46 protein-coding genes and 1 tRNA gene (1 of these 47 running past the window's edge) are annotated in these 57,671 nt (G+C 63.5%); 24 read left to right on the top strand and 23 right to left on the bottom strand.

Features of this window, described 5'->3' with window-relative positions:
* Positions 1 to 1,537, top strand: partial view of a GcvT family protein gene (locus BKY27_RS13235; protein ID WP_071674973.1) — the 3' portion only. 875 nt of this gene lie to the left of the window's left edge; 1,537 of the gene's 2,412 nt are visible here — the last part of the coding sequence; the start codon falls outside the window, past its left edge; its stop codon occupies positions 1,535 to 1,537.
* A 37-nt stretch (positions 1,538 to 1,574) separates the two neighbouring features.
* Positions 1,575 to 2,156: a nucleotidyltransferase family protein gene (locus BKY27_RS13230; RefSeq protein WP_071674972.1), complete on the top strand. Its 582-nt coding sequence runs from the start codon at positions 1,575 to 1,577 to the stop codon at positions 2,154 to 2,156.
* A gap of 97 nt (positions 2,157 to 2,253) precedes the next feature.
* Here the strand turns inward: BKY27_RS13230 and BKY27_RS13225 are convergent, their stop codons facing one another.
* Positions 2,254 to 3,951 carry a Hint domain-containing protein gene (locus tag BKY27_RS13225; protein ID WP_071674971.1) on the bottom strand — a complete coding sequence of 566 codons (1,698 nt, stop codon included), beginning with the start codon at positions 3,949 to 3,951 and terminating at the stop codon, positions 2,254 to 2,256.
* Positions 3,952 to 4,910: 959 nt separating this feature from the next.
* Between BKY27_RS13225 and BKY27_RS13220 the strand changes: the two genes are divergently transcribed.
* Together BKY27_RS13220 and BKY27_RS13215 are read left to right on the top strand one after the other, a co-directional pair.
* Complete coding sequence (locus BKY27_RS13220; protein ID WP_146636244.1) at positions 4,911 to 5,096, top strand: hypothetical protein; 186 nt, start codon at positions 4,911 to 4,913, stop codon at positions 5,094 to 5,096.
* A gap of 37 nt (positions 5,097 to 5,133) precedes the next feature.
* Positions 5,134 to 5,463, top strand: a complete 330-nt coding sequence (locus tag BKY27_RS13215; protein WP_071674969.1) for a TfoX/Sxy family DNA transformation protein — start codon at positions 5,134 to 5,136, stop codon at positions 5,461 to 5,463.
* A gap of 69 nt (positions 5,464 to 5,532) precedes the next feature.
* Here BKY27_RS13215 and ndk read toward each other — a convergent pair whose 3' ends face one another.
* Positions 5,533 to 5,955 carry a nucleoside-diphosphate kinase gene (ndk, locus tag BKY27_RS13210; protein ID WP_071674968.1) on the bottom strand — a complete coding sequence of 141 codons (423 nt, stop codon included), beginning with the start codon at positions 5,953 to 5,955 and terminating at the stop codon, positions 5,533 to 5,535.
* A 109-nt stretch (positions 5,956 to 6,064) separates the two neighbouring features.
* Here ndk and BKY27_RS13205 point away from each other — a divergent pair, with 109 nt between their 5' ends.
* The 3 genes from BKY27_RS13205 to BKY27_RS13195 are packed head-to-tail and all read left to right on the top strand — an operon-like array spanning position 6,065 to position 9,162.
* Positions 6,065 to 7,918 (top strand): ABC-F family ATP-binding cassette domain-containing protein, encoded by a 1,854-nt coding sequence (locus tag BKY27_RS13205; protein WP_071674967.1) that lies wholly within the window; start codon positions 6,065 to 6,067, stop codon positions 7,916 to 7,918.
* On the top strand, positions 7,915 to 8,529 hold the full coding sequence (locus tag BKY27_RS13200; protein ID WP_071674966.1) for a MarC family protein: 615 nt from the start codon (positions 7,915 to 7,917) through the stop codon (positions 8,527 to 8,529). The genes BKY27_RS13205 and BKY27_RS13200 overlap by 4 nt, the downstream gene beginning before the upstream one ends.
* 51 nt (positions 8,530 to 8,580) lie before the next feature.
* Positions 8,581 to 9,162: a retropepsin-like aspartic protease family protein gene (locus BKY27_RS13195; protein ID WP_071674965.1), complete on the top strand. Its 582-nt coding sequence runs from the start codon at positions 8,581 to 8,583 to the stop codon at positions 9,160 to 9,162.
* Between the two features lie 48 nt (positions 9,163 to 9,210).
* Here the strand turns inward: BKY27_RS13195 and BKY27_RS13190 are convergent, their stop codons facing one another.
* Entirely contained in the window at positions 9,211 to 9,678 is a 468-nt protein-coding gene (locus BKY27_RS13190) for a DNA polymerase III subunit chi (RefSeq protein WP_071674964.1), read from the bottom strand.
* Between the two features lie 5 nt (positions 9,679 to 9,683).
* A complete protein-coding gene (locus BKY27_RS13185; protein WP_071674963.1) occupies positions 9,684 to 11,153 on the bottom strand; it encodes a leucyl aminopeptidase in 1,470 nt (489 codons plus the stop codon).
* A 143-nt stretch (positions 11,154 to 11,296) separates the two neighbouring features.
* Here BKY27_RS13185 and lptF point away from each other — a divergent pair, with 143 nt between their 5' ends.
* The 6 genes from lptF to rsmA all read left to right on the top strand — a co-directional run bounded on the left by lptF (position 11,297) and on the right by rsmA (position 18,870).
* A complete protein-coding gene (gene lptF, locus BKY27_RS13180; protein WP_071674962.1) occupies positions 11,297 to 12,436 on the top strand; it encodes an LPS export ABC transporter permease LptF in 1,140 nt (379 codons plus the stop codon).
* Complete coding sequence (gene lptG, locus BKY27_RS13175; RefSeq protein ID WP_071674961.1) at positions 12,433 to 13,527, top strand: LPS export ABC transporter permease LptG; 1,095 nt, start codon at positions 12,433 to 12,435, stop codon at positions 13,525 to 13,527. Before lptF ends, lptG begins: the two co-directional genes overlap by 4 nt.
* Entirely contained in the window at positions 13,527 to 15,662 is a 2,136-nt protein-coding gene (locus BKY27_RS13170; RefSeq protein WP_071674960.1) for an LPS-assembly protein LptD, read from the top strand. The genes lptG and BKY27_RS13170 overlap by 1 nt, the downstream gene beginning before the upstream one ends.
* Before the next feature lie 20 nt (positions 15,663 to 15,682).
* Positions 15,683 to 16,936: a peptidylprolyl isomerase gene (locus BKY27_RS13165; protein WP_084667967.1), complete on the top strand. Its 1,254-nt coding sequence runs from the start codon at positions 15,683 to 15,685 to the stop codon at positions 16,934 to 16,936.
* Positions 16,933 to 17,922, top strand: a complete 990-nt coding sequence (gene pdxA, locus BKY27_RS13160; protein WP_071674959.1) for a 4-hydroxythreonine-4-phosphate dehydrogenase PdxA — start codon at positions 16,933 to 16,935, stop codon at positions 17,920 to 17,922. Before BKY27_RS13165 ends, pdxA begins: the two co-directional genes overlap by 4 nt.
* A gap of 105 nt (positions 17,923 to 18,027) precedes the next feature.
* Positions 18,028 to 18,870, top strand: a complete 843-nt coding sequence (gene rsmA / locus BKY27_RS13155; RefSeq protein ID WP_071674958.1) for a 16S rRNA (adenine(1518)-N(6)/adenine(1519)-N(6))-dimethyltransferase RsmA — start codon at positions 18,028 to 18,030, stop codon at positions 18,868 to 18,870.
* A gap of 12 nt (positions 18,871 to 18,882) precedes the next feature.
* On the opposite strand, the gene BKY27_RS13150 is transcribed toward rsmA, so the two are convergent.
* The 5 genes from BKY27_RS13150 to uvrA all read right to left on the bottom strand — a co-directional run bounded on the left by BKY27_RS13150 (position 18,883) and on the right by uvrA (position 25,140).
* Positions 18,883 to 19,524, bottom strand: a complete 642-nt coding sequence (locus tag BKY27_RS13150) for a DUF4167 domain-containing protein (protein ID WP_071674957.1) — start codon at positions 19,522 to 19,524, stop codon at positions 18,883 to 18,885.
* A gap of 285 nt (positions 19,525 to 19,809) precedes the next feature.
* Complete coding sequence (gene prmC / locus BKY27_RS13145) at positions 19,810 to 20,691, bottom strand: peptide chain release factor N(5)-glutamine methyltransferase (RefSeq protein ID WP_233491838.1); 882 nt, start codon at positions 20,689 to 20,691, stop codon at positions 19,810 to 19,812.
* Positions 20,688 to 21,743 carry a peptide chain release factor 1 gene (gene prfA, locus BKY27_RS13140; RefSeq protein ID WP_071674956.1) on the bottom strand — a complete coding sequence of 352 codons (1,056 nt, stop codon included), beginning with the start codon at positions 21,741 to 21,743 and terminating at the stop codon, positions 20,688 to 20,690. Before prfA ends, prmC begins: the two co-directional genes overlap by 4 nt.
* A 31-nt stretch (positions 21,744 to 21,774) precedes the next feature.
* Positions 21,775 to 22,242, bottom strand: a complete 468-nt coding sequence (locus tag BKY27_RS13135) for a DUF1499 domain-containing protein (RefSeq protein ID WP_071674955.1) — start codon at positions 22,240 to 22,242, stop codon at positions 21,775 to 21,777.
* A 39-nt stretch (positions 22,243 to 22,281) separates the two neighbouring features.
* On the bottom strand, positions 22,282 to 25,140 hold the full coding sequence (uvrA, locus tag BKY27_RS13130; protein WP_071674954.1) for an excinuclease ABC subunit UvrA: 2,859 nt from the start codon (positions 25,138 to 25,140) through the stop codon (positions 22,282 to 22,284).
* Between the two features lie 202 nt (positions 25,141 to 25,342).
* On the opposite strand from uvrA, the gene BKY27_RS13125 reads away from it, so the two are divergent.
* Entirely contained in the window at positions 25,343 to 25,705 is a 363-nt protein-coding gene (locus tag BKY27_RS13125) for a rhodanese-like domain-containing protein (protein WP_071674953.1), read from the top strand.
* Between the two features lie 112 nt (positions 25,706 to 25,817).
* Positions 25,818 to 29,351 carry a VWA domain-containing protein gene (locus BKY27_RS13120; protein ID WP_071674952.1) on the top strand — a complete coding sequence of 1,178 codons (3,534 nt, stop codon included), beginning with the start codon at positions 25,818 to 25,820 and terminating at the stop codon, positions 29,349 to 29,351.
* A gap of 33 nt (positions 29,352 to 29,384) precedes the next feature.
* Here the strand turns inward: BKY27_RS13120 and BKY27_RS13115 are convergent, their stop codons facing one another.
* From BKY27_RS13115 to BKY27_RS13090, 6 genes are all read right to left on the bottom strand, one after another.
* A complete protein-coding gene (locus BKY27_RS13115; RefSeq protein ID WP_071674951.1) occupies positions 29,385 to 29,654 on the bottom strand; it encodes a hypothetical protein in 270 nt (89 codons plus the stop codon).
* Positions 29,655 to 29,761: 107 nt separating this feature from the next.
* The gene (gene lpdA, locus BKY27_RS13110) at positions 29,762 to 31,156 is read right to left on the bottom strand and encodes a dihydrolipoyl dehydrogenase (protein ID WP_071674950.1); all 1,395 of its coding nucleotides are present in this window, start codon (positions 31,154 to 31,156) and stop codon (positions 29,762 to 29,764) included.
* A 124-nt stretch (positions 31,157 to 31,280) separates the two neighbouring features.
* Positions 31,281 to 31,871 (bottom strand): DUF924 family protein, encoded by a 591-nt coding sequence (locus BKY27_RS13105; protein ID WP_071674949.1) that lies wholly within the window; start codon positions 31,869 to 31,871, stop codon positions 31,281 to 31,283.
* Between the two features lie 48 nt (positions 31,872 to 31,919).
* A complete protein-coding gene (locus tag BKY27_RS13100; RefSeq protein ID WP_071674948.1) occupies positions 31,920 to 33,212 on the bottom strand; it encodes an MFS transporter in 1,293 nt (430 codons plus the stop codon).
* Positions 33,213 to 33,297: 85 nt separating this feature from the next.
* A complete protein-coding gene (gene queA, locus BKY27_RS13095) occupies positions 33,298 to 34,365 on the bottom strand; it encodes a tRNA preQ1(34) S-adenosylmethionine ribosyltransferase-isomerase QueA (RefSeq protein ID WP_071674947.1) in 1,068 nt (355 codons plus the stop codon).
* The gene (locus BKY27_RS13090) at positions 34,362 to 37,544 is read right to left on the bottom strand and encodes an AsmA-like C-terminal region-containing protein (RefSeq protein WP_158514982.1); all 3,183 of its coding nucleotides are present in this window, start codon (positions 37,542 to 37,544) and stop codon (positions 34,362 to 34,364) included. Before BKY27_RS13090 ends, queA begins: the two co-directional genes overlap by 4 nt.
* A 198-nt stretch (positions 37,545 to 37,742) precedes the next feature.
* Between BKY27_RS13090 and BKY27_RS13085 the strand changes: the two genes are divergently transcribed.
* The 4 genes from BKY27_RS13085 (at position 37,743) to BKY27_RS13070 (ending at position 41,108) form a co-directional block, all read left to right on the top strand.
* The gene (locus tag BKY27_RS13085; protein WP_071675047.1) at positions 37,743 to 38,204 is read left to right on the top strand and encodes a peroxiredoxin; all 462 of its coding nucleotides are present in this window, start codon (positions 37,743 to 37,745) and stop codon (positions 38,202 to 38,204) included.
* Positions 38,205 to 38,224: 20 nt separating this feature from the next.
* A complete protein-coding gene (locus tag BKY27_RS13080; RefSeq protein WP_071675046.1) occupies positions 38,225 to 39,037 on the top strand; it encodes a ferritin-like domain-containing protein in 813 nt (270 codons plus the stop codon).
* A gap of 192 nt (positions 39,038 to 39,229) precedes the next feature.
* Positions 39,230 to 40,570 (top strand): M23 family metallopeptidase, encoded by a 1,341-nt coding sequence (locus tag BKY27_RS13075; RefSeq protein WP_071675045.1) that lies wholly within the window; start codon positions 39,230 to 39,232, stop codon positions 40,568 to 40,570.
* Positions 40,560 to 41,108 (top strand): bactofilin family protein, encoded by a 549-nt coding sequence (locus tag BKY27_RS13070; RefSeq protein WP_071674945.1) that lies wholly within the window; start codon positions 40,560 to 40,562, stop codon positions 41,106 to 41,108. The genes BKY27_RS13075 and BKY27_RS13070 overlap by 11 nt, the downstream gene beginning before the upstream one ends.
* A gap of 80 nt (positions 41,109 to 41,188) precedes the next feature.
* Here BKY27_RS13070 and BKY27_RS13065 read toward each other — a convergent pair whose 3' ends face one another.
* From BKY27_RS13065 to BKY27_RS13030, 8 genes are all read right to left on the bottom strand, one after another.
* The gene (locus tag BKY27_RS13065) at positions 41,189 to 41,980 is read right to left on the bottom strand and encodes a DUF2189 domain-containing protein (RefSeq protein WP_071674944.1); all 792 of its coding nucleotides are present in this window, start codon (positions 41,978 to 41,980) and stop codon (positions 41,189 to 41,191) included.
* A gap of 78 nt (positions 41,981 to 42,058) precedes the next feature.
* A complete protein-coding gene (gene prfB / locus BKY27_RS13060; protein ID WP_071674943.1) occupies positions 42,059 to 43,186 on the bottom strand; it encodes a peptide chain release factor 2 in 1,128 nt (375 codons plus the stop codon).
* A gap of 126 nt (positions 43,187 to 43,312) precedes the next feature.
* The gene (locus BKY27_RS13055; protein ID WP_071674942.1) at positions 43,313 to 45,934 is read right to left on the bottom strand and encodes a penicillin-binding protein 1A; all 2,622 of its coding nucleotides are present in this window, start codon (positions 45,932 to 45,934) and stop codon (positions 43,313 to 43,315) included.
* Between the two features lie 128 nt (positions 45,935 to 46,062).
* The gene (locus tag BKY27_RS13050; protein ID WP_071674941.1) at positions 46,063 to 47,157 is read right to left on the bottom strand and encodes an ABC transporter ATP-binding protein; all 1,095 of its coding nucleotides are present in this window, start codon (positions 47,155 to 47,157) and stop codon (positions 46,063 to 46,065) included.
* On the bottom strand, positions 47,150 to 48,805 hold the full coding sequence (locus BKY27_RS13045) for an alpha-glucosidase family protein (protein WP_071674940.1): 1,656 nt from the start codon (positions 48,803 to 48,805) through the stop codon (positions 47,150 to 47,152). The genes BKY27_RS13050 and BKY27_RS13045 overlap by 8 nt, the downstream gene beginning before the upstream one ends.
* A 15-nt stretch (positions 48,806 to 48,820) precedes the next feature.
* Complete coding sequence (locus BKY27_RS13040; RefSeq protein ID WP_071674939.1) at positions 48,821 to 50,044, bottom strand: carbohydrate ABC transporter permease; 1,224 nt, start codon at positions 50,042 to 50,044, stop codon at positions 48,821 to 48,823.
* On the bottom strand, positions 50,044 to 51,021 hold the full coding sequence (locus tag BKY27_RS13035; protein WP_071674938.1) for a carbohydrate ABC transporter permease: 978 nt from the start codon (positions 51,019 to 51,021) through the stop codon (positions 50,044 to 50,046). The genes BKY27_RS13040 and BKY27_RS13035 overlap by 1 nt, the downstream gene beginning before the upstream one ends.
* A 73-nt stretch (positions 51,022 to 51,094) precedes the next feature.
* Positions 51,095 to 52,435: an ABC transporter substrate-binding protein gene (locus BKY27_RS13030; protein WP_071674937.1), complete on the bottom strand. Its 1,341-nt coding sequence runs from the start codon at positions 52,433 to 52,435 to the stop codon at positions 51,095 to 51,097.
* A 250-nt stretch (positions 52,436 to 52,685) separates the two neighbouring features.
* On the opposite strand from BKY27_RS13030, the gene BKY27_RS13025 reads away from it, so the two are divergent.
* The 5 genes from BKY27_RS13025 to BKY27_RS13005 all read left to right on the top strand — a co-directional run bounded on the left by BKY27_RS13025 (position 52,686) and on the right by BKY27_RS13005 (position 57,492).
* Entirely contained in the window at positions 52,686 to 53,729 is a 1,044-nt protein-coding gene (locus BKY27_RS13025) for a LacI family DNA-binding transcriptional regulator (RefSeq protein WP_071674936.1), read from the top strand.
* A gap of 4 nt (positions 53,730 to 53,733) precedes the next feature.
* Entirely contained in the window at positions 53,734 to 55,050 is a 1,317-nt protein-coding gene (locus tag BKY27_RS13020) for a GH1 family beta-glucosidase (RefSeq protein ID WP_071674935.1), read from the top strand.
* 15 nt (positions 55,051 to 55,065) lie between these two features.
* Positions 55,066 to 56,016 (top strand): glucokinase, encoded by a 951-nt coding sequence (locus tag BKY27_RS13015; RefSeq protein ID WP_071674934.1) that lies wholly within the window; start codon positions 55,066 to 55,068, stop codon positions 56,014 to 56,016.
* Between the two features lie 93 nt (positions 56,017 to 56,109).
* Positions 56,110 to 56,199 (top strand) — tRNA-Ser (locus BKY27_RS13010).
* A 102-nt stretch (positions 56,200 to 56,301) separates the two neighbouring features.
* Complete coding sequence (locus tag BKY27_RS13005) at positions 56,302 to 57,492, top strand: DUF6538 domain-containing protein (protein ID WP_071674933.1); 1,191 nt, start codon at positions 56,302 to 56,304, stop codon at positions 57,490 to 57,492.
* Positions 57,493 to 57,671: the final 179 nt, after the last annotated feature.

The following is a 57,671-nucleotide window of genomic DNA, read 5'->3' as shown; positions in this document are numbered from 1 at the left end:
TGACAAGATCGAGGACAGTATCGCCTTTGCCTGGCGCCGCTATCCGATCCTTGAACGCGCAGGCGTCAAGACGGTCATTCACGGGCCGTTCACCTTTGCCCCCGACGGCAACCCGCTGGTGGGGCCGGTTCCGGGCTTGCGCAATTACTGGTCGGCCTGTGGCGTCATGGCGGGGTTCAGCCAAGGCGGTGGCGTCGGTCTGACGCTGGCGCAATGGATGGTCGAGGGCGAGCCGGAGCGTGATGTCTTTGCCATGGACGTGGCGCGCTTTGGCCGTTGGATCACACCCGGTTACACGCTGCCCAAGGTGGTGGAAAACTACCAGAACCGCTTTTCCGTGACCTACCCGAACGAGGAGCTGCCCGCCGCAAGGCCCTTCCGCACGACGCCGATGTACGACATTTTCGACCAGATGGGCGCGGTCTGGGGGCAGCAATACGGGCTGGAGGTGCCGAATTATTTCGCCCGAGGCGATGAACCGCGATATGAGACGCCCTCGTTCCGCCGGTCAAACGCCTTTGACGCCACCGCGCGCGAGGTGCGCGCCGTACGCGAGGGCGTGGGCATCAACGAGGTGCAGAATTTCGGCAAGTACCGTGTCTCTGGCCCCGGCGCGCGGGGGTGGCTTGATCGGATCATGTCGGGCCGCATACCGAAACCGGGGCGGATGAGCCTGACGCCGATGCTGGCACCCTCGGGGCGGTTGATCGGGGATTTCACCGTGGCGTGCCTGACCGAAACGGAATTCCGCGTCACCGCCAGCTATGGGGCGCAGGATTTCCATATGCGCTGGTTCGAGGGGCAGCTTTCGGGCGATGTGCAGGTCGAAAACATCTCGGACCGCCAGACCGGGTTCCAGATCGCGGGGCCATGCGCGCGGGATCTGCTGGCCAGCGTGACGCGGGCCGATGTGGGGCCAGGCGCGTTCCGGTTCATGGATGTGCAGCGCCTGCCCATCGGGATGTGCGAGGCCATCGTGCAACGGGTCAGCTATACCGGCGACCTTGGCTATGAAATCTATGTCGATGCGATGGATCAACGCGCGCTGTGGCATGTGCTGTGGGCCGCCGGACAGGAATTCGGCCTGAAGCCCTTTGGGATGCGGGCGATGATGAGCTTGCGGTTGGACAAGTTCTTTGGCTCTTGGATGCGGGAATTCTCGCCGGATTATACGCCCTGCGAAACCGGGATGGATCGGTTCATTCGCTGGTCGAAGGGCGATTTTATCGGCAAGGCGGCGGCCGAGGCGGAGCGGGCCGCGGGTGCGGCGCGAAAACTGTGCTCCTTTATCGTCGAGGCCAAGGATGCCGACGTGATCGCCTATGAGCCGATCTGGCTGGATGGCGCCGTGCAGGGCTTTTGCACATCGGGCGGGTATTCGCATTATGCCGGGAAATCCGTGGCCTTCGGCTTCGTCCCGACCGAGCGCGCCGTCGAAGGGCTGAAAGTGGACATCGAGATCCTTGGCGAGATGCGGCCTGCGCGGCTGGTCAGCGACCCGCTGTTCGACGCCGACGGTGCACGGATGCGGGGCTGACTTGACGCGACCGCGCCGGGCAGCGAAAGCTCTGCCCATGGATCAGGACGTGACCCTTGTGCTGTTGGCGGCGGGTGCCTCTTCCCGGATGCGGGGGGCGGACAAGCTGCTGGAAACCGTGTCCGATGAGCCGTTGCTGCGCCTGATGGCCCGGCGCGCGGCCAAGGCGGGGCCGTTGCGCGTGGTCTTGCCCCAGGGGCATTCGGCGCGGCGGGCGGTGCTGGACGGGATCGAGGCCGAAATCGTCGAGACAGCACCGGGCGGCACGATGAGCGACTCTCTCGCCGCCGGAGTCGCGGGGCTGACGGGACCGGTTTTGATCGTATTGGCCGACATGCCCGAGGTGACGGCCCATGATCTGCACCTTCTGATTGCCCTGTCCCGGCAAGCGCCGAATGCCATTCTGCGGGCTGCAGGGCAAGATGGCACAGCCGGCAATCCAGTGCTGTTTCCCGCCGACCTGCTGGCAGAGCTTGGCAAGATCCGTGGCGACAAGGGCGCGCGTGGAGTGTTGAAAAACCATGCTGGCCGGGTGCATCTGGTGCCATTGCCGGGCGATCATGCGGTGATCGACCTCGACACGCCCGAAGATTGGGCCGCGTGGCGCAACAGCCTTTGATACGAAAAAGTGGGGCGGCGCATAAGCACCGCCCCTGTAGTCGGGTCCGGGGAGAGGTTATAGCCCCCTCTCCCCCCGTATCCCTGCTGCATTCCGATTAGCGGATGATCAGGCGCGCCTCGTGGCCTTTCAGCACCTTGCGGGCGGCGGCATAGCTGTCGGTGCCGTCCTGCTGCTGAAGCTCGGGGAAGAGCGCATAGATCTCGTCGCGTTGATCCTGCCCCATGCCGCCAAGGGTCTGGTCGCCGGGCTGGAAACTTTCGGTCCAGGCACCGTCTGCCAGAACCACCTCGTGGCGGTCGAACATGAAGTGAATGTAGGTCGTGCGCAGCGTGTCCATGTAGGTGACCGACTGGTGGTCGATCAGGTGCTTTGCAGCCACCAGCACTTCGCTTTCCTCGAAGTAGAGCGAGGTGCGTTCGTTGGCGACCAGCATCCGGTGCTGTGGGCTGACCAGCATGTCCCGTTCGGGCAGACCATCGCCGAGGGCCCCGGCCTTGATCAGCACGGGCCGCAGATTGGGCGCGCGGCGCAGCTCGGCATGGTTGAGCGTCCGCGAGCCGATCCAGCGGATCTCCTGGATGCCGTTGTCACGGGTCAGAACCTTGTCGCCGGGCTTCAGGCTTTCCACCAGCACTTCGCCGCGCGGGGTTGCGATGCGGGCACCGGGGGTGAAGCAGGGCACGACGTTCTCGATTTCCTCGAAACGCATGGTGCCGGTGATGTTGGACGGGTCGAAGCCGCCACCATCGTAGAAGGTGACCGTGCCGTTTTCCGGGTTGCCGGAGTCCAGCTCGACACGCAGCGGTCCGGACCCGGTCAGGTCCAGCGTGTCATAGTCGTCACCGCCACCGCCGCCATCGACGAAATCGCCGACATTGCCACCGAGGATCACGTCACGGTCGTCGCCGCCGTGGATCTCGTCTTCGTCGATGCCGCCGTCGATCGTATCGTTGCCAGAGCCACCGTAGATCAGGTCGTCGTCGTCTTCGCCATAGATCAGGTCATTTCCAGCGCCACCGTTAAGCGTGTCCATGCCGTTATCGACAACTGCGTCGGGACCGATCGGGTTGCCGTCCGAGCCATCGTCGGTGATGTTCAGCTCGTCGGGGAAGCCCGGCCCAAGACCGCCGTAGATGGTGTCGTCACCATCGCCGCCGTCCACACTGTCAGAGCCTTCGCCAGCAACGATCTTGTCGTTGCCTTCGTCGCCCGACACCGTGTCGTCGTCAAAGCCCGCGTTGATCATGTCATCGCCAGAACCGCCGGTGATGACATCGGCATCGTCGCCGGTCAGGATCGTATCGTCGCCAGCCCCGCCATCGACGGTATCCATCCCGTCGAGGGGATCGCCATCCCCCGGAAACAGGCCCGGATAGCCGCGGTCAGGCAGCGGCAGATTGCCGTCGAACCGGGTGTCGATATAGTCGTTGCCATCCCCGCCATCGACGCTTTCCTTGCCGTCGCCGCCGATCAGGGTGTCGTCGCCATCGCCGCCGACGAGCGTATCGTTGCCGCCTTCGCCTTTGACAAGGTCGTCACCGCTCTCGCCATCGAGATAGTCGTTGCCGTCATTGCCCCAAAGGGTGTCGTCGCCAACACCGGCATGGACGGTATCGTCACCGGCCCCGGCCAGAACCACATCGTCGTTGGGGGCATGGCCGTCCAGAATGGCGTCGTTGTTGTCAATGCGATCGCCTTCGGGATCACCGGTGTAGGCCAGATTGATTTCGTCGTTTCCGGGGGTGCCATCGACCACGCCGTCGACGCTGCCCTGCTCATTATTTCCAGACATTTGTCGTCTCCTTTAAGAGTTGCAGGAGGCGGCGCGTCCGGCACCGTCCTGGCGGATAATTGCTTTGTCGGTGACAACGGGGGGTGGCGGGCACAGCGCGATACTGGCGAGAACCAAACCGTAGGCGGCAAACAATAAAATCATCGCACATCCCCTTCAGGACCGTTGTCGAAACAGATCCAACCGATTTGCGATGTTTGAAACTCGAGGGCGGGCGCACGAGGGACCAGGCCACCAAAACGGTGGGCGACGGCCATAAGGCAGCGGCCAGCACACGCCCCACAGGACGAAGCTGTTGATTTTCCGCACTTTCAGCGCGGCTCACATGCCACCAGTCGATCCGAAGATCGGCTTGGTCTCGTGCGGCCGCCCCCGTGGCCTTCAGACATCGCCCCCCAGTTGGGCTGACCAAGGGATAGCCTGTCGGATGGCCCCAACAAAGCGAAAATTGTCTGAAACATGGCGGGAGTTGGTCAGAAATTGTCTCAAAGTGTAAAAGAATGTGGCGAAACCCGACCAAAGTTGGGGCCGATTGTTTCTACCTGTAAAACGACGGCGGCCGTCTTGGTGCGTTTTGACACTGGTTTCCCTTTTCCAATTCACCTTGTTTACCTAGGTAAATCTGCAATCTTGCCAGAGCCACCATGCCCTAGGGGAATTTTCACTGATTCATGACTGTCTTCGATATGAAAACAAAGGATTGATCCCTCACACGAAACGCTCTGTTAACCGTGGCGGAATTGAGGCAGCATTAGGACCGGCCTGACACTTTTTCAATACCTCTTTTTTCCCGGCATTGATGACGGGCTGGAACCAATCCCCCCGAATCGCGCCCCTCGACCAGGGAATCGCTTGGAAATTCGAGACCTGTCCAACTGGCCAGGTTCGAAATGTATATCCGTCACCACCCCGTCCCCGGCCCCATTTTCGCCACAATTCAATCGCCTTCCCGGCATGGCATGACCCCGAAAACCGCCGCATTCCCGGCGCAGGCTATCCATTGGCACAAAGACCAAATCGAGCAGAAAGAGACCGTCATGCCACAACCGAAACCCACGCCCAAGCAGGCGCCGAAACCCCCGAAACCGCAGTCGACCCCGAAAAAGGATCCGCCTGTGATCTTCAAGGACTGGGCCAGCATCTGATAGGCTCGCCGGGCTGTCCCTTGCGAAAGCCCGCGCCATGCCCACGCCCCTGACCGAGATCCGCAATATCGGCCCCGCCATGGCCGAGGCCCTGTCGCGGGCCGGGATCACCAGCGCCGAAGAGTTGCGCGCCCGTGGCCCCGATGCTGCCTACGCCGCAATGCTGAAGACGGGCGCGCGCCCGCATTTCATCGGCTACTATGTCTTGCACATGGGATTGCAGGGCCGCCCCTGGAACGATTGCCGGGGACCGGAGAAGACAGCCCTGCGCGCACGGTTCGACGCGATTTGCGCAAAGGCGTTTGACGTCCGCCTCTCGGAACTGGAAAAAGCCCTGAACGAGATCGGCGTCATCGCCCGCCAGTGACCCCCGCCCCACCAACGAAAAGGGCCGCCCCCGAAGGCGCGGCCCGATCAGTTGTTCATGGCACGGCGATCAGCCGACCAGTTCAAGACCCGAGAAGAAATAGGCGATCTCGACAGCGGCGGTGTCCGCGCCGTCGGAGCCATGGACCGAGTTTTCACCGATCGACAGGGCGTATTCCTTGCGGATCGTGCCTTCTGCAGCATCCGCCGGGTTGGTGGCGCCCATCACTTCGCGGTTCTTGGCAATGGCGTTCTCGCCTTCCAGAACCTGAACGACGATCGGCTCAGACGACATGAATTCGCACAGTTCGTCGTAAAACGGGCGTTCCTTGTGGACTTCGTAGAACACGCCAGCCTGGGCTTTGCTCAGGTGGATGCGCTTGGAGGCGACGACGCGCAGGCCGGCGGCTTCCAGCTTGGCCACGATTGCGCCGGTCAGGTTGCGCTTGGTGGCATCGGGTTTGATGATCGAAAAGGTGCGTTCCAGCGCCATGAAGGTCACTCCTGCAAGGTGTTAGCGTTGGCGCGGCCCCTAGCATGGGGGGATCGGCTTGAAAAGCCGCCAATTGACAGTCCTGCCCGCGCGGGTCACACCCCGCCCCATGCTCAGGATCGAAGATATCTCATTCTCCATCGCCGGTCGCCCCCTGCTCGAGGGCGCGTCCGCCACCATTCCCGATGGCCACAAGGTGGGCATTGTCGGCCGCAACGGCACCGGCAAGACCACCCTCTTTCGCCTTATCCGGGGCGAGTTGACGCTGGACACCGGGGCAATCACCCTGCCAACCCGCGCCCGCATCGGCGGCGTGGCACAGGAAGTGCCATCCTCCGAGACATCGCTGATCGACACGGTGCTGGCCGCCGATACCGAGCGCGCGGCCCTGATGGCGGAAGCAACCGACGATCCGGCGCGCATCGCGGAAATACAGACCCGGCTGGCCGATATCGACGCATGGTCGGCCGAGGCCCGCGCGGCAACCATCCTGCGCGGCCTTAGCTTTACGGCCGAGGAACAGCTTATGCCCTGTTCGGCCTTTTCGGGCGGCTGGCGGATGCGGGTGGCCTTGGCGGCGGTGCTTTTCGCGGCGCCCGACCTGCTTTTGCTGGACGAACCGACCAACTATCTCGACCTTGAAGGCGCACTTTGGCTGGAAAGCTACCTGGCGAAATACCCGCATTCGGTGCTGGTGATCAGCCACGACCGCGGTCTGCTGAACCGGGCCGTGGGCCATATCCTGCATCTCGAAGACCGCAAGCTGACGCTCTATCAAGGCGGCTACGACACCTTTGCCCGAACCCGCGCCGCCCGCATCGCGGTGGCACAGGCCGAATCGAAAAAGCAAGACGCCCGCCGCGCCCATCTGCAAAGTTTCGTCGACCGGTTTCGAGCCAAGGCCACCAAGGCCAAACAGGCGCAGTCGCGGTTGAAGATGCTGGAAAAGATGCAGCCGATCACGGCCCCGTCGGAACGTGGCTTCCGCGCGTTCTCGTTTCCCGAGCCAGAGCAACTCTCGCCGCCGATCGTGCAGCTTGACGGGGCCAGCGTCGGTTATGACGGCAAGGCCGTGCTGCAACGCCTGACCCTGCGCATCGACCAAGACGACCGGATCGCCCTGCTTGGCCGCAATGGCGAGGGCAAATCGACGCTGTCCAAGCTGTTGGCCGGCAAACTGCCCACGATGGACGGGCGACTCACCAAATCCTCCAAGCTGCGGGTGGGCTATTTCGCGCAGCACCAGGTGGATGAGTTGCATATCGACGAAACGCCCCTGCAACACCTGCGGCGAATGCGCCCCGAGGAAGCCCCGGCCAAGCTGCGCGCGCGGCTGGCGGGGTTCGGTCTTGGCGCCGATCAGGCGGAAACCGTGGTGGGCAAGCTTTCGGGCGGGCAAAAGGCACGCCTGTCGCTGCTGCTGGCAACGCTGGACGCGCCGCATATGCTGATCCTCGATGAGCCGACCAACCACCTCGACATCGAAAGCCGCGAAGCGCTGGTCGAGGCGTTGACCGCCTATTCGGGGGCCGTGATCCTTGTCAGCCATGACATGCATCTGTTGGAAATGACGGCCGATCGCCTGTGGCTGGTCAAGGGTGGCGGCGTGCACCCCTTTGACGACGACCTTGCCGCCTATCGCCGGTTGCTGCTGTCGGGCGACACGGCCCCGGCCAAGCCGAAGCCTGCCGCGCCCAAACCGAAACCCAAGCGTCCACCCCGCGACGAAATCCTCGACCTGCGGGCCGAGGTGCGAAAATGCGAGGCACGGGTCGAGAAAATCAACGAGATGCGCGAAAAATTGTCGACCAAGCTTGCGGACCCGGTGCTCTACTTCGATGCTCAGGCCAGCAATCTCGCGCATTGGCAAAAGAAATTCGCCGAAGTCGAGGATGGACTGGCCCGCGCCGAGGCCCTTTGGATGGCGGCGCTTGAACGGCTGGAGGATGCCGAGGCGACATGATCCCGAGCGATGCCATCACCGCCTTCGTGGCGCTTTTCGTGGTGATCGACCCGATCGGCCTGACGCCTATTTTCATTGCGTTGACCACGGGGGCGTCGAACGCCGCCCGGCGCGCCATCGCAATCCGGGCCTGTCTGGTGGCGGTGGTCTTGCTGACGGTTTTTGGCCTCGCGGGCGAGGCGGTGCTGTCCTTCCTCGGTATCTCGCTGGCCGCCTTCCGCATTGCCGGCGGCATCCTGCTGTTCCTGACGGCGCTGGACATGCTGTTCGAGCGCCGCAAACAGCGGCGCGAGGGACAGGCTGATGCGCCCCATGCCGAAGACCCTTCGGTCTTTCCGCTGGCGATGCCGCTGATCGCGGGGCCCGGCGCGATGGCAACCATGATCCTGCTGACCGGCTCCGCCGACAGCGGAGCAGGCATTGCCCTTGTCCACGGGGTGATGTTTGCCGTGATCCTTTGCGTCGTCGCCCTGTTCCTGTTGGCCGGCCCGCTGGAAAAACTGCTTGGCCCGGTGGGGATCAACGTTGTGACGCGCATCTTGGGGATGTTGCTTGCCGCGCTATCGGTTCAATTCGTGATCGACGGGTTGCGCGATCTTCAGGTGGCATAGTCCCGCCCGGACCCTATATTGAGATTGCGCCTGCAAACGGACCCACGCCCCATGGAAAAAACCGAAATCGCCTCGCTCATCTACCTGTCGCTGCTCGGCGTTGCGCTGGTTGGCTCGATGCTGTCGGCCAATCGCCATCGCATCGGGCGCGTGGCCCAGATGGCCCTGACATGGGGCTTTCTGATCGCGGCCGGGGTAGCGGCGGTGGGGCTGTGGCCGCAGATCACCCAGACTGTTCTACCTCGGCAGGCGATGATCACCGATAGCGGCGAGGTGGTCGTCCCGCGCAGCTTCGATGGCCATTACTACCTGACCCTCGACATCAACGGCGCCCCGATCCGATTCATGATCGACACCGGCGCCACCGACATGGTGCTGACCCCGCAAGACGCCGCGCGCGCCGGGCTGGATATGCGCGGGCTCAGCTATACCAATCGCGCAATGACGGCCAACGGCATGGTTCAGACCGCCGCCGTGCGGCTAGAACAGGTCAGCGTCGGCCAGATGACCGACCGCTATGTGCCCGCCGTGGTGAACGGGTCGCCAATGCAGGAAAGCCTTCTCGGCATGTCCTATCTAAACCGGTTCAACCGCATCGCCATTGAAAACGGTCGGATGGTTCTGGCGCGCTGACGCAAAGGCGTGCGGCCGGCATCGCGTCTTGGCGGCGCAAAGGCGTCCCTATTTTGCGGCACTCTCGGCCTTCTTTTCCCAACGACCGCCCTCTTCGGACCAGTATTGCGCCTCGCAGCCCGCGCCGGTCAGCGCCCGCCATTGCCCTCGCGCCTGCTGCAATGCCGCCTCGTTCGCACCGTCAAAGAGGATGCAAACCCGTTCCAGCGCCTGCACTTCCTCGGGCGAGACCTCGGCGCCTTCGACGCTCATCAGGCAGGCCGCCCCGTTGGGAAGTGCCGTCTGTTGGGTCAACAGCACCGGCTGGTCCGCGTCATGCGGCCCCCCAGCCCGGCCATGAGGCAGGAAGCCGTCTTCGGGGCGGAGCCACAGCATCTCGTCAAGCCGCCCCAGAAACATGTCGGAGCGGCCCCGCACCGCAACGCGCCAGCCCGCTTGCAGCGACTTGCCCAACAGGGCCTGCACCGTCGCCTCGGGTGTCGAGTGGGTGAGGTGATAGAACAGGGCCGCTCCCATGCGATTCACGCTTGCTCGTAGCCATCGCGGATGAACCGGTCGAGCGCCCGCACACCCCAGCCCGTGGCCCCCTTGGGCGCAAAGGCGGTGTCCGAGGTCACGCTGGCCACACCCGCGATGTCGAGGTGAATCCACGGGGTTTCGTCCTTGACGAAGCGTTTGAGGAACTGCGCTGCCGTGATCGACCCGGCAGGCCGCCCACCGACGTTCTTCATATCCGCGATGTTGGATTTGAGCTGCTTGTCATAGGCTTCGCCCAAAGGCATCCGCCACGCGCCTTCGGCTTCGGCCTCGGCGGCTTTGAGAAACCCGTTGGCAAAGGCATCGTCGTTTGAAAAGACACCAGCGTTTTCATGCCCCAGCCCGATGATGATCGCCCCGGTCAGTGTGGCGAGGTCAACCATGCCACGGGGCTGGAACCGGTCCTGCGCGTACCACATCACGTCGCACAGAACGAGCCGCCCCTCGGCGTCGGTATTGATCACCTCGATGGTGTCGCCCTTCATGGATTTGACCACGTCGCCGGGGCGTTGCGCGCGCCCGTCGGGCATGTTTTCAACCAGACCGACAAGGCCCACGACGTTGGCCTTGGCCTTGCGCAGCGCCAACGTGCGCATCACACCCGCCACGACACCCGCACCGCCCATGTCCATGGTCATGTCTTCCATGCCCGCCGCCGGTTTCAGGCTGATCCCGCCGGTGTCGAAAACGACGCCCTTGCCCACGAGGGCCAGGGGGGCCTCGTCGCCACCGCCTTTCCATTGCATCACGACCACCTTGGAGGGGCTTTCCGACCCCTGCCCCACGGCCAGCAGCGACCGCATCCCCAGCGCTTCCAGATCGGCCTCTTCGAGGATCTCGATCTCCAGCCCCAATTCGCCCATGGCCGCCAGCCGCGCGGCGAAATCTTCTGTTGTCAGGACGTTTGCGGGTTCGCTTACCAGATCGCGGGTAAAAAAGACGCCCTCGGCCACGGCAGCCATCGGGGCGGCTTCGGCGGCAACCTCTTCTGGTTTCGACACCATGATCGTCGCACCGCCCGCCGACTTGGCCGCTTCCGTCTTGTGGTCGGTGAAGGCATAGGCCCGCAGCGCAAGGCCAAGCGACAGGTCCGCCGCCTTGGGTAACGCGCCAGCCGCAACGGTCATCACCGCGTCCCCCTTGACCTTGGCCAGTTCCGCCCCGGCCTTGCGCGCTTCGGCGACACTGGGGCGACGCGCGAGTTTCACAACCGCCAGCGCCTCGGCTGCCAGCCCCGCGGGAAAGGCCAGGGTGACCACGTCACCAGGTGTGGCCTTGTCCCAGCCCTCCGACTCAGCCAGCCGCACAACCGCACCGCGCGTCAGCCGGTTCACCCGACGCGCGGCGGCGTCCAGCTTGCCGTCGGGCGTCACGATCACCGCCAGTTTTCCCGTGGCGTTTTCCAGCGCGCCGGTGTCCGTTTCGATGAAGGAAATCTCGATTGGGGTTGTCATTTATCGCCTCTTGTCTGTCTGTCGTCGGCAACACTAGGGCGCGCGCGGCCCGATGACCAGATATGCCTGTCCTTGCGCTGTCGATTGCACTAAGAACGGGAAACTGGGGTCTGCAAATGATTGGTTTTTAAGGGGGGCGCATCTTGGGGCGCTATGACCGGTATATCCTGTCCCAGCTCTTGGTGCTGTTCAGTTTTTTCAGCCTTGTGCTGGTCTCGGTCTATTGGGTGAACCAGGCCGTGGGCCTGTTCGACCGGTTGATTGGCGACGGGCAATCCTTGCGGGTTTTTCTTGAATTTTCAGCGCTTTCCTTGCCGCAGAGCTTGTCTCTGGTGATCCCGGTTTCAGCTTTTGTTGCCGCCATCTACGTGACCAACCGGATGATTTCGGAAAGCGAGCTGGTGGTGATGCAGACGGCGGGCTGTTCGGCGCTGCGGCTGCTGCGCCCGGTCTGGGTGTTCGGTCTTTTGGCGGCGATCCTGCTGGCGATTCTGACCAACTACCTGGTGCCGCTGGCGCGCAGCCAGATCATGGACCGCTCGGCGGAAATTTCGCGCGACATGACGGGGCGGTTGCTGCGGTCGGGCGAGTTCATTCATCCCACCAACAATGTGACGGTCTATATCCGCGAGATCACAGAGTTGGGCGAGTTTCGCGATGTCTTTTTGCAAGATCGGTCGCAGGCCGGCACCGAGACCACCTATACTGCCAGCCGCGCCTTGCTGGTCGGGGGCGACAACGGCCCGCGGCTGGTAATGTTCGAAGGCATGGCACAGACCCTGAACATCGAGAGCGCGCGGTTGTCGATCATTCGCTTCGACGATTTCACCTATGACATCGGCGGGTTGATCGGGGCCGATAGCGGGCGCCTGTTGCATATCCGCGAAGTGCCGACATGGGTGCTGCTGACCGCACCCGCAGGATACGCCGAGTCGCAGGGGTCGTCGCTTGCAGCCTTCCGGTTCGAGGGGCATGACCGCCTTGCCAAGCCGATCTTTGCGATCTTCGTACCGGTGATCGCGGCGGCAACGCTGATGCTGGGGGCGTTTTCCCGCTTTGGCTCGTGGCCACAGATCCTCGTGGCCATCGGGCTGATGGTGCCGTTGCAGATGGTCTGGAACGCGGCCGAAGGCATCGGCTCCCGGCAAGACGGCATGGCGTTTCTGGCGTGGCTCCAACCCGGGCTTGCCATGGTGATCGCCTGCGTCATGGTTTGGTTGTCCATGCGCGGCCACCGCCTGCGACAGCGCCCGTCGCGGGGGATCGACGGGGCACCGGCATGATCCTGCATTTCTACATCGCGCGCCGGTTCCTCCAGTCCTTCCTGATGGTGTTGGCGGTTTTCGTGGCGATCCTGCTGCCGATCGACCTGGCGGAACAATTGCGCCAGATCGGCAACGCCGATGCCGGGCTGGGCGCGGCGTTTCAACTGGCGTTGCTGAACCTGCCGGGCGGGCTGTACCGGATGCTGCCGCTGTTCATCATTCTCGCCACCTTGGTGCTGTTCCTTTCGCTTGCGCGGACATCGGAACTGGTGGTCATCCGCGGCTCTGGCCGATCGGCGCTGCGCTCGGCCATGGCGCCGGTGATGGTCGCCGTGCTGATCGGCGTGCTGGGGCTGTTGGTGATCAACCCGCTGGTGGCGGCGACCGAACGCCAATACGAAGTGTCGATCGCCCGCTACCAGACCGATGAAAACCGCACCCTCTCGGTGTCCGGCGAAGGTTTGTGGCTGCGGCAGGGCAGCGCCTTCGGGCAGACGGTGATCCGCGCCTCGCGGGCAAATTCCGATGGCACATCCCTCTTCGAGGCCAGCTTTTTCGTCTATGATTCCGAAGGGCAGGCCCAAAGCCGCATCGACGCGGACACCGCTGTTCTGACCGAGGGCGCTTGGGACTTGACCGGTGCCAAGGTCTGGCCGCTCGGGCGCGCGAACCCCGAGGCCGAAGCCAGCACCCATGACAGCTTTTCCCTGCCCTCGACCCTGACCCGCGATCAGATCCGCGACAGTTTCGGCGACCCCTCGACCGTGCCGATCTACGAACTGCCCGGATTCATTGCGCAATTGCGCGCCGCGGGCTTTGCCGCGTTGCAACACAGGGTGTGGCTTATGAGTGAACTTGCCAATCCGTTCCTGCTGGCGGCGATGGTTTTGATTGGCGCGAGCTTCACGATGCGGCATACCCGGTTTGGGAAAACGGGGATGATGGTCTTGTTTGCGCTGCTCTTGGGCTTCGGCATGTTCTTCCTGCGCAACTTCGCGCAGGTGCTGGGCGAGACCGGCCAATTGCCGGTGCTGATCGCCGCGTGGACGCCGCCCCTTGCCGCGATCCTGTTGCCGCTCGGCTTCTTGCTCCATACGGAGGATGGCTGATGCGGTGGCGCGGCGCGTTTCTGGCGGCGATGATTGCCCTGGCCCCGGCGGTCGGCGCGCAAGGACAGGACAACCCGGTTCCCGCCACCTTGATCGCCGACAATATCCGCTTTGCCCAAGGCACCACCTCGGTCTCTGCGCGCGGCAATGTCGAGATATTCTACAACGGCGCCCGGCTGCGTGCCTCTGCGGTCCTTTACAATGGGGACAATGACCAGATCACGGTCGAAGGGCCGATCACCCTGACCGAGGAAACCGGACACACGATCATCTTCGCCGATTTCGCCGAACTTTCGGCCGATTTGCAGGACGGCGTATTGCAATCGGCGCGGTTGGTGCTGGACAGGCAGTTGCAGATCGCCGCCACGCAGATCAACCGAGAGGGCGGGCGCTATACCCAGATGTATCAGACCGTCGCCTCGTCCTGCGAGGTCTGCGCGGCAAACCCGGTGCCGCTGTGGCAAATTCGGGCCCGGCGGATCGTCCATGACCAGCAGGAGCGGCAGCTCTATTTCGAAGACGCCCAATTCCGCGCGCTTGGGGTGCCAGTGGCATGGTTCCCGCGCCTGCGCCTGCCCGACCCGACCCTTGAGCGGTCCACCGGGTTCCTGACCCCATCCATTACGGCCAGCGATCAGTTGGGCACCGCGCTTCGGCTGCCCTATTTCGTCACGCTGGGGGACCATGCGGACGTGACACTGACGCCAGTCATATCCGCTGGCGACAGCCAGACGCTGGAGGCGCGGGTCCGCAGGGCGTTCCGAACCGGCTTTGTCGAGGTCACAGGGGCCTACAGCTGGGACAACCTGACCAACGAGTCGACCCGCTCTTACCTTTTTGCCGATGGCTGGTTCGACCTGCCCAACGACTTCCGGCTGGACCTGGCTTATCAGACGGTCTCTGACCCCGATTACCTGCTGACCTATGGCTACAGCGAAGAGGACATCCTGCAATCCGGCTTTGCCATCAGCCGGGCGCGGCGCGATGAATATATCGGCCTGTCCTTTGACCGGGTCCGCTCGTTGCGCACCGGCGACAACAACTACACCCTGCCCACCCTGATGGCGGATTCCGAGGTGGTCGAGCGGATCGAGCCGGGCTGGATAGGCGGCATCGCAACGTTCAGTTTCAGCACCCATGCGCATCAGCGCCGGTCCAACATGGACGTGACCGGGCGCGATCTGGGCCGTATCAGCCTCGATGCGACGTGGCGGCGCGATTGGGTTCTGCCGGCCGGCATCCTCGCCGCGGTCGAGGCGCATTGGCAGGGCGATTATTACGACATTCAGCAGGATTCGACCTATCCCGGCGAAATCACCCGCTCGACGCCTTCGATCGCGGGCGAATTGCGGTGGCCCTTGGCCCGTGCCAGCGCGACCGGCGTGACACATCTGCTGGAACCCGTGCTGCAATATGTCTGGGCCCCCGATAGCGGCCCCGCCGTCCCCAACGAAGACGGCGCGGTGGTGGAGTTCGACGAGGGCAACCTGTTTTCCCTCAACCGTTTTCCGGGCGCGGACGGGCAGGAATTGGGGCCGCGTCTGGCCTACGGCCTGAGCTATACGCGCCACGATCCGCTTGGCTGGTCCCTTGGTGTGACAGCAGGCCAAGTCGTCCGCGACCGGTCCTATGGTCAATTCACGCAAGGATCGGGCCTCGACGGGGCGCGGTCCGATTACATGATCTCGACAAGCCTTGGCATCGGATCGTCCCTGACCCTGATGAACCGCGCCATCTTCAGCGAGCGCTTCAATGTCAGCTCGAACGAACTGGCCGTATCTTGGACCGAAGATCACCTCGACCTCGCCTCGTCGGTCACATGGCTGCAAGCCGACCCCGCCGAGGGACGCCCGCAGGATATGGCCGAATGGGCCTTTGACGCCTCGTACGACTTTGACAGTGCCTGGGCCGCGCAGGTGGATTGGCGCTATGATTTCGAAGCCAGCGAGCCGACCCGGGCCGGTCTGAGCCTGACCTACGCCACCGAGTGCGTCGATGTGGAGTTTTCCCTCTCGCGCCGCTTCACAACCTCGGCTACGTTGCCCCCAGCCACGGATTTCGGGCTGACGGTGGCGCTAAACGGTTTTGGCGCGTCCCGCGACGGGCGCCGCTTTGACCGTAGTTGCAGCATGTGACCCGAAGACCAGACCAAGGAATGACGGACCTGACCATGATGACCCGAGCAGACAGCCCCCGCCCCCTTCACGCCGTCAAGGCGCTGGCCATGGCGCTGGTGCTGGCCTTGTCGGTCGGACAACCCGCGATGGCGCAGGGCCTGTTTTCCCCGGCTGTCAGGGTGAATGACCGCGTGGTCACGAATTACGAAATCCAGCAGCGGGTACAGTTTCTCGAATTGCTGAACGCGCCGGGCGACCTGGAACAGCAGGCGCGCGAGTCGCTGATCAACGAGCGGCTGCAACAGGATGTCGGTCGGCGCACCGGCCTGTTGGCCACGCCCGAGGCCGTCGATCAGGGCATGGAGGAATTCGCCGGACGCACCAACATGTCGACCGAGGCGTTCCTTGGCGCGATCCAGAATGAAGGTATTGCGCCGCAGACCTTCCGCGATTTCGTGTCCGCCGGGATCACGTGGCGCAATATCGTGCGCACCCGTTTCGGCCCGCGCGCGCAGGTGACCGAGGATGAAATCGACCGCGCCCTGACCATGTCCACGACAGAAGAGGGGGCCCAGATCAGCGTTGCCGAACTGGTTGTGCCGCTTGATGCGCAGAACCAGGACTCGCTGCGCACCGATCTGGCCCAACTGGCCGAACAGGTGGACGGCTCGATCGGTGCCTTTTCCGAGGCTGCCCGCAATTATTCAGCGTCTCCGACAGCCGCCCGCGGCGGCGATCTCGGCTGGCGGCCGCTGTCGTCGATCCCGCCCCAGTTGCGCGCCATCCTGTTGCCGATGAACGTGGGCGACGTGACCGATCCGGTGCCGCTTGGCCCCGCCATTGCGATCTTTCAGCTGCGCGGATTGCAGGAAACGGGCTTTGTCACCCCCGATGTGACGGCGCTGGAATATGCGCAGGTTCTGATCCCCGACGGTCAAAGCCCCGAGGCGCAGGCCACCGCACAAGACCTGCGCGACAGCCTGGATACCTGTGACGACCTTTACGGCGTGCGCCCCGGCGGCTTCGAGCGGGTGTCACTGCCGGTCGGCGACGTGCCGGGCGATGTTTCTCTGGAACTGGCCAAGCTCGATGCGAACGAGGTCTCGACAGCGCTGACCCGCAACAATGGCCAAGACATGCTGTTCCTGATGCTGTGTGGCCGCTCGACCGAATTGCCCGAGGGCGGGCGCGAAGAAGTGCGCCAAGCGTTGTTCCAGCAGCGGCTGCAAAGCTATGCAGAGGGCTATCTCGCCGAACTGCGCGCCGATGCGATCATCGTCGAAACCCCATGACCACGGCCGTCCTGCCCCCCGTCGCCATCAGTTGCGGGGAGCCATCGGGCATCGGCCCCGAGGTGATCGCCAAGGCGCGGGCCGTGCTCGGCTCTTCGTTGCCGTTCTTTGCGATCGGAGACCCGCGTCATTTCGCGGGACTGGGCCCGGTGGTGGAAATCGCCGATCCATCCGAGGCCGCCACTGTGCGGGACGCCCTGCCCCTGTTGGCACACGCCTTTGCCGATCCCGCGCGCCCCGGTGATCCGTCGCCGGGCAATGCCCAAGGGGTCATCGACGTGATCGCACGGGGTGTCGAGCTGGTGCAATCGGGGGCCGCCGCGGCGCTGTGCACCGCGCCGATCCACAAGAAGGCACTGAAGGACGGGGCGGGCTTCGCCTTTCCCGGCCACACCGAATACCTCGCCCACCTGGCCGACGTCGAGCGGGTGGTGATGATGCTGGCCTGCCCCGAGTTGCGGGTGGTGCCGGTGACGATCCATATTTGCGTGGCGGAGGTGCCGGGCGCGCTGACCCCGGATCTACTGGACGAGACCCTGCGCATCACCCAGGCCGCCCTGATCCGCGATTTCGGGATCACCAGCCCACGCTTGTCCGTCTGTGGGTTGAACCCCCATGCGGGGGAAGGCGGCGCTATGGGGCGCGAGGAAATCGAGGTGATCACCCCGGTCCTGGACCGGCTGCGCGCCGAGGGAATGCAGATCGCCGGACCGCAATCCGCCGACACGATGTTTCACGCCGCCGCCCGCGCGCGTTATGACGCGGCCATTGCCATGTATCACGATCAGGCGCTGATCCCGATCAAGACCATTGATTTCGCTGGGGGCGTGAATGTCACGCTCGGCCTGCCCTTCATCCGAACCTCGCCCGACCACGGCACCGGGTTCGACATCGCCGGGCAGAACAGGGCCGACCCGACCAGCATGATCGCGGCCCTTCGGATGGCGCGGGATATGGCCCTGGCCCGGGCGGAGGGCGCGGCATGATCAAGGTTGCAGGGGGCGCTGCCCCCATCACTTTGCGGCGACTCCTCCGGGGCATTTGGCCAAAGATGAAGGCGCGCGCGCGCGTTAACCTTGGCGGAGGGTTACATGGCGACCATTGACGGGCTGCCCCCCCTGCGGGAGGTGATCGCGAGTCACGGGTTGAGCGCGCGCAAGGCGCTTGGCCAGAACTTCCTGCTGGACCTGAACCTCACGGCGAAGATCGCGCGCGCCGCCGGGGAATTGACGGGTGCCGATGTGCTGGAGGTGGGCCCCGGCCCCGGCGGGTTGACGCGCGGCCTGCTCGCCGAGGGCGCGCGACGGGTGGTGGCCATTGAAAAGGATGCCCGGTGCCTGCCCGCCCTTGCCGAGATCGCGGCGGCCTATCCGGGGCGGCTTGAGGTGCTGAACGCCGATGCGCTGGACGTTGATTGGGCCGCGCATCTGACACCGCCAATCAAGGTGGTTGCCAACCTGCCCTACAATGTCGGAACGGAATTGCTGGTGCGCTGGTTGACGCCCAAGGTCTGGCCGCCGCAATGGCAAAGCCTGACCCTGATGTTTCAGCGCGAAGTTGCCGAGCGGATCGTGGCGCAGCCCGGCGGCAAGGCCTATGGGCGGCTGGCGGTGCTGGCGCAATGGCGTTGCGATGCCAAGATCGTGCTTGGCTTGCCGCCCGAAGCTTTCACCCCGCCGCCCAAGGTGCGGTCTGCCGTGGTGCATCTGGCCGCCCTGCCAGCGCCCCGGTTCGAGGCGGAACCGAAGGTGCTGGAACGCGTGGTCGCCGCCGGGTTCAACCAGCGGCGCAAGATGCTGCGCGCGGCATTGAAGGGCGTGGCCCCCGATATCGAAGACCGGATTCTGGCCGCGGGATTGACACCCACGGATCGCGCCGAACAGGTGTCGATCGAAGGGTTTTGTGCGCTCGCCCGCCAAGTCGCGGCGGGCTGAGCGCATCTTTCCCTACTCGGCCGCCTGCGGGCCACCTTCGGGCGCCGACGGCGTGGCCGCGTCCTGCGCAGAGTCGCCAGAGGTTTCTTTCGGCGCGCTGTCGGCCTTCTTGGGGCTGCGACGGGTGCGCTTGGCCTTGGGCTTGGGCGCGCTTTCGGGCGTCTGCACCAGGCCGCTATCGCCTGACGCGGGCACGTCGATCACGTCGTCAAAGGATTTCTGCGCGCCCTCGGCGGCATCCCTGGACGCAGGCTCGGGCGTGTCGGCCCTGGCGGGCTGATCCGACGAGCGATCCTGTTGCTGGCCTTTGGGCTGCTCGGCACGCGGCTGGTCGGACTCGGTGTCGCGGTTCTGGCGAGAATCGCGTGCCTGTTGCTGCGCCTCTTGCTCGGCCCGGCGGGCATCCTGCTCTCGCTGCGCCTCACCCAGCATACGGGTGTAGTGCTCGGCGTGCTGCTGAAAGTTTTCGGCGGCCACACGGTCATTCGACAGTTGCGCATCCCGGGTGAGCTGCGTGTACTTGTCGATGATTTGCTGGGGGGTGCCACGCACCTTGCCCTCGGGGCCTGAACTGTCAAACACACGGTTGACGATGTTGCCCATGGAGCGGTTGCGATTGCCCTTGGACCGCGAGCGGTTTTTTGAAGATCTCATGTCTTTGGTCTGTTCCAGTTGTCCTGGGGTCATTGGGACACGGTTGACGGTGACTGCGGCGACGAACGCCTGCCGCGTGGACCTTCCCCTTGCCGTTTTGTCTGCTGTCGCCCTCAGCGAAAATGTCGTCTCATGTGAGGGTGATCTGCAGGGGCATGGAATTTGTCCATTCCGCATCCGCTGACCCCTGTGTAAGCACGGGGGCGCAGGCAAACAAGCGCAAACTGTGCATGATTTGCGATTTTTCGCCTTTGTTGCAGGCAGACTGCGCGGATTTGTGTGAAATCACGCGTCCCCTTGCCCAAGGTCGGGGCTATCCGCCGGGATTTCAAGGGGCGCGCGGGCCAACACCACCCGGTCACGGCCATCGAAATCGGGGCGCAGGCCGATCTCGGTCAGCCCGGCCTGTCGGAAGATATCAGACACCGCTGCGCCTTGGGTGGGGCCGATTTCGACCATCAGCCAGCCGCCGGGCCGCAGATGCGCCAGTGCCCCGACTGCAATGGCGCGATAGGCGGTCAGCCCGTCGGCCTCATCGGTCAGGGCCATGCGCGGCTCGTGCTCTCGCACCTCGGGCGACAGGGCCGCCATTTCCGTCGCCGCGATATAGGGCGGGTTCGAGACGATCAGGTCGAACCGCCCGGCAATGGAAGCGTACCAGTTGGACAGGGTCAGCGAAAGCCGCCCCTCGACCCCAAGCGACAGGGCATTGCGTCGGGCAACCTGCACCGCGTGTGGCGACAGGTCGGTGCCGACCCCGGTCGCCTGGGGACGTTCTGCCAACAGTGTCACCACGATCGCGCCAGACCCGGTGCCAAGGTCGAGCACCCGGTCAAAGGGGTGATCCAATGCCGTGGCTACCAGGGTTTCGGTTTCAGGGCGCGGGTCCAGCACCTCTGGTGTCACCGCGAACCACCGGTCGAAAAACAGACGGCGCCCAAGGATTTGGGACACCGGGCGGCGACTTTCGCGCAAGGCAATCATGTGGAAGAAGTCCGCTTCAGCGATATCGCCAAGCGGATCGTGCAGGGCGACGGTCAGACGCGCACGGGGCACGCCCAGGGCCTCTGCCATCAACAGACGCGCATCCAGTTCCGGGGTCTCCACGCCAGCGGCCCGCAACGACACGATCCCGCGCCGCAGGGCCTCTGACCCGGTCGGGATCACCCTTCCATCTCCGCCAGCATCCGGGCCTGATCGTCGGAAATCAACGCGTCGATCAATTCGTCCAGATCGCCCTGCATGACCTGATCGAGCTTGTAGAGTGTCAGGTTGATGCGGTGATCGGTGACGCGGCCCTGCGGGAAATTATAGGTGCGGATGCGTTCCGAGCGGTCGCCGGAGCCGACCTGGCTTTTGCGATCTGCCGCACGGGCATCCGCCGCCCGTTGGCGTTCCAGATCGAACAGCCGCGCACGCAGAACGTTCATGGCGATTTCGCGGTTGCGGTGCTGCGATTTCTCGGAACTGGTGACGACGATGCCCGACGGGATATGCGTGATCCGCACGGCAGAGTCCGTGGTGTTCACATGTTGCCCCCCTGCCCCGCTGGCGCGCATCGTGTCGATGCGGATGTCGCCTGCGGGAATGTCGATATCGACCTCTTCCGCCTCGGGCAGGACGGCGACCGTGGCCGCCGAGGTATGGATGCGCCCACCGGATTCCGTGGTCGGCACCCGCTGCACCCGATGCACACCGGATTCGTACTTCAACCGGGCAAAGACGCCCTCGCCGGTCACATGGGCGATGACCTCCTTGATGCCGCCAAGCTCTGTCAATTGCTGTTCGACAATATCCAGCGTCCAGCCGCGCGCCTCGGCGTAGCGTTCATACATCCGCAACAGGTCGCCCGCGAAAAGCGCGGCTTCGTCGCCCCCGGTGCCGGGGCGGATTTCGATCATCGCGGGGCGCGCATCGGCGGAATCCTTGGGCAGCAGCGCGATTTGCAGGGCCTTTTCGGCGGCGGGCATTGCCTCGCGCAGGCGGGGCAGTTCCTCTTCGGCCAGTTCCGCCATGTCGGGATCGTCAAGCAGCGCCTCGGCCTCCTGCATCTCTGACTGAAGACGGCGATAGGCGGCGATCTGATCCACCACCGGTTTCAGCTCGGAATACTCGCGGCTGATCGCGGCGATTTCATTGGCGGCGGGGCCCGCGTTCAGGCGCGCTTCGAGATACTCGAACCGTTCGGTGATCTGGGTGAGGCGGTCACTGGGCAACATCCCTGTCGTTTGGCGTGACCTGCCTGTCCCGTCAAGAGCCGAGCCGCGCCGCCAGCGCCGCCATCCAACGAGTCACGCGGGCCTGGTTCACACCCAGATCGGACCGGCCATAGCGCGACCGCGAAAAGACCGAGACGCGGGTGGTGCCGTCCTCGTGGGTCAGGCGGATCGAAATGGCGTCCGGGTAGCCCATCAGGCGGCTGCGCTGCACATAGGTGACGAAACCGCCCGCGGCGCTGCCCGCCAGCGTCACGGTGCGGGGCGCGGCGGCTGCGACCTGTTCCAATGCGGCGGCAACCTGCGGCAAGGGCACGTCGAACCGGGCCGCCGGGGCATCGCCATCCGCATCGCGCAGCAGGTAAGCATTGGGGGTAGCCGGCCGCGTGGCGGTCAGCGGGTCCACATGCCACCGCCCGACCTGCATGGGTGCAAGCCGGATATAGAGCAACCCCGTCAGGGCAAGAAGGGCAACGATAAAGAGAAAGGGTATCAGGCGCATGGGCTTACTTTTGGGCGGCGGTGACCGGGTGGCAACCCGTTACTCTGCGGCAACCTTGGCCGCCTCCAACATCGGTTTCAGGTAGCGCCCGGTATGCGAGTGCTCGACCTCGGCCACCTCTTCCGGTGTGCCCTCTGCGACAATCGTGCCACCGCCGTCGCCCCCCTCGGGGCCGATGTCGATGATCCAGTCGGCGGTCTTTATCACGTCCAGGTTGTGTTCGATCACCACCACCGTGTTGCCCTGCTCCACCAGTTCATGGAGCACTTCCAACAGCTTCTTCACATCCTCGAAATGCAGACCCGTGGTCGGTTCATCTAGAATGTAGAGCGTCCGACCGGTGGCGCGTTTCGACAGTTCCTTCGACAGTTTCACCCGCTGTGCCTCGCCACCTGAAAGGGTCGTGGCCTGCTGGCCCACCTTGATATAATCGAGGCCAACACGGCTGAGCGCCTCCATCCGGTCGCGGATCGCGGGGACGGCCTTGAACGTGTCACGCGCATCCTCGACCGTCATGTCGAGCACATCGGCAATGGATTTGCCCTTCCATTTGATCTCAAGCGTTTCGCGGTTGTAGCGCGCCCCTTGGCAGGTTTCGCACGTAACGTAGACATCGGGCAGGAAATGCATCTCGATCTTGATGACGCCATCGCCCTGACAGGCCTCGCACCGGCCACCCTTGACATTGAAACTGAACCGCCCCGGCTTGTAGCCGCGCGCCTTCGCCTCGGGCAGCCCGGCAAACCAATCGCGGATCGGGGTGAAGGCGCCGGTATAGGTGGCGGGGTTCGACCGCGGGGTGCGCCCGATGGGCCGCTGGTCGATGTCGATCACCTTGTCGAGATGCTCCAGCCCCTTGATGGTCTCGCAAGGCGCGGGCGTCTGGCGCGCGCCGTTCAGCTTCATCGAGGCGGTCTTGAACAGCGTTTCGATCGTCAGCGTGGATTTGCCGCCGCCGGACACCCCCGTAACGCAGACGAATTTTCCCAGCGGAAAGTCGACTGTCACGTCCTGAAGGTTGTTGCCGGTGGCCTTGACCACGCGCACAGATTTGCCACTGCCCGCGCGCCGCGTGACCGGCACCGTGATTTCCCGTTGGCCCGACAGGTATTGCCCGGTCAGCGAGGCGGGATCAGCGGCGATTTCAGCCGGGGTTCCCTTGGCGACCACCCGTCCCCCGTGCACCCCCGCACCCGGGCCGATATCGAAGACATAGTCCGCCTCGCGGATCGCTTCCTCGTCATGCTCCACCACGATCACGGTATTGCCTTGATCGCGCAGGTTTTTCAGAGTGGTCAGCAGGCGGTCATTGTCGCGCTGATGCAGACCGATAGAGGGTTCGTCCAGAACGTAGAGCACCCCCGTCAGGCCCGAGCCGATCTGGCTGGCCAGCCGGATGCGCTGACTTTCCCCGCCACTGAGCGTCCCTGCATTGCGGCTGAGGGTCAGGTATTCCAGCCCGACATTGTTGAGAAACCCGAGCCGCTCGCGGATTTCCTTGAGGATCGCGCGGGCGATTTCGTTTTTTTGCACGGTCAGGCTGTCGGGCACGGTCGCGCACCAGTCGGCGGCGTCGCGGATGCTCATCTGCACCACTTGGCCCACATGCAGCCCCGCGATCTTCACCGCCAGCGCCTCTTCCCGCAGACGATAGCCACCGCACGCGCCGCAGGGGCGGTTGTTCTGGTAACGTTCGAATTCCTCGCGCACCCAGGCGCTGTCGGTCTCGCGGTAGCGCCGTTGCATGTTCGGGATCACGCCCTCGAAGCTGCGCGTCACCTCGTAAACCCGCCCGCCATCGTCATAGCGGAACGGAATTTCCGTGTCGCCGGACCCGCGCAGGAAGACCTGCTTCACATCGTCCGACAGATCCTTCCACGGGGTCGTCGGATCGAACCCGTAAAACCGGGCAATGGCCTGAATGGTCTGGGTGAAATAGGGCGACTTGCCCTTGCGCCACGGGGCCAGCGCACCGTTTTCCAGCGTCAGCGCGGCGTCCGGCACCACAAGGCGTTCGTCGAAGAACAGCTCTACCCCCAGCCCGTCACAGGACGGGCAGGCCCCGAAAGGCGCGTTGAAGGAAAACAGGCGCGGTTCGATTTCGGGGATGGTGAAGCCACTGACGGGACAGGCGAATTTCTCGGAAAAAGTGATGCGCTCGGGCTCGCCTTCTTTCGGGGCGGTTTCCAGGATGGCGATACCATCGGCAAGGTCCAGCGCGGTACGGAAACTGTCCGCCAATCGCGTTTCCAACCCCTCGCGCACCACGATCCGGTCAACCACCACGTCGATGTCGTGGCGGAATTTCTTGTCCAGCGTCGGCGGCTCGTCCAGCTCGTAGAACGCGCCGTCCACCTTCACGCGCTGAAACCCCTGCTTGCGCAGGTCCAGCATTTCCTTGCGGTATTCGCCTTTGCGGTCGCGCACGATGGGCGCCAGCAGGTAGCCGCGCGTCCCTTCCTCCAGCGCCATCACGCGGTCCACCATGTCCTGCACCTGCTGCGCCTCGATCGGCAGGCCGGTGGCGGGGCTGTAGGGCGTGCCGACGCGGGCGAACAGGAGCCGCATGTAGTCGTAGATTTCCGTGACCGTGCCGACGGTCGAGCGCGGGTTCTTCGAGGTCGTCTTCTGTTCGATTGAAATCGCCGGGCTAAGGCCCGAGATGTGATCAACATCCGGCTTTTCCATCATGTCGAGGAATTGCCGGGCATAGGCCGACAGCGATTCAACATAGCGACGCTGCCCTTCGGCATAGATCGTGTCGAAGGCCAGCGAGGATTTGCCAGAGCCGGACAGGCCGGTGATCACCACAAGCTCATCGCGCGGAATATCCACGTCTATATTCTTTAGATTGTGTTCGCGCGCGCCGCGCACCTCGATGGTCTTCAGCTCGGCCATACCTGCCCCCGGGGGATTACTTGGTTAAGAGATAGTGGAGGCGGCGCGAGTCTCCAACCGAAAAGAAAGAACATATCGGGAACGCATCCGTGGCCGCCGGTCTCATTTCACGAGAATTATGCTGCGGGTGCAAAATTTCCCTTGAAAAGACACCGACACACACTTTATTGACAATGACAACCAATTCCTGAAAGGCACGACCATGTTCGGTTTCTTTTCCTCCAACTCCCCGTCCGTGGCCTATGACCCGGCCGAGGCCGTGCGCCGGGCGGCTGCCGGAGAAATCACCCTTGTCGATATCCGCGACGGGGCCGAGGTCATGGCCAGTGGCAAGGCCAAGGGCGCGCTGCACGTTCCGCTGGCCGCCCTGCGGATGAAGGCCGACCCGGCCAGCCCGGAATGCCTGCCGGAATTTCGCGCGGGCAAACCCGTGGTGCTCTATTGCGCCTCTGGCGGACGCTCGCAGATGGCGGCGCGGATGCTGCGGCAGATGGGGTTGAACGAGGTCTATAACCTCGGCGGTCTGGCGCATTGGCAAATGGCGGGCGGCGCCATCGCCCGGTGACCGGGCGCAGCCGTTCTTTCTGCACCGCCGCGTAGACAAGGCTTGGGGGACTCGGCAATTCCAGCTAGCATATAAGGATTATTTCACGTTCTTGTTTGCTGGAGTCCGCCCCATGCGCCGATTGGTCTGCACCCTTTTGATGGTCCTGCTGTCCATCCTGCCCCTCTCGGCGCAGGAAACCGGACGCAACACGCCCTCGACCATGCTTGTCCTCGACGCCTCCGGGTCGATGTGGGGCCAGATAGATGGCGTCAACAAGATCGTCATCGCGCGAGAGGTGATTTCGGGCCTGCTGACCCAGATTCCCGACAACATGGCGCTTGGCCTGACGATGTATGGCCACCGGCGGCGTGGCGATTGCTCGGATATCGAGGTGATGGTGCAACCTGCGACGGGGGCGGACAACCGGGCGCAGATCGAGCGGCTGGTCAACACCGTCAACCCGCGCGGCCGCACACCGCTGTCGGACGCCGTGGTGCAGGCCGCCGAAGCGCTCAGATATACCGAGAACGCCGCCACCGTGATCCTTGTCTCGGACGGGCGCGAAACCTGTGATGTCGATCCCTGCGCCGTCGGCACCGCGCTGGAAGAGGCCGGGATCGACTTCACCGCCCACGTCATCGGCTTCGACGTGGCCGCGCCGGAAGATATCGCACAACTTCAGTGCCTTGCCGAAAACACCGGCGGGCAATACCTGAGCGCCGACAATGCCGAGGAACTGGCGCAGGCGCTGGAACAGGTGGCCGTCGCCCCGCCGCCGCCGCCGATGACCCATGTCACCCTGCGCGGCGTCGTCGGGCCCGATCACGCCGCCCCGACCTCGCCGCTGATCTGGGAGGTCACCGATGCAACCGGGCAGGTGGTGTACGAGGCCACAGAGGCGCCTTCGATTTCGACCGACCTATTGCCGGGCGACTATCTGGTGCACCTGACCCGTGTTGTCACCGAGACCCAGCACGGCGGGACGGTCTCCGTCACGCTGCCCGGTCCGCAGGAATTCCTGTTCGTGATGCCACCGCTGATCCCCGACGCCAGCCTGACCGCCCCGGACGAGGCCTATGTCGATAGCGCGGTGCCCGTGCAATGGACCGGCCCCGGCGCGGACAACGACTACATCCTGTTGGCCACCGCGGACCGCTCGGCCAGTTTCCAGCAGGTCTTTCCGCGCGACGGCAACCCGTTGCAAGTGACCCTGCCCTCCGAGGCCGGGGATTATCTGCTGCAATATGTGGACGGTGCAGGAAACCGGGTTCTGGCGGAACGTGCCATCCGCGCCCTGCCCGCCCCGGCAACGCTGCAAGCGCCCGAGACCGCCGTCGCCGGGGCCACCATTCAAGTGGCGTGGGACGGCCCCGATGCGCGCAACGACATGATCACCGTGGCCAGCAGCGACATGCCTGGCAGCCGCAACATCAATGACAGCTACACCCGGCAAGGCACGCCGCTGGACCTTCAGATGCCCGCTTTTCCCGGCAGCTATGTCATCCGCTACGTCCTGAACGAAGGCAGCCGCGTTCTTGCCTCTCGCGCGATCACGGTGACCGAGGTCACCGCCACGCTGGATGCGCCCGACACCGCCGTTGCGGGGGACACGATTGCCGTGGAATGGACCGGGCCTGATTACCGCAACGACACGATCACCGTGGCCGCGGCCGATCAGCCCGGCAATCGCAGCATCAACGATACCTACACCCGGCAGGGCACGCCGCTGCAATTGCAGATGCCGTCCCAGCCGGGCACCTACGAGATCCGCTATGTGATGAACCAGGACCACCGGGTCATCGCGCGGCGGACGATCACGGTGACCGAGGTCAGCGCCACGCTGGACGCGCCCGATCTGGCCGAGGCCGGGGCCACCCTGCCCGTCACATGGACCGGACCCGACTATCGCAATGACGCGATCACGGTCGCGCGGGTCGATGCGGGTGGCAACAGCTACGAGAATTACAGCTACACGCGCGGGGGCTCTCCGGCGCGGGTGTTGATGCCTACCGAACCGGGGGAATACGAACTGCGCTACCTGATGAATCAGGACAATCGTGTTCTTGCGCGGCGGATCGTGACCGTGACGGATGTGGTGGCCACGCTGGAAACACAGGCCACCGCCGTGGCCGGGGCCACGGTGCGGGTGCACTGGACCGGGCCGGACTATCAGAACGACTATATCTCTGTTTCCCGGCTGGACGATCCGGACGGGTATGAGAATTACACCTACACCCGCACAGGCACCCCGGTGTCATTGGTCATGCCGACGGACCCCGGCGACTACGAGGTGCGCTATGTGGTCAACCAGGACCGCACCATCCTCGCCCGGCATCCCATCACAGTGACCGAGGTCGGGGCCACCTTGGACGCCCCCGAGACGGCGACCGCAGGTGCCTCGATCCCGGTCGCGTGGACGGGGCCGGACTACGACAACGACTATGTCGCCATCTCGCGGCCCGACGACCCGTCCGGCTACGAGAACTATACCTACACCCGCACCGGCACGCCCCTGACCCTGGACATGCCGACACAGCCGGGCGAGTACGAGCTGCGCTACGTGATCAACCAGGATCGCACGATCATCGCCCGCCGCTCGATCACCGTGACCGAGGTCGGCGCGACCCTCGACGCGGCCGACACGGCAAACGCCGGGGACACCGTAACCGTGGCATGGACCGGGCCGGACTATGACAACGATTATGTGGCCGTGTCCCGGCTTGACGATGACAGCGGGTATGAAAACTACACCTACACGCGGGATGGCAGCCCGCTGATGCTGACCATGCCGGTCACGCCGGGGCAATATGAACTGCGCTATGTCGTCAATCAGGATCGCACGATCATTGCCCGCCGTCCGATCACGGTAACCGAGGTAGACGCGAACCTTGAGGCCCCCGAGACGGCCATCGCTGGCGCGACGATCACCATCTCATGGACCGGGCCAGACTATCGCAACGACTATATCGGGATTTCGCGGCTGGACGATGACAGCGGGTATGAAAACTACACCTACACCCGCGACGGCAGCCCGCTGCGCCTGCAAATGCCGGCCACGCCGGGCAGCTACGAGTTGCGCTATTTCGTCAATCAGGACCGCACCATCCTTGCCCGCCGCACGATCGAGGTGACGGCGCTGTCGGCGACCGTGTCGGGCCCCCAGACGGCGCGTGTCGGACAACCTATCGTGGTGGAGTGGACCGGGCCGGATTATCGCAACGACTTCATCGCCGTCTCGCGGCAAGATGACCCCGACGGGTACGAAAACTACACCTATACCCGCGACGGCACGCCCCTGCGGGTCACTGCGCCGACCGAGCCGGGTGCCTATGAACTGCGTTATGTTGTCAGCCAGGATCGCAGCGTCCATGCCCGCAGCCCGATCACGATCGAGGATATCACCGTCACGCTGCAAGCCCCGGCCACGGCCACCGCGGGCGGGCGGATCGCAGTCGAACATGACGGGCCTGATTACCGCAACGACTATATCGGGATTTCGCGGCTGGACGATCCGGAAGGGTATGAAACATATACCTACACCCGCGATGGCGACCCGGTGCTGGTCGACCTGCCCGACTCCCCCGGCGATTACGAGATCCGGTATTTCATGAATCAGGATCGGCGGATCATCGGGCGGGCACCGTTGACGGTCACCGCGCCCTGAGGCTTTATGCCCTGTTCCTTCGGGGTCAGGGCGTCAGCGCCGACTGAACAGCGAGGCGATGGCCATCAGCGCGAGATAGGCGAACAGGAAGATCAGCGAAATCTCGAACAACGGCAGCTGAAACGCCGCCCCGGCAAGCACAAAGACCAGAATGCCGAGCAGGATGTTGCGATGCAGGCTGTCGGCCAGACCGACCCAGAATTCGACGATCGACGAAAGGCCAAGACCCCGGCGGGACAGGCCCCGCCGTCTGTCACTTGGCACAGGTGACCTGAAATCGGATTGATCGCTGAGCTTTGCCACGCCGCCTCTCCTGTCGGGTTGCCGCGCAACAGGATAAGCTGGAAATGTGCCGAAAATGCGGTCGCGGGCGCGGACTTGTCGGCCTGCGCCCCCGACCTTGGTGCTACTTACATGTGAATCACGCGGCCATAGGCGTCGAGCGCGGCCTCGTGCATCATTTCGCTGAGTGTCGGGTGCGGGAACACGGTCTCGAACAGGTCTTCTTCCGTAGTCTCCAGTTTCTGGCCCACGACATAGCCCTGAATCAGCTCGGTCACTTCCGCGCCGATCATATGGGCCCCCAGCAATTCACCGGTCTTGGCGTCGAAGACCGTCTTGATCAGGCCCTCTGATTCGCCAAGGGCAATCGCCTTGCCATTGCCGATGAAGGGAAAGCGGCCAACCTTGACCTCGTATCCCGCGTCCTTGGCCTTGGCCTCGGACAGGCCGACGCTGGCCACCTGCGGGTGGCAATAGGTGCAGCCCGCGATGGAATTCGGCTTGATCGGGTGCGGCTTCTTGCCCGCGATCAATTCGGCCACCATCACGCCTTCATGGCTGGCCTTGTGGGCAAGCCACGGGGCCCCCGCGATATCGCCAATGGCATACAGCCCGTCCACACCGGTGCGGCAAAATTCATCGGTGACCACATGGGTGCGGTCGATCTTGACGCCAAGCGCCTCCAGCCCCAGCCCCTCGACATTGCCGACGATGCCCACGGCGGAGATTACCGTGTCGAACTCGTGCTTTTCGATCTTGCCGCCGATTTCGATATGGGCGGTGACCTTGTCGGCGGCGCGATCGAGCTGCTTGACCATCGCCTTTTGCAGGATCTTCATCCCCTGCTTTTCAAAGGCCTTCTTGGCGAAAGCGGAAATCTCGGCGTCTTCCACCGGCAGAACGCGGTCCATCACTTCGACCACCGTCGTGTCGGCGCCTAGCGTATTGTAGAAGCTGGCAAATTCAATGCCGATGGCACCCGATCCGATGACCAGCAGTTTCTTGGGCATATGCGGCGGTTGCAGCGCGGCCTTGTAGGTCCAGACGCGCTTGCCATCCGCCTCCAGCCCCGGCAGTTCGCGGGCGCGGGCGCCGGTGGCCAGAACGATGTTTTTGGCGGTCAGGTCTTCGCTGCCCTTGTCCGTTTCGACCTTGACCTTGCCCTTGGCCGGGATGGTGGCCGACCCCATGAAGACGGTGATCTTGTTCTTCTTCATCAAGTGGCCGATGCCGGAGGACAATTGCTTGGCCACCCCGCGAGAGCGTTTGACCACCGCGTCGAGGTCGTAGCCAATGTTGTCGGCCTTGAGTCCGAATTCCTTGGCGCGTTCCATCAGGTGAAACACTTCAGACGAGCGCAGCAGCGCCTTGGTCGGGATACAGCCCCAGTTCAGGCAGATGCCGCCCATATGCTCTCGTTCGACGATAGCGACCTTTTGGCCGAGCTGTGCCGCCCGGATCGCCGCCACATATCCGCCGGGGCCTGCCCCGATCACCACCGTATCAAAAGACTGAGCCGCCACTATTTCCACTCCTCCGGTCGATATTTGTTTAACGTTAAACTAATTCAAAACCCCAATCAACCCGGAAATCGCCAATTCCGCGCGATCCGGCTCGCCGTCTCGATCGTTTAGTTCAACGACTAAACTACTTGCACATCGCCTCGTGACGATACTCGTCAAGCAGTTTGCCATATCCGCCGGACTCAAGAAACTCTCGTTCTGCACTGCTGTCATCGCGCCCGAGCGCGGCGTTGCGATAGGGGAAGCGGCCGTACCGTCGGATGATTTCGCGGTGCGCCCATGCATGGGGCAGCTTGTCTTCGCGGATATCCGGCATCTTCTGGCAGGTCAGGCGCATGGAATGGTCCTGATCGGTCAGCCCCTCGGAATGCATGAAGGGCAGATAGAAGAACTGACGCTCTTGTTGCGGGAACCGTTCGTCCCAGCCCTGTTTCAGTGCATAGCATGCCGCCGAGTGGGCCTTCAAATCCGTGCTGAAGGCCGTTGCCTCGCCGCGGAACATGTTGCGGGGAAACTGGTCGAGCAGGATGATCAGTGCCAGCGCCTTGCGCGGGTGGCTTGTCCAATCGTCGTGTTTGCCGTCGCGGGCCTCTTGCCAGAGGTCCATGAACCGTTCACGGATTTCGGCATCAAAGGCGTCGCCGCCCCCGTACCATTTGTCTGGTCCGGCCTCCTCCAGCCAGAAAGACAGGATGTCTTCCGATGGGTGTTGCATGGCAGGGCACTCCTTTCCGTCGTCTGCCTCAAATGTGCCCCGGGGTCTTCAGGTCCCCGTGAGCTTCTCTTCCTCCTCCGCTTCGGCCATCTCCTCCGTAGCCTCCGCGTAGAGTTCCTGAGCGGTTTCCACGATCACCGGCGACGCGCTCGGCATGATCGGGGTATAGGACACCGACTCGTAATCGTCGGACCCGGCATAGACCGATTGGCGCCGGGTCATCCGCCAGCCGCCATAGCCCGCCATGACGGCCAGCGTGATGGCGAGGAACAACCAGAAGCCGCTGGGGCCGATCCGCCCCATCAGCCAACCAAGCACGGGCGGGCCGGCAATCGCGCCAAGCCCGTTGATGAAGACCAGCCCGCCGGATGCGGCGGCCATGTCTTCCACTTCCAGATAATCGTTGGTGTAGGCGATCAGCAGCGCATATAGCGGCTGCGCCAGCCCGCCGGTCAGAACCGCGACGACCAGCAAGATCTCGAACATATCGCCGAACAAAAATCCGAGCGCCCCCGACATCGCCCCCAGAAGGGCCACGAAAAAGATCAGTATCCGGCGGTCCATCCGGTCGGACAGCCAGCCCACGGGAAACTGAAACACGATACCGCCGATGAAAAAGGCCGATACGAACATCGAGATCTGGACCACGCTCAGCCCCGCCTCGGTGCCGTAGACCGCCGCCATGCCGAACTGTGCCGAATAGACGAAGCCGAGCAGGATCATGCCCACGAAGCCGAGGGGCGAGTTCTTGTAGAGCTGCAACAAGCTCATCGGGCGGGTGGTCTCGAACGCGGGGGTCGGCGCGACGGCCAGCAGGATCGGCGCAAAGCTGAGCGACACCAGAACCGACGGGATGATGAACAAGACGAAGCCCGACGGATCGCCCAGGTTCAACAGCCCCTGCCCCAACACCAGCCCGACCATCTGCACCAGCATATAGGCCGACAGCGCCTGTCCCCGCGTCTCGTTGGTGGCCGAGTTGTTCAGCCAGCTTTCCGTGGTCACGTAGACGCCCGACAGCGAAAACCCGATCAGCACCCGCAACGCCATCCAGACATAGGGGTCGGTCCAGACGGGGTAGAGGATGAGGGCGGCGGAAATGAAAGAGCCGAGCGCCGCGAAGACACGCACATGGCCGACCCGGCGGATCATCCGGGGCGCCAGACGCGAGCCGAACAGGAAACCGCCGAAATAGGCCGATGCAATCAGGGAAAGCTGGAAAGTGGTAAAGCCTTCGATACCCCCGCGGACACCCATAAGGGTGCCTTGCAGTGAGTTGCCGACCTGCAAGAGCATCAGCCCGAACAGAATGGCCCACGCACTGGCGATGACCTGTTTCATGGCGCTGCTCCACCTCGAGTCGTCTCAACCTTATGACAGGGCCAATCATATGGCCACCGTCGAAAAACGACCTTTTCAGGATAGGTTATCGGCAGATTGCGCCCAAAGTGGGGAAAAGCAACGACGCGTCACCATATGAAAAAAACCTGTAATTTTCCGTGATCGCGTGAGTGTAGATTTTCCTGATCCGATCGGGGCCCATCAGGGCCGAAACCAACATCATCAATGTCGATTTCGGCAGGTGGAAGTTGGTCATCAGACCCTGGGTGATCTTGAAGCGATAACCGGGGTAGATGAAGATATCGGTATCGCCCTGCCACGGCACCATCGTGCCGTCCTCTTGCGCGGCGGTTTCGATCAGGCGCAGCGCGGTGGTGCCCACCGGAACGATCCGCCCGCCCGCTGCGCGGGTGGTGTTCATCTCGGCGGCGGCCTGCTCTGTCACCTCGCCCCATTCGGCATGCATCCGGTGTGTCGTCACATCCTCGACCGTGACCGGAAGGAACGTGCCCGCACCGACATGCAACGTCACGAAGGTGACCCCGACCCCCCGCGCTGCAAGCGCCGCCATCAACCCCTCGTCGAAATGCAGCGATGCCGTGGGGGCCGCGACCGCGCCCTGGCGGCGTGCCCAGACTGTCTGGTAATCTTCGCGGTCCTGCGCATCCGCAGGCCGCTTGGCGGCGATATAGGGCGGCAGCGGCATGGCGCCCGCCGCGTTCAGCGCGGTGTCGAATGCCTCGCCCGTCTGGTTGAACCGCAGGGTCAGCCCACTGTCCAGCCCGGCCACCTCGGCCTCCAATCCCGCGTCGAAAATAACGGTTTCGCCAAGCGCCAGCTTGCGTAGCGGCCTCGCCAGCGCGGACCATGTGCCGTTGGCCTGCGGCTCCAGCAACGTCACCTCGATCTTGGCCGACACCGTGCCTTGCGCGCTCTCGCGCCAGCGCCGCCCGGTCAGCCGTGCCGGGATCACCTTGGTGTCGTTCAGGATCAGCCGGTCGCCGGGCTGCAACAGGTCGGGCAGGTCGAAGACATGCAGATCCCGGATCTCGTCCCCGACGGCGTGCAGCAACCGGGCAGACGGGCGCGGCTTGGCCGGTCGGGTGGCGATCAGCCCTTCGGGCAGGTCGAAGTCGAAATCGTCCAGTTTCACTGTGCAGCCTCCGGGGGCGGGCGACGGAAGATTTCCCGGAAGATGCCGGGCGTCAAGACCGAGAGCGGGTTGACCGATACCTCGCTGTTGTCGGGCGACCCCGTCAGGCGATAGGTGAATCCGAACAGCCCCTCGCGGCGCGGGGTGAATAACCCGCCCACCAGCCCGTTGACCATATAGAAAGGTGACAAAACGCCTTCGAAGTCCATGTAGCGACTGGGAATATTGTAAATCCCGTCCAGGGACAGCCCCATCGACGGGCCGATTGCGGTCGCGTCCGTGACCGTCACCACGTCGGGTTCCAGCGAAAACACCACCCGCACATCGCCAAGCGCCACGCCTTCGCCGGAGGCCAGTTGTTCCAGCAGCCCAACCACGGAAATGGCATTGAGCAATTCCGCGATGACCGGGGCGTTGCGCAGGCGCGGGTTATTAATGGTGAGCAGGCCTGAATAGCGGTTTGGCCCCGGCAAGGGACGCAGGATCAGGTCCAGCACTCCGCCATAGGCGCCAGGATAAATCTCCGCCGCGCGCAACAGCCCGCCGCCATCCGCCGCCGAAAGCCGCACCGCCATGCCGTTCGCCTCGGCGACCACCGTGCCCTGCGCGTCGATCTGTCCCCCGACCAGCCCCCGGAAATCGCCACTCATCGGCGTGCCGCCCAGACCGGCGCTGAAATTGGTGAAATAAATCGCGTCGGTCACCGTCAGCCGGTCGAGACGGATGTCGAGCGGCAGCGAGTCCCCGCCCCCACCCGCGCCTTGCGGCAGGCCACGCAGATCGACCTCGCCGCCATTGACCTGAACCCGCAACCCATTGCCCTGCGCCACCAGCGCACCGGACACGTCCAGCCAGTTGCCCATGGTCAGGCGATCAACCGACAGACGGTCGAGGCTCTGATCCGCCGCAAGCTGCACCGACCCCGCCATCTGCAACCCCGCGCCCGAAATCTCCAGCCGGGGCACGGCGGGGGCCTCGCCAAGCAGGATATCCGCCGATAACTGCCCGGTGCCGCCAGAGGACAGCGACCAGCCAAGCGACGGCACCGACAGCGCCAGTCCGGCAAGGTCCGAGGTGACCGCCAGCCTTGGCGGCTGTCCACGGGCCAGGTCGAGGGTGAAATTGCCTGCGCCGCGCCCGCGCAGAATTCCGTCGGGCAAGCGCACTCCGAAGGCGGCCAGCGACTGGGGGGTCAGCGTCGCAGTTCCGGTCACGCGGCTGTCGGGCGTGCTGTCGGGGCCAAGCGCCCGGCTCCAGGTGGCGTTTGCTTCCAGCCCGTCCAGGTCCGCCTGCCCGCCAATCGAAAGCGCGCTGTTATCCGCCGCGAGCGTCAGGCTGGCAGCCCGCAACACCCGCCCCGGCACCAACTCGCGCGAGGTGACGCCACGCAGCGTGCCACCGAAATCGAAGGTTACATCCTCGGACCGGACCTGTTCCTGAAGGATCAGGGACAACGTCCCACGCAGATCAGCCCGGCCATTGGCCACGGTTGCGGGATCGAACGGGAACTGGTCGAGCAGGTTGAACGGCTCTGCCGCGATCAGCGTCAGCGCCGAGGAAATCGGTCCCTCGACCGACAGGTCGATCCGCATCGGCGGCTCGCGCTCGCGGGTGTCGGAAATACGCAGGACGCTGCCCGCAAGGTCGAGGTCGCCGCCATCCGGGGCGGTTACATGTCCCTCGTGCAGGGCAACCGTAACGGCGTTGTCGCTGATGTCGAGATACCCGGCCCCGCCCTCGATCGGGGCCATCCGCCGCAATCCACGCACCAGTGCATCGTGAAAGTCGAAGGTCACGGCGACCCGTGTACCCGGCTCTCCTGCGGCGCGACGCAGCCCTGCACGCACGTTCTGGATGGTGCCGCCAAGGACGTTCTCGTCGATCCAGTCCCGAGTATGCGGAATGGCCGACACCGGCCACAGCGGCGCAACGCGGCTGGCCTCGAGGTCCGGCACCTCGGCGTCAAGGCGCACCGCCAACCCCTCTGGTTCCGCCGCGACGCGCCCGCGCATGGTCAGGTGCAGCCCTTCGTCGAACAGCACCGCTTGGCCGAACTCCACCGAGGCGAAGGGGTAGAGTTGCAGCCGCAGATCGACCGCCCCCCCGGCAAAGCTGACGGGGGCTGCGAACACGCCGGGCGGATCGGCGGTGATTTCATCGAGTTGCACCTGCGCAAGGTAGATCGGCCCGTCCTGCAAGGTCGCATGACCCGAGAGCCGAACCGACAAGGCCGGGGCATCCAGCGTGAAATCGTTGATCCACATGCGCGCCGAGGCGGCGTCGTAATCAAAACTCAGCATCATCGCGTTCAGCGGCAGCGGATCGACACCGCCGCCGGGCACCGCCTGCCCGGCCCCGACATCGAGCGCGCCGGACAGCGTGCCAACCGACCCGTCATCGAACAGCACCGTCGACAGCCGCCCCGACAGTGGCGCATCGACCAGCGTCAGCCATTCCAGCGCGTCGGAAAACAGCGCGATATCGCGGCTGTGCAGGTTGGTGAACTCGGCCGCCGCCACGGTTTCCGACAGGTCGGCATGGCGCACGAAGGTCAGCGACAGGGTGCTGTCGGGCCGATCCTCCAACGCCCCCTCGGCCGACAGGATCAGGGCGTCCCCTGCCGGATGCAGATCTATCGTCGCATCGGAAATTCGAAGGATCTCGCCCGAGTCCGAGTCTTCGATGCTCAGGGTCATGCCCTGCCCCTCCACCCGTTCCAGCCGGGAAAAGACCGTTTGCTGGAACATCCGGTCGATCCCCGCCATGGTCTGGGCCAGATCGCGGGGTTCGGCGGACTCGGTTCCCGCGAAGGCAAGGTCGAGGCTGCCATCCGCCGCCCGCGCCACCCGCAGACCCGCCCCGAGGATGGCCACGCGGCGCGGGCGCATGTCGCCGCGCAGCATCGAAGCGCGGTCCATCTCGACCTCGAGTGCAGGCAGGATGACGCGGGGCTGCCCCGCCTCGGACAGGCGCAGGTCGGTGAAGCGGATGCGCGGCATCAGGCGCCCGCGCGACAGGGCCACGCCGACACTGCCCACCGTCACCTCGCCCGCAGGCATCGACGCGTCGATCCGGGCCTCGATCCGCGCCCGCGCCCATTCCGGCAGCGGCACGACCCGGCCCCCGCCGGGCGGATAGGCCAGCGCCAGCAACAGCCCCGTTGTCAGAACAACCAACAACGCAACGCCCCGCAAAAGCCAGCGCAGGGGACGCCGGCGCCTCGGTCGGGGCGGCAGCGGATCGGGGCCGGTGTCTGACATCAGGGATGGTGCTCGATCAGATTGGTCTGTTGGTCTCTTTCGGTCTTTATCTTCGCCGCATTTCGCCTAGCTTGCAAACCGGACTTGCGTTTTTCCGCCGATGACAAGGAGCTTTTCATGATCGACCCCGGAACGACCGCCCCGGATTTCACCCTGCCCCGCGACGGGGGCACCGATCTGACCCTGTCTTCCCTGCGCCCCGGCCCCGTGGTGCTGTATTTCTACCCGCGCGACGACACGCCGGGCTGCACCACCGAAGCCAATGATTTCACCGCCATGCTGCCCGACTTTCAGGCCGCGGGCGCGACGGTCATCGGGGTATCCAGGGATACTGTCGCCAAGCATGAGAAATTCATCGCCAAGCATGACCTCGGCGTCATCCTCGTGTCAGATGCCGATGGAACGCTGTGCGAAACCTACGGCACGTGGGTCGAAAAGAACATGTATGGCAAGAAGAGCATGGGCATCCAGCGCGCCACTTTCCTGATTGATGGCGCGGGCACCGTCGCCCGTGTCTGGCCCAAGGTGAAGGTCGCAGGCCACGCCGCCGACGTGCTGGAGGCGGTGCAGGCCCTGTGACCCCGACGACGCTGACCCAGATGGCAGCGACGGTGCTTGAAACCGCCGACGCCCGCGAAAAGACCGATCTCAGCCGCCGGTTCGCGGCACAGTGGGTTGCATCGCGCACGGGCGAGGCCGCGCCGATCGCGGTTGGAACGGCCACCCCACCCCTGCGCCCTGCCCGCCCCGCGCAGCCTGACCTGCTGGACCCGCGCGACGTACCGCGCCGCCGCCCCGGCACCCCCGAGGGGCGCAAGGCGCTGCTGCATGCGGTCGCGCATATCGAACTGAACGCGGTCGATCTGCATTGGGACATCATCGCGCGGTTTGGCCATGTCCCGATGCCCATCGGATTCTACGACGATTGGGTCAAATCGGCCGACGAGGAATCCAAGCATTTCCAACTGGTGACCGGCTGTCTCGACACCATGGGCAGTTTCTACGGCGATCTGCCCGCCCATGCCGGCATGTGGCGTGCGGCGGAAGAGACGGCAGAGGATATCATGGGCCGTCTGGCCGTGGTGCCCATGGTGCTGGAGGCGCGCGGGCTGGACGTGACGCCGGGGATGATCGAGGTTTTTCGCAAGGCCACAGACCCAGCCGCCGAACAGGCCGTCGCGGCGCTGGAGGTCATCTACGCAGAAGAGGTGCATCATGTGGCCTATGGCTCCAAATGGTTCCACTTCCTCTGCGGACGCCATGACATCGACCCCAAGGACGAATTCCACCGGCTTGTCCAAACCTACTTCCACGGTCCGCTAAAGCCTCCGTTCAACGAGGAAAAACGCGCCGAGGCCGGGTTGCCGCCGGATTTCTACTGGCCCCTCTCGGAGACCGGATCGGTCACCTGACCGCTGCCCGAAAGCCCCCAATTTGGGCGGAATCTCGCCAAACGCCGGCGGAAAAGCGGGTTTATCCACAGGTTGGCGGGAAAAAGGTTTGAGCCGAACCGGCGTTTGTCCTATCCCCTTGGATGCTGGCGTTTGCTTTGTGGGGACAGGGACAGCGCGCGGCGATCGACAAGGGTAATGGGGCACAGCGACGTGAAAACACGCCTGACCAACCGTCTGAATACGGTTCTTGAACGATATTTGCCAGAGCAGCGGCTCTTCCTGAAATCCGACCAAGGCATGCGCTACGTGCGTCTGCGGCCCGCCACGCAAGCGGTGATGCTGACGGGCTGCTCGCTGGTTGTGGGCTGGACGGTGATCGTTACCTCGATCTTCCTGATCGACTCGATCAGCGCCGGCAGCGTCCGCGATCAGGCCGAGCGCGCGCAGATTGCCTATGAAAGTCGGCTCAACGCCATCTCGCAGGAACGCGATGCCCGCGCCTCGGAAGCGCAGGCCAGCCAAGAGCGGTTTTCGGTGGCGATGGACGAGGTTTCGGCCATGCAATCGCGCCTGCTGGCCTCGGAAGAGCGCCGCCGCGAACTGGAAACCGCTGTCGAGGTCATCCAGACCACGCTGCGACGGGTGATGGGCGAACGCGACACCGCCCGCGAACAGATGGCCGCGCTGCAAGCCGAGATCGAAAACGACGACAGCCCGGTCCAGACCGCCGCCGCCCGCGCGCAGGAAATGGAACGCACCGTCGATTATCTGTCGATGGCGTTGCGCCGGGCCGCCGATGAACGCGACGATGCCGTGGCCACCGCCCGCAACGCCGAAGACGAGGTTGGCGATCTCGAATTTACCCAAGCCCTTGCCGATGAACGCAACGAGCGGATTTTCGCGCAGATCGAAGACGCGGTCGAGATGTCGATGGCCCCGCTCGACACGATGTTCCAGGACGCGGGCCTGTCGACCGATGATCTGGTGAACCAGATGCGCGCCAGCTACAACGGACAAGGTGGCCCGCTGATGCCGATCACCATGTCGTCGAGCGGCGAAGAACCCGACCCGGAAGAGATTCGCGCCAATGAGGTTCTGGCCCAGCTCGACCTGCTGAACCTGCGCCGCATGGCAGCCGAAAACCTTCCGTTTTCAATGCCTTTGCGCACGTCTTACCGGATCAGCTCGACCTTTGGCTATCGCAGCGACCCGTTCAATGGCGGGCGGCGTCTGCATTCCGGTGTGGACATGGCCGGGGCGCACGGCTCGCCGATCTACGCGACCGGCGACGGGGTTGTCAGCTTTGCCGGACGGCAGAGCGGATACGGCAATGTCGTGGTGCTGCGCCACGCCATGGGCTTTGAAACGCGCTACGCCCATATGTCGCGCATACGGGTTCAGGAGGGCCAAAGGGTCTCGCGCGGGGATCGGATCGGTGATATGGGAAGCACCGGACGGTCGACGGGGCCCCATCTTCACTATGAGGTTCGCACCGGTGGCACGCCCCGAAACCCCATGACGTACATTACGGCAGGTAGAAATGTTTTCTAAATCCAAGATCAACGAGCCCGGCGCAAAAGCAGCCGGAACCGCCGAAAAACCCGAAACTGCGGCAGAGCCCGCCAAGTCAGGATCCTCGGACAAATCCTCTATGCCCCTTACCAGCTCCAAGCCCAAACCGCCCGCATCCGTTCTCAGCTCGGATCTGACGATCACCGGTAATCTTCGGACCACCGGCGATATTCAGGTGGAAGGCACCGTGCAGGGCGACATCCGCGCACATCTGCTGACCGTAGGCGAAGGCGCCACCATAGAGGGCGAGATCGTGGCCGACGACATCGTCGTGACCGGCCGCGTCGTTGGCCGTGTCCGTGGCCTAAAAGTGCGCCTGACCTCGACCGCCAAGGTCGAAGGCGACATCATCCACAAGACCATCGCCATCGAAAGCGGTGCGCATTTCGAAGGCTCGGTGCAGCGTCAGGAAGACCCGCTGTCCAATGGCGGCACCAACAAGCGCCCCGCGGCACAACCGCAGCAGGCCGCCGCCGCCAAAGCAGCGGCGCCCCAGAACGGCACCACCGACGCCTGATCGGCGACTCTCCAGATCACTTATGTCATGGGCGGCCCCGCGAATTTCGTGGGGCCGTTTTCGGTGGCGCGCCCCCCTGCCTACTCGGTTTCAAGCGCCCGGCGATAGACATGCCAGCTTGCGTGTCCAAGCACCGGCAGCACGATGAACAACCCCAGAAGTGCGGGCGCCATGGCAGCGAAACTGAGCGTTGCGATCACCATCCCCCACGCAATCATGACCTTGGGGTTACGCTTGACCACGGCGATGCTGGTGATCATGGCCGTCACGAAATCCAGTTCCTTGTCCAACAGCAGCGGCAGCGAGATCACCGTCAGGCAAAAAAGGACAAAGGCGAAAACCGCGCCGAAGGCGGTGCCGGTCAGCAGCATCAGCAGCCCCTCTGACTGCAAAAGATAGGCATAGCTTGAGCTGACATTCATCAGCACCGACGGCCCCATGAACAACGCGAACAGCATATGGGCAAAGAACGACCAGAACAGGAAATAGACGATGATGACCCACGACATCAGCGGTAACTGCCTGAGCCGCTGACGCCAAACCACGCCAAAGATATCGTTGCGCCGGAAATCGGTATCTCCCATCTCCAGCCGCCGCGACACCTCGTAAAGCCCAACGGCCAGAAACGGAGCCATCAGCGGGAAGCCGACAGTAAAGGGCAGCGCCCACCAGATTTGCCCGGTGACGAAAAAGAAGACATACATCGCCCATCCACCGATCACGTAGATATGCGAAAAGAACAGCCCCATCATGGGTTTTTGCCGGAAGTCCCGCCATCCGCACCGCAGGGCATAGGCTATATCGCCCATCTGCATGTCCCGGATTTCGGGCACCTTTGACGCGGCAGGCAAAGCCTGGCTGGTATCACTCATCACGAAATACTCCCTTGCGCGCGATGCTACGGGAGGATGCTTGACCGTGCCAAGGGAAATCAGGGCGGAATGGCGGGCTCAGTCCTCGGACTGGGCCTCGGCGCGGCTCTTGCCGGAAACGTCCATGGCCAGCACGCTGGCCATCAACCCGTCCAGATCGCCGTCAAGCACGCCTTGGGTATCCGAGGTCTCGAACCCCGTCCGCAGGTCTTTCACCATCTGGTAGGGTTGAAGCACATAGGACCGGATCTGGTTGCCCCAGCCCGCGTCGCCCTTGTTCTCATGCGCCTCGTTGATGGCGGCGTTGCGGCGGTCCAGTTCCTGCTGGTAGAGCCGCGATTTCAGCGCCTTCATGGCGATATCGCGGTTCTGGTGCTGCGACTTCTCCGAGCTTGTGACCACGATCCCCGTGGGAATGTGGGTGATCCGAACAGCCGAATCCGTGGTGTTCACGTGCTGACCGCCAGCACCCGACGACCGGTAGGTGTCGATGCGGATGTCAGAGGGGTTCACCTCGATCTCGATATTGTCGTCGACCACGGGGTAAACCCAGACCGAGCTGAAGGACGTGTGCCGCCGGGCAGCGCTGTCATAGGGGCTGATCCGCACAAGGCGATGCACACCTGATTCCGATTTCAGCCAGCCATAGGCATTGTGGCCGGAAATCTTGTAGGTGGCCGATTTTATGCCCGCCTCTTCGCCGGCGCTTTCAGCCTGAAGCTCGACCTCGTAGCCCTTTTTCTCGGCCCAACGGACATACATCCGCGCAAGGATCGACGCCCAGTCACAGCTTTCGGTGCCGCCCGCGCCCGAGTTGATCTCGAGGAAGGTATCATTGCTGTCGGCCTCGCCATCCAAAAGCGCCTCCAGCTCCTTGGCGGCGGCGGTCTTGGCCAAGGCCTTCAGCGCCTCTTCCGCCTCGGTGACGACATCGTCGTCATCCTCCATCTCGCCCAGTTCGATCAGCTCGATATTGTCGTTGAGCCCGGTCGTGATCGCCTTGTAGGTCGCAAGCTTGTCGACCAGAACCTGCCGGTCGCGCATCAGCTTCTGCGCCTTGTCGGGGTCGTTCCACAGATCAGGGTCTTCGACGCGCGCGTTGAATTCCTCCAGCCGGTGGTCCGCCGTCTCAAGGTCCATCCGCTGGCCCAGAAGGGTCAGGGATTTCCGGATTTTCTCGATATGGCTCTGGGTTTCGGCCCGCATGGTTCAACTCGCCTGCCTGTCATTGCTATCGGTTGGATGTAGACCAGCCCTTGCCCGCCTGCAAGCGGGCGCACGGTGCCGGGGCCGCCAAAACCGGGCGCGCGCCCGGCGCCAAGGCGAAGGGTGTCAGTAAAGCCCGCCCGAGGTCAGTTCACCAAAGCCGGTGCCAAGCGGCACCCGCGCTGTGTTGCCGGTCGAGGTTTCGACCGTGCCGCCCTCACCCTGCGCGGTTGTGTTGCCATCCACCACCTCACCGCCATCGGTGGAGGGCGCATTCGGGTTACCGCCAGCGCCGAACATCGGCAAGCTGCTGCCCATGCCAAAGCCCCCATCGACAACCGAGAGCATACCGAAGAACGGCTCATAGCCGTCGCGGAAATACTCGCGCACCACGTCGGGGCCCGAGGCGCCATCTTCCAGCCGCTGGCCGGAATAGCGGTCGATCGGGTAGAAATGCCCGCCCGGCGGCACCCGGAACGGACCGCCGCCATATTCGTCGATGGCCACCCGCATGAAATCGGCAAAGACCGGGCCGCAAATCGCCCCGCCCGAGGCCCCCCGGCCAAGCGGGCGCGGCGTGTCATAACCAATGTAGCAGCCCGCCACGATATTGGACGAAAAGCCGGTAAACCATACGTCCCGCGCGTCGTTGGTGGTGCCGGTCTTGCCCGCGATGGGAACACCCAGCCCTGCCGAACCAACGGTGCCGGCGGCCGTGCCGCGCTGGACCACACCCTGCATCATCGAGGTCAACTGATAGGCGGTGATCGCGTCGATCACCCGCTCGCGGTTCGACACGATGCGGGGGGCCTCGCCTTCGGGCAGTTCCCCGGCGGCGCAGTCCTGACAGATGCGCTGGTCGTGGCGATAGACCGTCTGACCAAAGCGGTCCTGCACCCGGTCAACCAGCGTCGGTTCGACCCGTTCGCCGCCATTGGCAAACATCGCATAGGCCGCCACGATGCGGAACAGCGTGGTTTCCTGCGCCCCAAGAGAGTTCGCCAGGTAAGGCTGCAACTCGTCATAGACACCAAAGCGTTCGGCATAGCGGGCCACCGTCTCCATCCCCAGATCTTGGGCCAGACGCACGGTCATCAGGTTGCGCGACCGTTCAAGGCCGATGCGCATCGGCGCGGGGCCGAGAAATTCGTTCGAGGCGTTGGTTGGCCGCCAGATGCCTTCACCCGTATCCACCTCGATCGGGGCATCCAGCACGATGGTATTGGGGCTATAGCCGGAATCAAGCGCGGCGGCATAGACGAAGGGCTTGAAGTTCGACCCCGGCTGCCGCGTCGCCTGGGTGGCGCGGTTGAAGGACGAATACTGGTAGGAAAACCCCCCCTGCATCGCCAGCACCCGGCCGGTATTCACGTCCATCGCCATGAAGCCGCCCTGCACCTCGGGGATCTGACGTAGCGACCAGCGTTGGAAATCGCCGTTGCCGTCGGTGATGGCCCGCACATGGACAACGTCACCCACGGTCAGCAGGTCACCCGCCACTTGTGCGCGGTCGCCCCGGTTGCCGTCCGCATCGACCGGGCGCGCCCATGTCACGTCTTCCGGTGCAATCCAGTGGCCGTCCTCGTCATCCTCGACACCCTCGATACCGATGCGGGCATGGGTGTTGCCAACCTCCAGCACCACGGCCACATGCCACCCGTCAATGTCGCGCGGGATCGAGACCTCGGCCAGCAGGTCGCGCCAGCCATCTTCGCCAGCGGCGGCCAGATCATCGGGGTCGATGGTGGCCAGCGGCGGGCGCCACAGGCCCCGGTCCCGGTCGTAGCTTTCCAGCGCCCGGCGCAACGAGCGTTCGGCGGCGCCCTGAAGGCTGCCATCCATCGTCGCGCGCACGGTGTAGCCGCCCGAGAAAAATTCGTCCTGCCCGAAATCACGGCTCAATTGGCGGCGGATTTCATCGGTGAAATAGTTGCGCGGCGGCAGTTGCGCGCGGAAAGGTTCGATCTGCCCGCCCTGCACGGTTTCCAGCGGCGCGGCCTGCGCGCGCTGCATCTCGGTCTCGCTGAGATAGCCGTTCTGGAACATCTCGCGCAGCACGTAATTGCGGCGGCTGACGGCGCGGTCGTAGTCGCGCACCGGGTGCAATTGCGACGGTGCCTGCGGCAGCGCCGCCAGATAAGCGGCCTGTTCAGGGCGTAAATCGGCGAGGTCGGCGTTGAAATAGGTCTGCGCGGCTGCGGCCACGCCATAGGAGTTCTGGCCCAGGAAAATCTCGTTCAGGTAAAGTTCCAGAATGCGGTCCTTGGTAAGCGTGCGCTCGATCCGGGCGGCAAGAATGATTTCACGGATCTTCCGCTCGATGGTGCGCGAGCCGTCGAGCAGGAAGTTCTTCATCACCTGTTGGGTGATGGTCGAGGCGCCCCGCACGTCGCGCCCGCGCGATCGCACCGCCTCGATAAAGGCCGCCGCGATGGCGCGCGGGTCATAGCCCGCATGTTCGTAGAAATTGCGATCTTCGGCACTGACGAAAGCATGGGCGACCAGATCGGGGATTTCGTCAATCGAGGCGTAAATCCGCCGTTCGGCGGCGAATTCATCCATGATCTGGCCCTCGCCCGAGTAGATCCGGCTGATCGTGGCGGGGGCATACTGGGCCAGCGTCTGATAGTCCGGCAGGTCGCGCGCATAGGAAAACACCACGCCCCCGGCGATCAACGCGCCCATGACAAGCCCGTTGGTCAGGAAGCTGAAAATGCCCCCGAAAAAGGAAAAGATGAATCGGATCATACGCAATATCTCCGCGCCGCGCTTCTGCCTTATAGGCACGCGCGAAAGGAGGGTCAAAAGGCGAACGGCCCCAGTGGCAGGTTTCCGCACCAAAGGGGCCGTTCCGTCGCGGGATTGTGAGCTTGGCGTCAGCGGTAGAGCAGCGACACCCCGTCCTTGAACACATGCACTCGTTCCGGGGCGGCGGTCATCCTTTGGGTTTTGCCGCGCCGGTCGGAATGCACGCCGGACAGCTTGGCAATGACAGGATCGGCCCCGAGCGCTTCCTTCTCGAAGTAAAGCAACGTCACTTCGCCAAGCGCCTCGGTGATGTCGACCTTGCCTTCAAACGCATAATCTTCCCCCTCGGCAACGACCATGTCTTCGGGCCGGATACCGACCTTGACGCTGGCGCCCTGATCTTCGGGCTTCGACGGGTAGTGCGACAGGATCGTGCCGCCGCCGCGTTTCAGGTTCAGCCGGGTCTGTTCGCCTGTCTCGACGATCTCGCCTTCCAGCAGGTTCATCTGCGGCGAGCCGATGAATTGCGCCACGAACTCGCTGTTGGGCTTTTCATAAAGCTCCAGCGGGCTGCCCACCTGCGCAATGCCCTTGTTGGCCAGCACGACGATCCGGCTGGCCAGCGTCATCGCCTCGACCTGATCGTGGGTCACGTAGATCATGGTCGAGTCCGGCATCTGTTCCTTCAATTGCGCGATCTCGATCCGGGTTGCCACCCGCAGGGCCGCGTCGAGGTTCGACAGCGGTTCATCGAAGAGATAGACCTTGGGGTCGCGCACAATGGCACGGCCAATGGCCACCCGCTGCCGTTGCCCGCCTGACAGCGCCTTGGGCAGCCGATCGAGGTAGTCCGTCAGTTGCAGCTTTTCAGCCGCCGCGTTCACGGCCTGCTCGATCTCTTCCTTCGACTGGCCCGCGATGCGCAGGGCAAAGGCCATGTTCTCGCGCACGGTCATGTGCGGATAGAGCGCGTAGGTCTGAAACACCATGGCGATCCCGCGCTGCGCGGGGGGCACGTCGTTCATCACCTGCCCGTCGATCGACAGCGTTCCCGCGGTGATCTTTTCCAGCCCCGCGATCATGCGCAGCAAGGTGGACTTGCCGCAGCCCGAGGGGCCGACGAACACGATCAGCTCGCCGGTTTCGATGTCGAGGTTGATGTCCCTCAACACATTGACGTCGCCATAGGATTTCACGACATCCTTGAGTATCAGATCAGCCATCGGTTCCCTCCCCTGATGCTGCGAAGACGGCCTGCCAAGGCCCGATAAACGGTCTCTTCGCCTGCTCGAACGGCGCGGCGAGCGGCGTCCAGTCGCCCTCCGGCCAGTCAAATTCCAACGGCGCATCGGACAGGTTGAAGGCGCAGAGCACGCGCCGTCCGTCATGCTCCCGTATGAACGCAACAATCCCGTCCCCGGCCCGCAACAGCTCGAAACTGCCCTTGGACAGCGCCGGTTCGGTGGCGCGAAAGGCGATCATGCGGCGGTAGAAGGCCAACATGCTGTCGTCCTGCCCGTCCTGCGCCGACACCGATTGCGCCAGGTGTTCGACGGCGATCGGCAGCCACGGCTTGCCCTCGGTGAAGCCGCCATTGCCATTATCGGTGACCCATGGCATCGGCGTGCGACACCCGTCGCGGCCCTTGAACTTGGGCCAGAAGCGGATGCCGTAGGGGTCTTGCAAATGCTCGTAGGGCACGTAGGCCTCGGTCAGTCCCAGCTCTTCGCCCTGATACAGGCAAACCGAGCCGCGCATCGCCAGAAGCAGGGCAGCGTAATTGCGCTGCGCGGCGGGGCTCAGCGCCCACCGGGTCGCATGGCGCACCACGTCATGATTGGAAAACGCCCAACAGGCCCATCCGTCGCCGATGCCGTCCTCGTAGCGGCTCAGCACCTCGCCCACCCGGTCGGCGGTCGGGGCGATGCCGGACAGGAACTCGAAGGAATAGCACATATGCACCTTGTCGCCGCCCGAGGTGTAGTCGGCCTGAATTTCCAACCCGCGCTGCGCGTCGCCGACTTCGCCCACGGCGGCGGCTGCGGGAAACTCGTCCAGCACCGCGCGAAAGCGTTTCAGGAAGTCCAGGTTTTCGGGCTGGTTCTTGTCATAAAGGTGATCTTGCCAGTTATAGGGGTTCACTTCTGGCGCGATGGTGGCGTTACGCTCTTCCGGGTTCAGGGCAGGATTGTCCCGCAATTCCTTGTCATGGAAGTAGAAATTGATCGTATCCAGACGAAAGCCATCGACGCCGCGCTCCAGCCAGAACCGCACCACGTCCAGCAGCGCGTCCTGCACGTCGGGGTTGTGCAGGTTCAGGTCGGGTTGCTGCGTCAGGAAGTTGTGCAGGTAGTACTGCATCCGCTCGCCATCCCATTCCCATGCCGAGCCGCCGAAGATCGACAGCCAGTTGTTGGGGGGGGTGCCATCGGGCTTGGCGTCGGCCCAGACATACCAGTCCGAGCGCGAATTTTCGCGGCTCTGGCGGCTTTCCTGAAACCACGCGTGCTGGTCCGAGGTATGGCTGATGACAAGGTCGATCAGCACCTTCAGCCCCAATTCATGGGCCCGGGCGATAAGCGCGTCGAAATCCCCCAGCGTACCGAACATCGGATCGACGTCTCGGTAATCCGAGACATCATAACCGAAATCGAGCATGGGCGAACGGAAGAACGGCGAAATCCAGATCGCATCGACCCCGAGGCCCGCGATATGGTCCAGCCGGTGAATGATGCCAGAGAGATCACCGATCCCGTCACCGTTCGAGTCCTGGAAGCTGCGGGGGTAGATCTGGTAGATTACCGCCCCCCGCCACCAGTCCTTGTCGGGGGCCGCCACATGGGCGGGGGACATGTCTTGCATGAGGTTCATGGGTCTTTCGGTTCCTTACTTGACCGAGCCGGCCAACAGGCCGCGCACGAGGAAACGTTGCATTGTGAAGAACACGATAACGGGCACCGCGATCGAGACGAAGGCCGCCGCCGCCAGAATGCCCCAGTCCCCCCCACGAGAGCCGAGCAGGTCGTCGGCGATCCGAACGGTCATCACCTTCGAGGCATCGTCGGAGGGCAGGAACACCTTGGCGACCAACAGGTCATTCCAGGTCCAGAGAAACTGGAAAATGGCAAAGCTTGCCAGCGCCGGAAAGCTGAGCGGCAGGATGATCTTGGTGAAGATCTGGAAATCCGTCGCCCCATCCACCTTCGCGCCCTCGATGATGTCGCGCGGCAACCCGACCATGTAGTTACGCAGAAGATAGATCGCGAGCGGCAGGCCAAACCCGGTATGGGCCATCCATATCCCGAGAAAGCTCTGCCCGATCCCGATGCGGTTGTGCAGGTTCAGAAGCGGCACAAGCGCCAGTTGCAGCGGCACGACCAGCAGGCCCACCACGGCGGCGATCAGCAACCCGCGCCCCGGAAAATCCATCCACGCCAATGCATAGGCCGCGAAGGCCGCGATCAGGATCGGGATGACCGTGGCCGGGATGGTCACCGTGAACGTGTTGACGAAGTTCCGGAAAATGCCCTCTTCGTCAAAGAGCAGATCCCAGAAGGTCGCCCCCTGCGCCTGCGACGCGGCGCGTTCATCGGCCGTCTGTGCGGTCAGGATGGTCTGGTAGTTGTCCATCGTGAAATCGGGCGGTGTGGCGGCGGCAAAATAGATGCGCGGCCCGCGCGCGTCCGGCTCTTCCGTCGAGGTGTAGCGATAACTGCCATCGGCCATCACCAACAAGGTGCCGCCATCGCGGTTTTCGCCCTCGGTCCCGGCTGCGAACGCGGCGGGGTCACGCCCGGTCACGCCAAAGGCGGTGATCGACGCGTCGCCGCTGGCAAAGGCATCGGCCACTTCGCCGGTCCCGAAAATATTGCCTTCGACGATCCAAAGATCGCCCTCCTGCCTCGGGGCGGCGTCATCGGCCCGCGTCCGGTAGGTCAGTTCGACCGAGAACGGCGCCAGCCACCAGCCAGAGGCGGTGATCTGGTCGCGGTCGCGGAAGGACGAGACGAAAAGCCCAACGGTCGGGATCAGCCACGCGACAACCAGCAGCGCGACGGTAATGTTCACGGCCCATTTCAGGCTGTTGTTCTGTCCGGCGATGTTGTCCATCAGCGCATCTCCTTCTGGGCCTGTCGGATGTTCCAGATCATCACCGGCAGCACCACGACCATGATCACCACGGCCACGGCGGTCGCCCGCCCGTCATCGCGGAACATCAGGGTCATCATGTAGCTGGGCAGGATCTGGGTGCCGAAATTGCCCCCGGTCATCGTGTAGACGATGTCAAAGACCTTGAGCACAAGGATGGTGATCGTCGTCCAGACCACCACGATGGTGCCCATGATCTGCGGCACCTTGATCTTGAAGAACAGCTGGAAGGGATTGGCGCCGTCGATGATCGCGGCCTCGACCGTTTCCTCGGGGATACCGCGCAGGGCAGCAGACAGGATCACCATGGCAAACCCGGTCTGAATCCAGATGAGGATCGCCATGAGGAAGAAATTGTTCCAGAACGGCACCTGTATCGGGTCCATCGGGTCAAGGCCCAGTCCGTCGCGCACTGCGTTGATGATGCCGATATCCGGGTCGCCCGCATAGACGAATTTCCAGATCAGCGAGGCCCCCACGAAGGAAATCGCCATCGGCATGAAGATCAGGGATTTCGCGATATTGCCCCATTTGAGCCGGTCGGTCAGCTGCGCCACCAGGAGGCCAAAGAATGTCGCCGCCGCCGGCACGACCAAGGCCCACAGAGCGTTGTTGAACAGTGCTTGCCGGAACACGTCGTCGGCAAAGAGGGCGCCGTAGTTGTCCATCCCGATGAACTCTTCGCCAGACCGGTTGAACAGCGAGCGCCAGAAGCTGCCCACCACCGGATAGACGAGGTAAACGGAGAGCGCGAGGATCGCAGGCAGCAGGAACAGCCAAGGCCGGACAGCGGTGGCGCGGTTGATGTTTCGGCCGATATTCGGACCCCGCGCGGGAAAGATCACTTTGTCGAGCAACAGGTTGGCGGCGTAGAAATAGCCCACGCAGCCGAACACCCCCACAAGGATCGTAATGATCCCCTGAAACAACGGTGACATGACCGTCCCTCCCCTGTCAGGTCAAAAAGGGCCCGGACCACGCGGCGCGCGGTCCGGGCCTTGGATCATTGCGTTACTGGATCGAGTCCCAACGCTCCTGGATCGCGGTGGCCACATCTTCGGCGCTTGCACCCGAGACATAATCGACCATGCCGGTCCAGAACGCGCCGGCCCCGATTTCGCCCGGCATCAGGTCAGAGCCGTCGAAGCGGAAGGTGGTGGCGCCCAGAAGGATGTCATTCATCGACCGCTGTGCATCGGTCGGGAAGACCGCCGGGTTGGCTGCGGCATAGGGCGTCAGGAAGCCCGACTGTGCCATCCACAGCTCATGCGCGATCGGGGTTTCCAGGAACGAGACGAAAGCCTCGGCCGCGGGGGACTCTTCGGTGATGGCCCACAGCGTGCCTGCGCCCAGAACCGGGTTGCCCAGGTCAAGACCGGCATAGGACGGGAAGTAGAAGAAATCGCTATCCGCGCCTTCGGGGAAGAAGGTCGGAATGAACGACGCCTGACGGTGCATGTAGCATTCCGGCGGATAGGAGAACAGGCCCGCCGGGCTGTCGCGGAAGTCGGTCGTGGCGACCGAGCTTGCGCCACCGGCCACATAGTCGTCATTGCGGGCGAAGTGACCGAATTCCTCGATCGCCGCCACGATGCGCGGGTCGTTGAACGGAATCTCGTTGGTCACCCACTGGTCATAGACTTCGGGCGGCTGCGTGCGCAGCAGCAGGTCTTCCACCCAGTCGGTGGCCGGCCAGCCAGTCGCCGCGCCCGATCCCAGACCGATGCACCACGGCGTGCCGCCATCGGCGACGATCTGGTCGGTCAGGGCCTGAAGCTCCTCCATCGACTGCGGAATGTCGTAGCCCGCTTCATCGAACGCCTCGGGCGAGTACCAGACCAGGGATTTCAGGTCGACCTTGTAGAAAAAGCCATAGAGCGCGTCAGCGCCATCGGGGCCGGCATAGGTGCCCAGATCGACCCAGGACTGGCCCGCGGCGTAGTTTTCACGCACCCAGTCGGCGGTGCCGTCAGGCAGCGGCGTCAGCGCGCCACGGGCGGCCATGTCGGCGGCAAGGCCCGGCTGCGGGAAGACGGCGATGTTCGGCGGGCTGTTGGCCTGGATCGAAATCACGATGTCCTGCTCAAAGCTGTCGGAGCCCGAGTAGTTCACGGTGGCGCCGGTCGCGGCCTCGAAATAGGCCAGCACGCTTTCGACCAGATCGCCGTCGGCACCGATCCACGGGCCGGTGATGGTCAGGGTCTGGCCGCTCAGGTCGGTGGCCTCGGCAAAGGCGTCATAGCTGTCCCAGCTAAAGTCGCCCTCGCCGGGGGTAAACATGAGATCCTGTCCGTAGGCGAGCCCTGCCGTCAGGGCCAGCACGCCTGCGCTGGCGAGAAGTGATTTATTCATTACGTCCTCCCTTGGGTCGGCCATAGGCCGATAGTCTGGATTGCGGTTGCCGCGTTTCCAAAGCGCTTTGATACCCTCCAAGCAATCCTTGATTCCCCCCCGTCTGTCAATCAGCAAGACAGGATCTCTCGCATTTATTGAGCACTGTTAACATGAGAAGTTTGGAAAGAGCCTTTGACAGCCCCTCGGAATCCCAGATACTAGCTGGTATTTGAAAGCGCTTTGGGAGCGGGCGGACCCTATCTTGGCAATGAACCTCAAACAGCTTGCCGAATCTCTCGGACTCTCGCAGACCACGGTCAGCCGGGCCCTGAACGGCTACCCCGAGGTCAGCGAAGCCACCCGCAACCGGGTTCAGGCCGCCGCCCTGCGACACAACTATCGCCCCAATACGCGCGCCCGTGGCCTGGCCACCGGCAAATCGCACATGATCGGCCATGTCATCCCGATCTCGACCAAGCACGAGATGATGAACCCGGTGTTTTCCGATTTCATCGCCGGGGCGGGCGACATCTATTCCCGCGCGGGCTATGACATGACGCTGTCCATCGTCCCTGACGATTCCGAAGACGATGCCTATCGCGCTCTGGCCCAGAAGAAGGCGGTGGATGGCATCGTGATCCATGGCCCGCGCTCGGATGAACGCCGCATCCGCCTGCTTCAGGATCTCGACATGCCTTTTGTCGTGCATGGCCGCGCCTCTGCGGAATCTTCCGAATACTCATGGGTCGATGTGAACAACCGCCGGGCCTTTGCCCGCGCGACGCAACTGTTGCTCGACCTCGGCCACCGGCGCATTGCCTTCATCAACGGCCTGGAAGACATGGATTTCGCCATTCGCCGCCGTCAGGGCTTTGAAAAGGCGCTGTCCGATCGCGGCATGACGCCCGACCCCGCCATAATGGCCGCCGACGAGATGACCGAACAGAACGGATACGCCGCGGCAGAGGCGATGCTGAGCGTCGCCCAAGCGCCCACGGCCTTTCTGGTGTCGTCCCTGATCTCGGCCATCGGTGTGCGCCGCGCCATCGAGGATGCGGGCCTGCGCATGGGCCGCGATGTCAGCGTCATCACCCATGACGACGAGTTAAGCTACCTCGGCAATGGCCGGGATGTGCCGATATTCACCGCCACACGCTCATCGGTGCGCGAGGCCGGGCGGCTTGCCGCAGAGACCCTGCTGGACCTGATCGACGATCCGCACCGCACCCCCCGCCACCACCTGCTGGAGGCCGAGTTGATGCTTGGCCGATCGACCGGGCCGACCCCTGCCCCGGCCAACCACGAAAGCTGACGCCATGACCTGGACACGCAAAGATTTTCCCGAGGGGTTCCTCTTCGGGGCCGCCACCTCGGCCTACCAGATCGAAGGCCATGCCTTTGGCAAGGCGGGCCCCACCCATTGGGACAGTTTCGCCGCCACCCCCGGCAATGTGGTCCGCGCCGAAGACGGCGCACGGGCCTGCGATCACTATCACCGGTGGCAAGAAGACCTTGACCTGCTGCAAGGGCTGGGGGCCGATGTCTATCGGTTCTCGACCTCTTGGGCACGGGTGCTGCCCGAGGGGACCGGCACACCCAATGCAGAGGGGCTCGATTTCTATGACCGGCTGGTCGACGGGTTGCTGGAGCGGGGGCTGAAGCCCGCCGCGACGCTCTATCACTGGGAACTGCCGCAGCCGCTGGCCGACCGGGGTGGCTGGCGCAACCGTGACATCGCCGACTGGTTTGCAGATTTCACCGCTGTCATCATGGAGCGGATCGGCGACCGCGTCTGGTCCGCCGCACCGATCAACGAGCCGTGGTGCGTCGGCTGGCTCAGCCATTTCCTCGGCCACCACGCCCCCGGCCTGCGCGATATTCGCGCCACCGCCCGCGCGATGCACCACGTGTTGCTGTCCCATGGCCGGTCGATCGAGGTCATGCGCGGCCTCGGCATGGGCAATCTCGGCGGCGTTTTCAACATGGAATGGGCCAACCCCGCCGATGGCAGCCAAGAGGCCGCCGGCGCCGCCGCCACCTATGACGCCTACTACAACCGCTTCTTCCTGGAGGGCGTGCTGACAGGCGCTTACCCCGAAGAGGCGCTGGAGGGCCTCGGCCCCCATATGCCCGACAATTGGCAGGACGATTTCGCCACCATCTGCCAGCCGCTCGACTGGATCGGCGTCAACTACTACACCCGCAAGAACATCGCCCCCGCACCCGGCCCGTGGCCTGCGTTACAAGAGATCGACGGCCCCCTGCCCAAGACCCAGATGGGATGGGAAATCTTCCCCGAGGGGCTTTACCAGTTCATCACGCGGGTCTCGACGCTCGCGCCGGACCTGCCGATCTACGTGACCGAAAACGGCATGGCGAACCCCGACGTGCTGACAGGTGGCGCCGTGAACGACCCCGAGCGGCTGGCCTATATCGACGCCCATCTCGACGCCTGCCGCCGTGCGATTGCAGACGGGGCGGACCTGCGCGGCTATTTCATCTGGTCGCTGATGGACAATTACGAATGGGCCCTCGGCTATGAAAAGCGGTTCGGGCTGATCCATGTGGACTTCGAAACCTTGCAGCGGACGCCCAAAGCGTCCTATCACGCCATCGCGGAACGTTTGCGCTAACAAGGGGACAGGCCCATGCATCGAGACCTCTCGCTCGTGGCTGATATCGGCGGCACCAATACGCGCGTGGCGCTGGCCCGTGGCAGCGACGTCCAGCATGACAGCGTGCGCCGCTTTTCGAACAAGGGCGCCAGCGGTCTGGAGACCTTGCTGGAGCGCTACCTCGACGAGCTGACGCCCGGCGATCTGGCGGGCGCCTGTGTCGCCATCGCCGGTCCGGTGCGCGACGGGGTCGGCCAGATGACCAACCTCGACTGGCGCGTTGACCGCGAGGGCCTTGGGGCGGTTACGGGGGCGCGGAAACTGGCCGTGCTGAACGACCTTCAGGCGCAGGGCCATGCCCTGAACCACCTTGCCGAAGACGACCTGTTGCGCCTGCTGCCGCAGCCCAAGGCACCGGCCCATGCCGCCAAGCTGGTGGTGGGGCTTGGAACGGGGTTCAACGCCGCCCCGGTCCATGAATCGGCGGGAGGACGCTTTGTCCCGCCGTCGGAATGCGGCCATATTTCCCTGCCGCGAAACACCCCCGCCATGGCCGCGCTGGCCGACAAGCTGGAAGCCAGCCATCATGGCTTCGCCGCCGTGGAAGAGGCCCTCTCTGGACGTGGTTTCGTGCGGGTGCACCGGCATTTGCACGGCGAAGACCTTGACGGGGTCGAGATCATTTCGCGGCTGTCGCAGGGCGACGAAAAGGCCACCGGGAGTGCGCGGCTTTTCACCGACATTCTCGGCACGGTGATGGGGGACCTGGCCCTGATCCACCTGCCCTTTGGCGGGCTTTTCCTGATCGGCGGCATGGCCCGTGCGATCACACCATGGCTGGAACCGCTCGGCTTCGCCCAGTCCTTCCGCGCCAAGGGCCGGTTCTCGGGCTTCATGGACCAGTTCGGCATTGCCGTCGTACAGGATGACTACGCCGCCCTGACCGGCTGCGCCTCGCATCTGGGGCATATGACACCGGTCTGACGACGCGATTGCAGGCGAGCGAAACTTTTTTCGTCCAGCCAGTCAAAGGCCCCTTGCACCCACCCGCGACCATGCGCTATCTCGCGTCGGCACGGAGAGGTGGCCGAGTGGTCGAAGGCGCACGCCTGGAAAGTGTGTAGGCGGGAGACCGTCTCCAGGGTTCGAATCCCTGTCTCTCCGCCACATTCCATTGGCATTTAGGCAAAATTTACAGTCTAACAAACTGTTATCTATCAGTTTTTTTCAACTTCGGCAACGTGCCGTCTTGTTCGACTGATAACCAAAATGCAGACCAAATCTATCCGCCATACCTTTATCCGTGATGGTCGATTCTACTTTTCACGCCGTGTTCCGAATGATCTTGCTGACCACTACAAGACAACACGGATTGTTCGTGCGCTTGGAACCTCTTCTTCATCGGAAGCAAGGCGATTGGTTGCCGCCATATCAGCGCAACTTGACACCTACTGGGCAACGATTCGACTTGAACGCATGACTGTTATTGGACACGAACTGCGTGTTCAGTCTGCTGTTGATGGTTTGGCAAAGCCTGTAGGATTGTTTGTCGAACCGACTCTCACCGTTTCAGCCGCCCAGAGCCTTTACTTGTCCTTAAAGGGAAAGGGTCGTCCGAAATCCTTCAAAGCAGCAGCAGACCGTGCAACTTCGTATCTGATTGCAGCGTGTGGTGAAAAACCGCTCGATCACTACACGCGCGCGGATGCGTTGCAGTTTCGGAATTTTCTCGTTGCACGCGGTTTGCGAGGATCAAGCATCACGAGGAATTTCTCGCACTTGAACGCGATCATAAACTTCGCCGTGTCCGAAAATGCCCTTGAACTAAAAAATCCGTTTTTGGGCGTTTACTACGATAGAGCTGCTGGGGTGATTGAAAGAAAACCGATACCAGTTGAAGACATCCGAAAGATTCAAGAAGTCTGCGAACGGCAAGATGATGATCTTCGTTGGTTGATAGCATTGGTTTCCGATACGGGCATGCGTTTGGCAGAAGCAGCAGGTCTGTTGAAATCTGATTTCTGCGATCTTGGAACCTCCTTGCCATATGTTGTCATGCAACCCCATCCTTGGCGAACCCTCAAGACTGAAAGCAGTAACAGAGTTGTTCCTTTAGTCGGGGCATCTTTCTGGGCGGCGAAGCGGATCACTTCCAATGCGGTTAAATCTCAATATGCTTTCCCGCGTTACAACAAAGGTCCGCAAACAGGTGCCGGTTCAGCAAGTGCTGCGTTGAACAAGTGGATTCGTGATTACGTCCCCAAAGGGTGCTCTATGCATAGTTTTCGCCATTCTATGCGTGATCGCCTGCGGTCGGTCGAATGCCCATCAGATATTGTTGACCAGATTGGCGGTTGGACAACGCAAGGAGTTGGTCAATCTTACGGGAATGGGTATCCGCTTGATGTAAAAATGAAATGGATGCAGTCCATCGAAACTCGACATCAGAATCTCAGGTGATTTTGGTTATCAGTCGAACAAGACGGCACGTTGCCGAAGTTGAAAAAAACTGATAGATAACAGTTTGTTAGACTGTAAATTTTGCCTAAATGCCAATGGAATGTGGCGGAGAGACAGGGCAAATTCGCAAATCGCTCACTGCTAACTATCTGGTTTCATTATTACATTACTTCAACCTT

The sequence above is a fragment of the Nioella nitratireducens genome (genome assembly GCF_001879715.1).
Lineage (GTDB): Bacteria > Pseudomonadota > Alphaproteobacteria > Rhodobacterales > Rhodobacteraceae > Nioella > Nioella nitratireducens.
The sequence above is the reverse complement of the archived record's forward strand: the minus strand, read 5'-3'. Positions and strand labels throughout refer to the sequence as shown.

What these genes read in the sequence shown, in the direction of transcription:
- BKY27_RS13230 (WP_071674972.1), top strand. Translation starts at nt 1,575, where the DNA reads ATGGATCAGGACGTGACCCTTGTGCTGTTGGCGGCGGGTGCCTCTTCC.
- BKY27_RS13225 (WP_071674971.1), bottom strand. Translation starts at nt 3,951, where the DNA reads ATGTCTGGAAATAATGAGCAGGGCAGCGTCGACGGCGTGGTCGATGGC.
- BKY27_RS13220 (WP_146636244.1), top strand. Translation starts at nt 4,911, where the DNA reads ATGACCCCGAAAACCGCCGCATTCCCGGCGCAGGCTATCCATTGGCAC.
- BKY27_RS13215 (WP_071674969.1), top strand. Translation starts at nt 5,134, where the DNA reads ATGCCCACGCCCCTGACCGAGATCCGCAATATCGGCCCCGCCATGGCC.
- ndk (WP_071674968.1), bottom strand. Translation starts at nt 5,955, where the DNA reads ATGGCGCTGGAACGCACCTTTTCGATCATCAAACCCGATGCCACCAAG.
- BKY27_RS13205 (WP_071674967.1), top strand. Translation starts at nt 6,065, where the DNA reads ATGCTCAGGATCGAAGATATCTCATTCTCCATCGCCGGTCGCCCCCTG.
- BKY27_RS13200 (WP_071674966.1), top strand. Translation starts at nt 7,915, where the DNA reads ATGATCCCGAGCGATGCCATCACCGCCTTCGTGGCGCTTTTCGTGGTG.
- BKY27_RS13195 (WP_071674965.1), top strand. Translation starts at nt 8,581, where the DNA reads ATGGAAAAAACCGAAATCGCCTCGCTCATCTACCTGTCGCTGCTCGGC.
- BKY27_RS13190 (WP_071674964.1), bottom strand. Translation starts at nt 9,678, where the DNA reads ATGGGAGCGGCCCTGTTCTATCACCTCACCCACTCGACACCCGAGGCG.
- BKY27_RS13185 (WP_071674963.1), bottom strand. Translation starts at nt 11,153, where the DNA reads ATGACAACCCCAATCGAGATTTCCTTCATCGAAACGGACACCGGCGCG.
- lptG (WP_071674961.1), top strand. Translation starts at nt 12,433, where the DNA reads ATGATCCTGCATTTCTACATCGCGCGCCGGTTCCTCCAGTCCTTCCTG.
- BKY27_RS13170 (WP_071674960.1), top strand. Translation starts at nt 13,527, where the DNA reads ATGCGGTGGCGCGGCGCGTTTCTGGCGGCGATGATTGCCCTGGCCCCG.
- BKY27_RS13165 (WP_084667967.1), top strand. Translation starts at nt 15,683, where the DNA reads ATGACGGACCTGACCATGATGACCCGAGCAGACAGCCCCCGCCCCCTT.
- pdxA (WP_071674959.1), top strand. Translation starts at nt 16,933, where the DNA reads ATGACCACGGCCGTCCTGCCCCCCGTCGCCATCAGTTGCGGGGAGCCA.
- rsmA (WP_071674958.1), top strand. Translation starts at nt 18,028, where the DNA reads ATGGCGACCATTGACGGGCTGCCCCCCCTGCGGGAGGTGATCGCGAGT.
- BKY27_RS13150 (WP_071674957.1), bottom strand. Translation starts at nt 19,524, where the DNA reads ATGAGATCTTCAAAAAACCGCTCGCGGTCCAAGGGCAATCGCAACCGC.
- prfA (WP_071674956.1), bottom strand. Translation starts at nt 21,743, where the DNA reads ATGTTGCCCAGTGACCGCCTCACCCAGATCACCGAACGGTTCGAGTAT.
- BKY27_RS13135 (WP_071674955.1), bottom strand. Translation starts at nt 22,242, where the DNA reads ATGCGCCTGATACCCTTTCTCTTTATCGTTGCCCTTCTTGCCCTGACG.
- uvrA (WP_071674954.1), bottom strand. Translation starts at nt 25,140, where the DNA reads ATGGCCGAGCTGAAGACCATCGAGGTGCGCGGCGCGCGCGAACACAAT.
- BKY27_RS13125 (WP_071674953.1), top strand. Translation starts at nt 25,343, where the DNA reads ATGTTCGGTTTCTTTTCCTCCAACTCCCCGTCCGTGGCCTATGACCCG.
- BKY27_RS13120 (WP_071674952.1), top strand. Translation starts at nt 25,818, where the DNA reads ATGCGCCGATTGGTCTGCACCCTTTTGATGGTCCTGCTGTCCATCCTG.
- BKY27_RS13105 (WP_071674949.1), bottom strand. Translation starts at nt 31,871, where the DNA reads ATGCAACACCCATCGGAAGACATCCTGTCTTTCTGGCTGGAGGAGGCC.
- BKY27_RS13100 (WP_071674948.1), bottom strand. Translation starts at nt 33,212, where the DNA reads ATGAAACAGGTCATCGCCAGTGCGTGGGCCATTCTGTTCGGGCTGATG.
- BKY27_RS13085 (WP_071675047.1), top strand. Translation starts at nt 37,743, where the DNA reads ATGATCGACCCCGGAACGACCGCCCCGGATTTCACCCTGCCCCGCGAC.
- BKY27_RS13080 (WP_071675046.1), top strand. Translation starts at nt 38,225, where the DNA reads ATGGCAGCGACGGTGCTTGAAACCGCCGACGCCCGCGAAAAGACCGAT.
- BKY27_RS13070 (WP_071674945.1), top strand. Translation starts at nt 40,560, where the DNA reads ATGTTTTCTAAATCCAAGATCAACGAGCCCGGCGCAAAAGCAGCCGGA.
- BKY27_RS13065 (WP_071674944.1), bottom strand. Translation starts at nt 41,980, where the DNA reads ATGAGTGATACCAGCCAGGCTTTGCCTGCCGCGTCAAAGGTGCCCGAA.
- prfB (WP_071674943.1), bottom strand. Translation starts at nt 43,186, where the DNA reads ATGCGGGCCGAAACCCAGAGCCATATCGAGAAAATCCGGAAATCCCTG.
- BKY27_RS13055 (WP_071674942.1), bottom strand. Translation starts at nt 45,934, where the DNA reads ATGATCCGATTCATCTTTTCCTTTTTCGGGGGCATTTTCAGCTTCCTG.
- BKY27_RS13050 (WP_071674941.1), bottom strand. Translation starts at nt 47,157, where the DNA reads ATGGCTGATCTGATACTCAAGGATGTCGTGAAATCCTATGGCGACGTC.
- BKY27_RS13045 (WP_071674940.1), bottom strand. Translation starts at nt 48,805, where the DNA reads ATGAACCTCATGCAAGACATGTCCCCCGCCCATGTGGCGGCCCCCGAC.
- BKY27_RS13040 (WP_071674939.1), bottom strand. Translation starts at nt 50,044, where the DNA reads ATGGACAACATCGCCGGACAGAACAACAGCCTGAAATGGGCCGTGAAC.
- BKY27_RS13035 (WP_071674938.1), bottom strand. Translation starts at nt 51,021, where the DNA reads ATGTCACCGTTGTTTCAGGGGATCATTACGATCCTTGTGGGGGTGTTC.
- BKY27_RS13030 (WP_071674937.1), bottom strand. Translation starts at nt 52,435, where the DNA reads ATGAATAAATCACTTCTCGCCAGCGCAGGCGTGCTGGCCCTGACGGCA.
- BKY27_RS13025 (WP_071674936.1), top strand. Translation starts at nt 52,686, where the DNA reads ATGAACCTCAAACAGCTTGCCGAATCTCTCGGACTCTCGCAGACCACG.
- BKY27_RS13020 (WP_071674935.1), top strand. Translation starts at nt 53,734, where the DNA reads ATGACCTGGACACGCAAAGATTTTCCCGAGGGGTTCCTCTTCGGGGCC.
- BKY27_RS13015 (WP_071674934.1), top strand. Translation starts at nt 55,066, where the DNA reads ATGCATCGAGACCTCTCGCTCGTGGCTGATATCGGCGGCACCAATACG.
- BKY27_RS13005 (WP_071674933.1), top strand. Translation starts at nt 56,302, where the DNA reads ATGCAGACCAAATCTATCCGCCATACCTTTATCCGTGATGGTCGATTC.